At 68.7% G+C, this 45,071-nt stretch carries 31 protein-coding genes and 6 pseudogenes; 13 read left to right on the top strand and 24 right to left on the bottom strand.

Going from position 1 to position 45,071, the window contains the following annotated elements; genetic code table 11:
- The 6 genes and pseudogenes from IEZ17_RS35795 to IEZ17_RS35775 form a co-directional block, all read right to left on the bottom strand.
- On the bottom strand, window positions 1-4,719 hold a 4,719-nt coding region (locus IEZ17_RS35795), incomplete at its 3' end, for a non-ribosomal peptide synthetase (protein WP_229852970.1).
- A gap of 371 nt (window positions 4,720-5,090) precedes the next feature.
- Window positions 5,091-5,309 (bottom strand): MbtH family protein, encoded by a 219-nt coding sequence (locus IEZ17_RS35790; protein WP_189307636.1) that lies wholly within the window; start codon window positions 5,307-5,309, stop codon window positions 5,091-5,093.
- A 716-nt stretch (window positions 5,310-6,025) separates the two neighbouring features.
- A pseudogene (locus IEZ17_RS45065) lies at window positions 6,026-6,193 on the bottom strand (IS5/IS1182 family transposase); the annotation flags it as partial.
- A gap of 294 nt (window positions 6,194-6,487) precedes the next feature.
- Complete coding sequence (locus IEZ17_RS35785) at window positions 6,488-7,567, bottom strand: ALF repeat-containing protein (protein WP_189307634.1); 1,080 nt, start codon at window positions 7,565-7,567, stop codon at window positions 6,488-6,490.
- Window positions 7,568-8,749: 1,182 nt separating this feature from the next.
- Window positions 8,750-9,706, bottom strand: a complete 957-nt coding sequence (locus IEZ17_RS35780; RefSeq protein ID WP_189307632.1) for an alcohol dehydrogenase catalytic domain-containing protein — start codon at window positions 9,704-9,706, stop codon at window positions 8,750-8,752.
- Window positions 9,707-9,996: 290 nt separating this feature from the next.
- Window positions 9,997-10,563: a rhodanese-like domain-containing protein gene (locus IEZ17_RS35775; protein ID WP_189307629.1), complete on the bottom strand. Its 567-nt coding sequence runs from the start codon at window positions 10,561-10,563 to the stop codon at window positions 9,997-9,999.
- Window positions 10,564-10,640: 77 nt separating this feature from the next.
- On the opposite strand from IEZ17_RS35775, the gene IEZ17_RS35770 reads away from it, so the two are divergent.
- Window positions 10,641-10,922 (top strand): metal-sensitive transcriptional regulator, encoded by a 282-nt coding sequence (locus tag IEZ17_RS35770; RefSeq protein WP_189307627.1) that lies wholly within the window; start codon window positions 10,641-10,643, stop codon window positions 10,920-10,922.
- Window positions 10,923-10,953: 31 nt separating this feature from the next.
- On the opposite strand, the gene IEZ17_RS35765 is transcribed toward IEZ17_RS35770, so the two are convergent.
- From IEZ17_RS35765 to IEZ17_RS35755, 3 genes are read right to left on the bottom strand one after another with little or no spacing between them, the layout of a single operon-like run.
- On the bottom strand, window positions 10,954-11,703 hold the full coding sequence (locus IEZ17_RS35765) for a sulfite exporter TauE/SafE family protein (RefSeq protein ID WP_189307625.1): 750 nt from the start codon (window positions 11,701-11,703) through the stop codon (window positions 10,954-10,956).
- Window positions 11,700-12,062, bottom strand: coding sequence for a rhodanese-like domain-containing protein (locus IEZ17_RS35760; protein ID WP_189307623.1), 363 nt, complete (start codon window positions 12,060-12,062; stop codon window positions 11,700-11,702). Before IEZ17_RS35760 ends, IEZ17_RS35765 begins: the two co-directional genes overlap by 4 nt.
- Window positions 12,063-12,095: 33 nt before the next feature.
- Window positions 12,096-13,472, bottom strand: a complete 1,377-nt coding sequence (locus IEZ17_RS35755) for an MBL fold metallo-hydrolase (RefSeq protein ID WP_189307621.1) — start codon at window positions 13,470-13,472, stop codon at window positions 12,096-12,098.
- A gap of 557 nt (window positions 13,473-14,029) precedes the next feature.
- On the opposite strand from IEZ17_RS35755, the gene IEZ17_RS35750 reads away from it, so the two are divergent.
- The 3 genes and pseudogenes from IEZ17_RS35750 to IEZ17_RS35740 all read left to right on the top strand — a co-directional run bounded on the left by IEZ17_RS35750 (window position 14,030) and on the right by IEZ17_RS35740 (window position 15,474).
- Window positions 14,030-14,266, top strand: a complete 237-nt coding sequence (locus tag IEZ17_RS35750; protein WP_189307619.1) for a hypothetical protein — start codon at window positions 14,030-14,032, stop codon at window positions 14,264-14,266.
- 72 nt (window positions 14,267-14,338) lie between these two features.
- Window positions 14,339-14,899, top strand: a pseudogene (locus IEZ17_RS45060) (alpha/beta hydrolase family protein); the annotation flags it as partial.
- A 194-nt stretch (window positions 14,900-15,093) separates the two neighbouring features.
- Window positions 15,094-15,474: a hypothetical protein gene (locus IEZ17_RS35740; RefSeq protein WP_229852969.1), complete on the top strand. Its 381-nt coding sequence runs from the start codon at window positions 15,094-15,096 to the stop codon at window positions 15,472-15,474.
- A gap of 139 nt (window positions 15,475-15,613) precedes the next feature.
- Here the strand turns inward: IEZ17_RS35740 and IEZ17_RS35735 are convergent, their stop codons facing one another.
- The 6 genes from IEZ17_RS35735 to IEZ17_RS35715 all read right to left on the bottom strand — a co-directional run bounded on the left by IEZ17_RS35735 (window position 15,614) and on the right by IEZ17_RS35715 (window position 19,767).
- On the bottom strand, window positions 15,614-16,363 hold the full coding sequence (locus IEZ17_RS35735) for a hypothetical protein (protein WP_189307613.1): 750 nt from the start codon (window positions 16,361-16,363) through the stop codon (window positions 15,614-15,616).
- The gene (locus tag IEZ17_RS35730; protein WP_189307611.1) at window positions 16,356-17,030 is read right to left on the bottom strand and encodes an RNA polymerase sigma factor; all 675 of its coding nucleotides are present in this window, start codon (window positions 17,028-17,030) and stop codon (window positions 16,356-16,358) included. The genes IEZ17_RS35735 and IEZ17_RS35730 overlap by 8 nt, the downstream gene beginning before the upstream one ends.
- 224 nt (window positions 17,031-17,254) lie before the next feature.
- Window positions 17,255-17,614 carry a hypothetical protein gene (locus tag IEZ17_RS35725; protein ID WP_189307609.1) on the bottom strand — a complete coding sequence of 120 codons (360 nt, stop codon included), beginning with the start codon at window positions 17,612-17,614 and terminating at the stop codon, window positions 17,255-17,257.
- A gap of 129 nt (window positions 17,615-17,743) precedes the next feature.
- Window positions 17,744-18,607: a protein kinase domain-containing protein gene (locus IEZ17_RS35720; RefSeq protein WP_229852968.1), complete on the bottom strand. Its 864-nt coding sequence runs from the start codon at window positions 18,605-18,607 to the stop codon at window positions 17,744-17,746.
- A gap of 27 nt (window positions 18,608-18,634) precedes the next feature.
- Window positions 18,635-18,892 carry a hypothetical protein gene (locus IEZ17_RS43355; RefSeq protein ID WP_229852967.1) on the bottom strand — a complete coding sequence of 86 codons (258 nt, stop codon included), beginning with the start codon at window positions 18,890-18,892 and terminating at the stop codon, window positions 18,635-18,637.
- Window positions 18,889-19,767: an ABC transporter ATP-binding protein gene (locus IEZ17_RS35715; protein ID WP_229852966.1), complete on the bottom strand. Its 879-nt coding sequence runs from the start codon at window positions 19,765-19,767 to the stop codon at window positions 18,889-18,891. The genes IEZ17_RS43355 and IEZ17_RS35715 overlap by 4 nt, the downstream gene beginning before the upstream one ends.
- An 856-nt stretch (window positions 19,768-20,623) precedes the next feature.
- Between IEZ17_RS35715 and IEZ17_RS35710 the strand changes: the two genes are divergently transcribed.
- From IEZ17_RS35710 to IEZ17_RS35695, 4 genes and pseudogenes are all read left to right on the top strand, one after another.
- Window positions 20,624-20,869, top strand: a complete 246-nt coding sequence (locus IEZ17_RS35710) for a hypothetical protein (RefSeq protein ID WP_189307607.1) — start codon at window positions 20,624-20,626, stop codon at window positions 20,867-20,869.
- 882 nt (window positions 20,870-21,751) lie between these two features.
- On the top strand, window positions 21,752-22,603 hold the full coding sequence (locus IEZ17_RS35705) for a papain-like cysteine protease family protein (RefSeq protein WP_229852965.1): 852 nt from the start codon (window positions 21,752-21,754) through the stop codon (window positions 22,601-22,603).
- Between the two features lie 12 nt (window positions 22,604-22,615).
- Window positions 22,616-23,479 (top strand): hypothetical protein, encoded by an 864-nt coding sequence (locus IEZ17_RS35700; RefSeq protein ID WP_189307604.1) that lies wholly within the window; start codon window positions 22,616-22,618, stop codon window positions 23,477-23,479.
- A 1,001-nt stretch (window positions 23,480-24,480) separates the two neighbouring features.
- Window positions 24,481-24,606, top strand: a pseudogene (locus IEZ17_RS35695) (MerR family transcriptional regulator); the annotation flags it as partial.
- A gap of 365 nt (window positions 24,607-24,971) precedes the next feature.
- Here the strand turns inward: IEZ17_RS35695 and IEZ17_RS35690 are convergent.
- The 3 genes from IEZ17_RS35690 to IEZ17_RS35680 all read right to left on the bottom strand — a co-directional run bounded on the left by IEZ17_RS35690 (window position 24,972) and on the right by IEZ17_RS35680 (window position 33,827).
- Window positions 24,972-27,194: an MMPL family transporter gene (locus tag IEZ17_RS35690; protein ID WP_189307602.1), complete on the bottom strand. Its 2,223-nt coding sequence runs from the start codon at window positions 27,192-27,194 to the stop codon at window positions 24,972-24,974.
- Window positions 27,195-27,531: 337 nt separating this feature from the next.
- Window positions 27,532-27,963: an acyl-CoA thioesterase gene (locus IEZ17_RS35685; protein WP_189307600.1), complete on the bottom strand. Its 432-nt coding sequence runs from the start codon at window positions 27,961-27,963 to the stop codon at window positions 27,532-27,534.
- A gap of 2 nt (window positions 27,964-27,965) precedes the next feature.
- Window positions 27,966-33,827, bottom strand: coding sequence for a type I polyketide synthase (locus IEZ17_RS35680; protein ID WP_189307598.1), 5,862 nt, complete (start codon window positions 33,825-33,827; stop codon window positions 27,966-27,968).
- A gap of 1,272 nt (window positions 33,828-35,099) precedes the next feature.
- Here IEZ17_RS35680 and IEZ17_RS35675 point away from each other — a divergent pair.
- From IEZ17_RS35675 to IEZ17_RS35660, 4 genes and pseudogenes are all read left to right on the top strand, one after another.
- Window positions 35,100-36,020, top strand: a complete 921-nt coding sequence (locus IEZ17_RS35675) for a TIGR03086 family metal-binding protein (protein WP_189307596.1) — start codon at window positions 35,100-35,102, stop codon at window positions 36,018-36,020.
- Window positions 35,950-36,243, top strand: a complete 294-nt coding sequence (locus IEZ17_RS35670) for a hypothetical protein (RefSeq protein ID WP_189307594.1) — start codon at window positions 35,950-35,952, stop codon at window positions 36,241-36,243. Before IEZ17_RS35675 ends, IEZ17_RS35670 begins: the two co-directional genes overlap by 71 nt.
- 811 nt (window positions 36,244-37,054) lie before the next feature.
- Window positions 37,055-37,195: a hypothetical protein gene (locus IEZ17_RS43350; RefSeq protein ID WP_229852964.1), complete on the top strand. Its 141-nt coding sequence runs from the start codon at window positions 37,055-37,057 to the stop codon at window positions 37,193-37,195.
- Between the two features lie 68 nt (window positions 37,196-37,263).
- Window positions 37,264-37,734: pseudogene (locus IEZ17_RS35660) on the top strand (transposase); the annotation flags it as partial.
- 114 nt (window positions 37,735-37,848) lie between these two features.
- On the opposite strand, the gene IEZ17_RS35655 reads toward IEZ17_RS35660, so the two are convergent.
- From IEZ17_RS35655 to IEZ17_RS35650, 3 genes are read right to left on the bottom strand one after another with little or no spacing between them, the layout of a single operon-like run.
- Window positions 37,849-38,796, bottom strand: coding sequence for a GNAT family N-acetyltransferase (locus IEZ17_RS35655; RefSeq protein ID WP_189307592.1), 948 nt, complete (start codon window positions 38,794-38,796; stop codon window positions 37,849-37,851).
- Complete coding sequence (locus tag IEZ17_RS45055) at window positions 38,793-39,332, bottom strand: DUF6980 family protein (RefSeq protein ID WP_373300048.1); 540 nt, start codon at window positions 39,330-39,332, stop codon at window positions 38,793-38,795. The genes IEZ17_RS35655 and IEZ17_RS45055 overlap by 4 nt, the downstream gene beginning before the upstream one ends.
- Before the next feature lie 44 nt (window positions 39,333-39,376).
- A complete protein-coding gene (locus tag IEZ17_RS35650; RefSeq protein WP_229852963.1) occupies window positions 39,377-41,077 on the bottom strand; it encodes a mycolysin in 1,701 nt (566 codons plus the stop codon).
- A 1,024-nt stretch (window positions 41,078-42,101) separates the two neighbouring features.
- Between IEZ17_RS35650 and IEZ17_RS35645 the strand changes: the two genes are divergently transcribed.
- Entirely contained in the window at window positions 42,102-42,584 is a 483-nt protein-coding gene (locus tag IEZ17_RS35645) for a hypothetical protein (RefSeq protein ID WP_189307588.1), read from the top strand.
- A gap of 377 nt (window positions 42,585-42,961) precedes the next feature.
- On the opposite strand, the gene IEZ17_RS35640 is transcribed toward IEZ17_RS35645, so the two are convergent.
- The 3 genes and pseudogenes from IEZ17_RS35640 to IEZ17_RS43340 form a co-directional block, all read right to left on the bottom strand.
- The gene (locus tag IEZ17_RS35640; protein WP_189307586.1) at window positions 42,962-43,255 is read right to left on the bottom strand and encodes a hypothetical protein; all 294 of its coding nucleotides are present in this window, start codon (window positions 43,253-43,255) and stop codon (window positions 42,962-42,964) included.
- 960 nt (window positions 43,256-44,215) lie between these two features.
- Window positions 44,216-44,485: pseudogene (locus IEZ17_RS35635) on the bottom strand (oxidoreductase); the annotation flags it as partial.
- A 109-nt stretch (window positions 44,486-44,594) separates the two neighbouring features.
- Window positions 44,595-44,816: pseudogene (locus IEZ17_RS43340) on the bottom strand (pyridoxamine 5'-phosphate oxidase family protein); the annotation flags it as partial.
- Window positions 44,817-45,071: the final 255 nt, after the last annotated feature.

Below are 45,071 nucleotides of genomic sequence, written 5' to 3'. Positions count from 1 at the left end.
ACCGTCACGGACCGCCACCGCATCCGGAGTGCGTGCCACCTGCGCGCTGAAGAGCTCCGTCATCGTCGATGCCGGCACCTGACGGACGTCGCCTTGCCCCTGTTGGCGCACGACGGCGCGTTCGTGCGCGTCCAACAGCTCGATGTCGTGCACCGGTTGGTCGGACTCGGCGATCACTGCTGCCAGCAGCCGCGACAGCCGATCGGCCAGCGCCCGCGCGGTACCGGCCTCGAACAGCTCGGTGGAGTACTCCAGGTACCCGTCCACTCCGGCGGGCCGGCCGGCCTCGTCGTGGGTTTCGGTGAGCGAGAAGGTGAGGTCGAATTTACTGACACCCGTGTGAACGGGCTGACCGGTCACCGTGACACCCGGCAGGTCCAGGTCGGCGGCGGCCTGGTTCTGGAGGACCAGCATGACCTGGAAGAGCGGATGATGGCTCTGCGAGCGTGCCGGATTCAACGCCTCCACGACGCGGTCGAACGGCACGTCCCCATGGGCGTAGGCGGCGAGGTCGAACTCCCTCACACGGTGGAGCAGTTCACGGAAGGTGGGATCCCCCGACACATCGGTGCGCAGCACGAGGGTGTTGACGAAGAACCCGACCAGATCATCCAGGGCCTCATCGCTCCGGCCGGCCACCGCCGTGCCGAGCGGGACATCGTCACCGGCACCATGCCGGGACAACAACACCGACACCGCCGCCTGCACCACCATGAACAACGTGCACCCGCACGACCGCGCCAACTCGACAAGCCCCCGGTGCACCTCCGCCGAGACGAGGAAGGGAGCAGCGTCACCACGGTGCTGCGAAACAGCAGGCCGGGGCCGGTCCAGCGGAAGTGCCAGCGTTTCGGGCGCGCCGGCCAGTGCTCGGCGCCAGAAGTCCAGCTGCCGTGCCGTCAGACTCTCGGCGTCGGACTCCTCGCCCAGCATGCGCCGCTGCCACAGGGTGTAGTCGGCGTACTGCACCGGCAACGGCGACCAGTCAGGAGCCCTGCCCACAGCACGCGACCGATAGGCCGCGCCCAGATCTCTGGCCAAGGGCGCCAACGACCAGCCATCCGCAGCAATGTGATGCACCACCAGCACCAGTACATGCGCCTCGGCACCCAACCGCAGCAACCGCACCCGTATCGCGGGGTCTTCCGATACGACGTCGAAGGCTTCGGTCGCCGCGGACAGAACCATTTCGGCGGCCCACTGCTCGACCGCGGCCGGATCTCCGCCGCCCGGCGCCTCCTCGAAGCGCAGCGGCACCAGGCCGGCTGCTTCCGCCGCGTCGTACACATGCTGGCGCGGTGCTCCGCCTTCCTCGACGAAGACGGTGCGCAGGGTCTCGTGGCGCTCGACGACATCGGCGAGCCCGGCGCGCAGCGCATCAAGTTCCAGGGGGCCGTCGAGCCGCAGCACGAGCGGGATGTTGTACGTGGCGCCGGGCCCTTCGAGCCGATTGAGGAACCACAGGCGCTGCTGCGCGAAGGACAACGGGAGGTCTCGCGGACGCTCCTCGCGTACGAGGGCGGCCCGCGCCCGGTCGGCCGTGTCCAGCGCGGTGGCGAGTTCGCTGACGGTCGGGTGCTGGAAGAGCGTGCGCACGTCCAGTTCGGCGTCGAGTGCCGAGCGCGCGCGGCTGACCAGGCGGGTCGCCAGGAGCGAATGCCCACCGAGGGCGAAGAAGTCGTCGTGTACGCCGATGCCGTCGGTGCCGAGGACGTCGGTGAACAAGGCGAGCAGGAGTTCCTCACGGACGGTGCGCGGGCCGCGCCCGGCAGTGCGTTCCGGCACCCGGGGCGCGGGCAGGGCGCGGCGGTCGACCTTCCCGTTCGGCGTCAGCGGCAGCGTCGCGAGAGCCACGAAGACCGACGGGACCATATAAGGGGGAAGTGCCCGGGCCACCGACGCGGACAGTGCACTCTCGTCCACGGGGCAGTCGTCCGCCGGGACCACATAGCCCACCAATTGCCGGTCGCCGGGCAGGTCCTCGCGTACGACGACGCAGGCGGACACCACCGAGGGCAGCCCGGCGAGGACACCTTCGATTTCGCCGGGCTCGATGCGGTGGCCGCGGAGTTTGACCTGGTCGTCGGCGCGGGAGAGGTAGACGAGCCGGCCGTCCGCGTCCCACCGGACGAGGTCGCCGGTGCGGTACATCCGCCCGCCCGACGGATCGAAGGGGTCGGCGACGAAGCGTGTGGCGGTCAGCCCCGGACGGCCCGTGTAGCCGCGTGCGACGCCGTGGCCCGCCAGGTACAGCTCACCTGCGACCCCGGGTGGTACGAGCCCCAGGGCGGAGTCGAGGACGTAGGCCCGCATACCGTCCAAGGGGTAGCCGATGGGCGGCGGTCCCGTCGGTGTGTCGGGGGTGACGTGGTAGCGGGTGGCGAAGGTGGTCGTCTCCGTCGGGCCGTAGACGTGGTGTACGCGGGTGCCCGGCAGTTCGCGTGCGAGGTGCTGCATGGCACGGGGCGCGGCGCGTTCGCCGCCGGTGCAGACCGCACGGACCCCGGTGAGGGCCTGCGGGTCGACTTCGGCGATGACGTTGAACAGGGCGGTGGTCAGGAACAGGGCGGTGACGTTCTCGGTGGTGACGATGTCGTGCAGGACGTGGGGCTCAAGGGTGCCCTCCGGAGCAATGACCACCCGTCCACCGTTGAGGAGGGGCACCCAGATCTCGAAAGTGGAGGCGTCGAAGACATAGGCCGAGTGCAGGAGAACCGCATCGGCGACTCCGTCGGTCCAGGCGCTGTCGGCGGCCAGCGCCGCCACATCCGCATGCGAGACCCCAACGCCCTTGGGCACACCCGTCGAACCGGACGTGAACATCACATACGCCAGTTGCCCACCACCCGCGACCGAAGGCAGAGAAGCGGCCTGCGCAGGCGCAGCATCGACCACACGACCCACGGCATCGACCACCACGACCGGCAGGGACGCGCGCACTTCCTCGGCCCACGCATGGCCGGCCAGCTCCTCGCCGACGATCAGCACGCGCAGGCCGGCGCCGTGAGCGGTCTGCCGCAACCTCTCGGCCGGCCAGCGGATGTCCAGCGGCACATACGCACCGCCCGCCCGAACCGCCGCCAACGACGCCGTCACCACAGCGGCAGAACGCCCCAGCAGCACACCCACGCCGTCCTCGGCCGCTACACCACAGCCCACCAAACACGACGCCAGAGCACCGGAAAACTCCTCCAACTCCCCATACGTCAGCACCACTCCCCCACCCGACACCGCAACCGCACACCGGTCCGCCGCCACCCGCGCCGCGAACAACCCGGGTAGCGATGCGCACCGGGCCGGCTCGCGGTCTCGTCGTTCGAGGTGGGCGCCGCGCCCTGCCGCAAGCACCTGGCCGGCAGTCTGCTCGTCGAGCATCGCGAGGCGGGAGAGAGGAGACGTCGCGTCCGCCCGGGAGAGTTCGGCGACCAGCGTGGTGATGCCCTGCTGGTGCGGCCGGACGTCCTCGGGACGGTACAGCTCCGGGTTCACGTCGAAGCCGATCAGCGGCCCCTTCCCCTCCGAGCGCTCGGAAATGAAGAGGGAGACGTCGTCGACCGGGCCGGTGGACAGCAGCCTTGAGACACCCGCGCTTCCGGCGAAGTCGAGGTCGTACTCGTAGGGCATGACGTTCACGACCACATCGCACAGCCGCGCCGCGTCACCCGTGATCCTGAGGTCGCGCGCGAGTTGCTCCCTGGAGTAGCGACGGTGACGCAGCGCCAGCCGCATCTCGGCGGCGACGGCCCGCACCAGTGCTTCGACGGTCATGCCCGGAGTGATCTGAACTCTCAGCGGGAGAATGTTCGCCGTCATGCCCGGGATCGCACGCAGACGGCCGGGGCGGCCGTTCGAGGCGAGCCCGATCGTCACGTCGCCGGTACCGGTGACACGGCTGAGGTACGCGGCGAGCGCGCTCACGAAGACGACGGCCCACGTGGTTCTGGTCGCGGCGGCCAGCCCGCGCAGGCCGTCCATCACTTGCGGGTCGAGAGTCTCACCCCGGTGCAGGTGGTTGCCGCGCACCGAATGCTCCTCGCTGCCGTTTCCCGGTCGCGAAGGAACGCGTCGCGGTATGGAAGCGTCATCGCCCGCTCGGCGATCGGTAGCGAGAAGCGCGTTTCCGGTGTCTCGGCCGGACCGGGCGAAGTCAGCGAATTTCTCGGTCCAATATGCCCGGTCACGTTCGAAATCAGGAGACTGCCGATACGCCATCTCGTCGTCGACGAGAGCACTGAGCGGAGCGAATAATTCCGGCGCCTCTTCGCCGCGCATCGCGGCGGCATACGTGTCGGCCACTTTGCGTGCGAGAACGGAGCCCCCCAGGCCGTCCATCACGATGTGGTGATAGCGGATATACCAGTAGTGGCGGTCGGGGCCCAGCGTGAGCAGGACGAAGGCATGGTGCGGCGCGACCGGAGTGCCGGCGGTGGCCATGTCGGCGGCCATGAAGTGCTCCGCGGCGGCGGCCGGGTCCGCCTCGGCGGAGAGGTCGATGACACGTGGACGTCCCGGCGACGTCCGCACCACTCGTTGGTGGATACCGTCACCCTGCTCCACGAACTCGGTATTGAGGCTGTCGCAGCCACTGCTGACCTTTTCGAGCGACGCCACGAACAGGGCCTCGTCCAAGGGGCCCTGGATTTCTATGCATTCACCGATGTTGTACTTCGGACTCTGCGGATCCAACTGCTGCCCGTACCACACGCCCTGCTGAGACATCGTCAACGGGAGGAGGCGAGCGTGGTTTTTCTGCATAGTGCTTCCGCCCTTTCAGGGGGTGCGTTTTGGTCGCCCCTTCAGGGCACGGGAAAGAATCCCGGATCACCGGAGTCAGGCGACACCCTGAACAGTGGGGCAACGGCCCGAAGAATTAATATCGATCGCCGTGCCCGCGATGCCCGGAGATCCATTCCACGCATCGCGAACGACGTTATCGGCGAGAACCGAAACAGAAGAGTTAATGTACATGCGCTTCACCGCCCGGCACGGGCGATGGCGGAGAGAACGGCCGGCGACCACGCGGCACCACCGGCGGGCGCGCCCTCAACGGGGCGCGCCTCAGCCATACTTGCCCTGGTCACGGCCGTGGGCTAAGAGCCCTGAGCCTCCATCGCCGCGACCAGACTGGCCGGTCGCATGTCCGTCCAGGTGGACTCGATGAATTCCAGGCACTCCTGGCGCGACCCCTCGGGCCGCGCGACCTGCCATCCACCCGGCACCTCTGTGGTGGCGGGCCAGAGCGAGTACTGACGCTCCTCATTGACCAGAACGATGAATCGGGCAAACTCATCGTCAAAAACGTTGGCCATAGCTTCCCCCTACTCCTTCCCTCCTGCTGACCGGCATACCGGGAGGTGATCGGGATCGCACCGTATCCCGCCCCCACCTACGCGCTACGGCATTGACCGATATTCCGCAGGGAAATCGGTCGAGCGTGAGTACGGTACACCACAAAACCTTCACACCCGACCAGTTCGGCGAACCGACCCGTCCGCACCATCGCACTCCACGGCGGAAGCACCGGCCCGCATCCCCGTAGGCGGCCGACCACTCGCCCTTTCCGCCCGGCATCACCGACCTGCCGATTCATGAGAAAGAAACACCGAGGCTTCGCCTTTGACACGCGTACGACGCCCCGCGGTTGGCGAAATCCAGTCGCACCCTGGCCGATTCTGCACTTACCGACACACTCCCTGGCCGCGCTCGACACGGATTGCGAGCCAGGGCGCATCGAAGCTGTGTCACGACCCCATCCCGCGAAATGAACCTCAATGCGCCCTCAATGCGCCCTTGTGGAACCACGGATGAGAACGCTATTGCTGCGAGGTCCTTGTGGCATCACCGAGGCTCTTCGCCCGGTTGAGCTCGCGTGAGCCTCCAGCTCTCTCCCGAACAGGTCGCACAACGCAGTCCGGCTCAGCGCCGCCGTCGGCCTCGAACCGTCCGTCGCGCAGCCGGTAGGGCCGGACGGCTGCGTTGGGCATCTTGTGAATTCCTCGGCCAGGACGGAGCCCAGCCGCGTCTTCGCATCAGCCGTGATGCCGGGGACCGGCCGGGCTGCGTCGACCACAAGACGGGTGTCGACATCGATGATGACCTGCACGTTCGCCGAGAAACGGCAGTCGCGTGAGGAGGGGCCGACCGGGCGGCCCCGGCCCGGTACCAGGGCGCCGTCCATAGTCTTCAGCCAGTCCAGGCAGTACCCCACGCGCACAACCCCGCCCTGGCCGCGCAGGAACCAACACACGCACGCCCCCCTGCCCCGCCCGAGCTCAGCCTTCTGCAACACGCTTCGGGGCCACGGCAGTGATCCGCCGTCGGACGTCGCGTGTCCCAACGATCGGCCCTGAGAGCTGCGCCGACCCGTCCGCCGAGCAGTGTCAACAGTCGTTCCCCTCAAGGCGACCAGCCGGGCGGAGGCCGGGGCGGCTGTCCGTGTGCGAGCAGCCGCCCCAGTCTCGTCATTCTTGGTTGCCGGCGTTCGGTGTCAGTCCTCGCGGGAGACGCGCCGGCGGGAGGCCAGGATCAGGCCAGCGCCGGCGGCGACAGCGCCAGCGGCGCCGCTGATGGCCCAAGGGGCGGCCGAGCCGGCACCGGTAGCGGCCAGCTGGGCGCCCGAGGAAGCGGTGCTGGAGGTGGCTACGGCGGGCTTGGCGCCGGTGGTGCCGTTGGACTCCATGGCACCCTTGACGTCCTCGGCGCCGCCCTGCGTCTGCCTCTCGCCGCTGGTGGCCTTGACGTCCTTGGACTCCTGGCCTTCCTCGGCGTTCTCCTGGTCCTTGCCGCCGTTGGCCTTGGCGGCCTCGGCATCGTCCAGCTTGCGGGCCTCGTACTGGCCGACGTCGAGGAAGTGGCGGATGTCCTCGGCCCTGTCGCTCAGCAGCGCCTTCCTGGCGGCTTCCTTGAGATGGCGGCCACCGCCCCCGGAGATGCGGGTGACGAGGATGCGGTCGTCGGTCTCGCGGGCCTCGGACTGGCCCACTTCGAGGAAGCGGGTGCGGTCCTCGGGGCTGCCGTCCAGGGCCTTTTGTATGGACTCGTAGAGCACGCTTCCGCGCTTGGCGGTGTGGAGGATGCGCGAGATTTCGACGCGGTTGTCCTCGTCGCGCGCCGCGTACTGGCCGACCTCCAGGAACTGGCGAAGAGCTTCGTGGGTGCCCTTCCTCAGCGCTTCCAGGGCCGCCTTCCGCAGCCCCTTGCCGGCGGTGCTCGAAATCTGGACGGTGCGCAGCCTGTCGTCCGCGAACTGGGCCAGTTCGTAGCCTTCCTTCAGGAAGCGCACGCGGTCCTCTGGGGAGCCGTTCATGGCCGCCTGCGCGGCATCGTAAACGCTGCTGCCGGGCCTGGACTTGTGGATGATCCTGAGGATGGCCACGCGGTTGTCCTCGTCGGCCTTCGAGTTCCCCTGCGTGTCCGGCTTCGCATCCGGTGCGGTATCAGGGGCCGAGTTGGCCGCCGACGTGGTGGCATCGGCGGCAACAGCCGGAGAGGCGAACAGGACGGCAGGCGCGATCGCGGCAGCCGCGACAGCGGATGAAATACGGGACAGCTTCACGCGTACCCCCACTTTCCCATGAAACAAGTAGTAAACATCTCGTAAAGCATAGATGAGTGCGAAACTCCCCAGTCAGGGCCCCCTTGACATCAACGGTTGCCCCCGGTGGGCATGCATCGCGATCGATGTACGGCCGGGCGCCGCCTCAACTCGCCCTGCACGCGGCGCCAACCAGGGGGCCAAGCCGCCAAGAGCGGGCACCCTGGCGCAGAACCGGGCAGAAGACCGGCCGTCGGTATGGACTGTGACGTTGCGTGTGACCAGGTGACTCCTCGTCAGGTGACGGCACTCGCCGTGACCTTCCAGAGGTCGGCGGTGGGCGCCCCGCCCACCCCGGCTCGCTGCCCAGATCTGTAGGAATTGAGCACACCCGGACCGGGCCAGATCAGCTGAGACGACGGCCGGCATTCACCGCCGCCGAACCACATCGGATGAGATTCCGACTCGCAGCAGGTCTCCAACGATCGGTCGCCGCAGGTCACAGCCCGAATCGCGAATCGCATCCGGTGAGACGGGACAGCAGGACGTATCTGCCTCTTTGGCGATCTCGGGGTAACGGCGGACAGCCACGTCACAGGCGGTCTGCCGGGGATACGCCGTCACATTCGTGTCCGCGGCGAGCTCTCCGGCAGCAGCCTGCGACCCCACACTCAGGAATTCCACCTGTGCGATGTCCGCGCAAGCAGTCTGGGACAGCAACGGATAGGTGCTGCGCAGCCTGTACGGCTCAACCGCCATGAAGGGGCTGGGTGGCACTCCGGAACCGCTGGCCTGCGTCCGTGCTCAGCGCCGCAGCGTCCGGAGGCGCCGTCGTCGACCACGGCCGGCCTCCCCATGCCATGCCGTTGCCTCCAGCAGGATCAGTGCAGAGCGTCACCCGCACCGCCATCGGGCCCTCCCGTCCACGTGCACCTGCACGATCGGGGGCGGGCAACACCGGTAACAGCCATCGATGTTCTGCGGGCGCTTGATCGCACTGGATCGAGGTGCCGGACCTTCGGTGGAAGTGAGCTTCCGACACCGACCGATACCTCCCCGGACTCCTCCTCGCCACCCTCGTCCTCTGGCTCCGCGAAACGCCGTGTCCATTCGCCGGACACGTCCCAGCCGGCTTCGCCTCAAGCACCTTCGCCCGTGCTGTGCATGTGCTCGGCCGGATTCGGCTCCGCTGTGGACTGAACCCGCGTAGTGCCATCAGGGCAGCATGACGACCTTGCCGAACTTCCCCGGACCGGCCAGCCGAGCGTAGGCGTCGGAGTAACGGTCCAGCTGGAATGCTGCGTCGACAGGTACCCGCAGCCGGCCCTCGGCCAGCAGCGGGACGACGCATGTGCGTACCGTGGCGGCGAGGAGCGCTTTCTCCGAGTGGGAGCGGCCTCGAATGGTGGTGCCGATCAGCTGGGCGCGCGCGAGCATCAGGTCGAACATGCGCAATGGGGCCACCGACCCGCCCTGGACCCCCACAACGAGGATCCTCCCGCGAGCACGCAACAGTTCAACCCGCCGCAAGCAGTCCTCCCCGCCGACCAGTTCGACGACGACGTCATACGGCGCCCGTCCGCCCTCCTGACCAGGGACCACCACCTCTACGCTGCTACCGACGGGTGCAAGTTCCTTGACCCGCTCGTGCAGTTCGGTCCGGCGCACACTTGCCACGACACGGGCGCCGGAAACGGCGGCCACCTGCACCATGGCCGTACCGACGCCGCCCGCCGCTCCGGTGACCAGAACCCGATCCCCTGCGCGAACCCCGGCTTGGACGACCAGTGCGTCCCAGGCGGTGCTGAACGCCTCCGGGAAACCTGCTGCTTCCCGCCAGGGCAACCCCGCAGGTATCGGAAGCAGCACGTCAGCGGGCACGACGATCCTCTCGGCGTGGCCTCCGCCACCCACGAGGGCCATGACCCGGTCACCGACGCTCACTCCCGTGACCCCCGCACCGACCTGCTCGACCTCACCGGCGATTTCCAGCCCGGGGATATCGGCCGGCCAGCCCGGTGGCGCCGGGTAGTCACCCCGGGCCTGCTGAAGGTCAGCCGCGTTGAGCCCTGCGGCGTGGACCCGCAGCGCCACCAGGCCGGGCCCGGCCACCGGATCAGCGCGCTGCTCAAGACGGAACGCGCCCCTGCCGTCGATCACCACTGCTCGCATGTCACGAAACTACTCTCCCGCTCCGACGCGATGGCCGGGGCATGCCTCCTCCGAGCTGTTCCCATGTGGCCTTCAATACCGGGATCGCGGCTGTGGGTCGCCCACATCATCCACGGCCCATGGGGCGCCGAGGCCCCAGGTGGCTCCCTGACCGGTCTTCTTCGCAGCGATCCGGACGCACCCGGCGTTCGAGAACGAGGACGGCTGACCGTGAACGGCCGGGATCCGTCATGCCTGCCGGCCGTCGACACGGAGGCCCGGTACGGCAGCCTGTGCCGTACCGGGCGGTGTCAGCTGGTCAGGGCGGCGATGGTGGCATCGAGGCCGGTGGTCGTGCGTCGGTTGTGGGGGAGTTCGGCGAGGATCTTGGCCAAGCCGCAGGTGTCGGTGAGGGCAGAGAAGACCAGGCCGCCGGAGACGCCCGCGGAGACCAACCGGGCCTTGGGCCAGCGGCGGCCGGCGAGCAGGCCGGTCAGGACGAGGGAGCCGGCGGCGAGGCGGACTTGGCGCTCCACCGTCCAGGCGGCGCGGGTGTCGGCGGGGCGCTGGATGTCGCCGCCGAGTTGCTGCCAGGCGTTGGTGCCGCCGATCAGGGTGGTGGCCGTGATGCCGTACTCGGCCAGGCGCTCACAGGCCTGGGCGGAACGGGCGCCGGAGGCGCACACGAGGAGGAGGTCTCTGCGGGCGGCGGCGGTCCTCAGGGCGGGCAGGGCCGCATCGAGGCGGTCCAGGGGGATGTTGTGGGCGTCGGGCAGGTGGCCGGAGGCGTGTTCGCCAGGGGTGCGGACGTCTATGGCGGTGAGCTCGTGCAGGCGGGCGTGGGCCTGGGCGGCGGTGAGGGAGGCGGTGCGTGCCACAGGTGTCCTTCCTTTGCTCTTCGTGGGTCGCCCCCTTCGGTAGAATACCCACGGGGGTATCTGTGAAGGAGTGGGCTGTGGATTTGACGATGGCGGCCGAGGAACTGAAGACGGTGGTCAACCGGCTGCGCAGGGCGCAGGGCCAGATTGCCGGTGTGATCAAGATGATTGAGGAGGGGCGGGACTGTGAGGACGTGGTCACGCAGTTGGCAGCCGCCTCCCGGGCCTTGGACAAGGCGGGATTCGCGATCATCGCCACCGGTCTCCAGCACTGCCTGACCGATGTGGACATGGCCGCCTCGAAGGACCGGGAGCAGATGCGTGCCCGTCTGGAGAAGTTGTTCTTGTCGCTGGCCTGAGCGGCCGGTGCTGCTCGCCGAAGCGCTCGGCTCAGGTGAGAGCGTCGGCCGGCATGTAGGCGGCGACAACCAGCAGCACGACGGCGAAGGTTCTCTGAAGCAGGGGGCCGGTGACCTTGGCGGCCAGGCGTTTGCCGTCCCAGGCGCCGAGGACCGCAGCCCCGGCGAAGGGGGCGACCATCGCCCAGTCGACGCCTGCCGTGGTGGCACCGCGGGTGGCCAGCGAGGCGAGCGAGTTCGCCGAGATGACCAGCAGGCTGGTGCCGACGGCGGCCTGCATCTCGAACGCCAGCACCGTGACCAGCGCGGGGACGGCCAGGAAGCCTCCGCCGACCCCGAGCAGTCCGGTCAGCGCGCCCAGTCCTGCGCCGGCTCCCGCCGCCTTCACCGGCCGCACCGCCGCCGGCCGGCCGGTGCCCGTCCGGCCGGGGCGCAGCATGCGCATGGCGGCGAGGGCGGCGATGGCGGCGAACGCGGTGGTCAGTACCGGCTGGGGCAGGTGAGCGGCGACGGCGCCTGCCGCGGCGGCGGGCAGGAGCCCGGCCGCGGCGAACAGGGCCCCTGGCCTCCAGCGCACGTCGCCGGTACGGGCATGGGCGTACAGGGCGGTGAGTGAGGTGGCGGTGACGATGATCAGGCTCGCTGTGGTGGCGGCGGCCGGGGTGAAGCCGAGCAGGTAGATCAGCGCGGGCACCGCCAGGACGCTGCCGCCCCCGCCGAGTGCGCCGAGCGCGAGCCCGACCACCGCGCCCGCGGCCAGGGCCAGGATCAGTGCGCTCACGCTATGCCACCCATGCGCCCGCGTTCTCCGGTGACGGGCAGGCTCTCGCGGGTCCAGGCGGTCATGCCGCCGACGACGTCGGCGGCTTCCACGCCGCGGGCGGCGAGGTGACCGGCGGCTGTGCGGGGGCGGTCCCCGGAGCGGGAGATGCCGACCACCGGCTTTCCTCGTGCGGCTGCCGGGAGAGCCGCCCCCGCCCTCAGGCGGCTCAGCGGCTGGTGCAGCGCGCGGGGCGCGTGCCCGGCCTGCCACTCCGGCAGCTCGCGGACCTCACACAAGACCGCCTGCCGGTCACTGGTCTGCCGATGGGCCTGCTGCGGGGTGAGGCGGGCAGGGCTGCGGCGAGGAATCGAGAACATCGTGTGATCACTCCATGCAGGTGGTGGGGTCGTTCAGTCGGTGCCGTCGGGCCTGGTGAGGGTGAGACCCGCCGCGGTGGCGGCGTCGAAGCCGTCGTCGACGGCGACCACGTCACGTCCGACGGCATCGAGCAGGGAGGCGGCGATCGCCGCGCGCATCCCGCCGGCGCAGTGCACCCACACCACTCCGTCGGGCAACTCGCCGATGCGGCCGGCCAGTTCGTGGATCGGGATGTGGACCGAGCGGTCGATGAACCCGTCCGCACGCTCGGCATCGCGCCGCACATCCAGCACCAGCACCTGCTCGCCTCGCTCACGCACCGCGGCGAGGTCCTCGAAGCGGGCGCGCCGGAAGGAGGCGAGACGGTCGCCTTCGCGGATCCATGCGGCCGGGTCGCCGGTGGCAGCGGCGGCCGGGCGGTCTATGCCGACCCGGACCAGCTCCCGCTGCGCGTCGGCGACCTGTTCGGGAGTCTCGGCCAGCACGGTGACCGGCTTGCCCCACGGGAGCAGCCAGGCCAGGTAGGTGGCGAGCTTGCCCTGGCCCTCGAAGTTGAAGGATCCGGCCACATGCCCCTGGGCGAAGGCGACCCGGTTGCGCAGGTCCACCACCCACTCTCCGGCGGCCAGCCGGCAGGCGATCTCCTCGGCATCCGCGGGCGCGGGAGGGGTGAGGTCGACCGGCGCGGGGCCGGCGGCGTTGGCCGGGCCCATGTGCGCGTAGTAGGCGGGCGCATCGTCCAGTCCGGCGAGCAGCTCGGCGACGAAGGTGTCCACGTCCTTGGTCAGCGCGTCGTTGGTCCGGCGCTCCTGCCCGATCGTGGTCGCGTCGCCCTCCGCCTGGGCGGAGGAGCAGAAGCTGCCGAACCCGTGGGTGGGCAGCACCGGGACCTGGTCGTCCAGCTCGTCGGCCAGCCGGTGGGCCGAGGCGTGCTGGGCGCGGGCCAGCTGCTCGGTCAGCCGCGGCTCGACCAGGTCTGGCCGGCCCACTGTGCCGATCAGCAGCGACCCGCCGGTGAACGCCGCGACCCCCCGGCCGTCCTCCTCCAGCACATAGGAGGTGTGGTGCGGGGTGTGACCGGGGGTGGCGATCGCCCGCAGCACCAGGTGCTCGTCCACGGTGAATGTGTCGCCGTCGGCGACCGGGGTGCGAGCGAAGGCGACCGACGCCCCGGCCGGCAACAGGTAGCGGGCCCCGGTCACGCGGGCCAGCTCCAGACCGCCGGTGACGTAGTCGTTGTGCAGGTGGGTCTCGGCCACGAGGGCGATGCGCACCCCGCGCCGCGCCGCCGCGGCGATGACCTGCTCGATGTCGCGGGGCGGGTCCACCACCAGCGCGCTGCGGGTCCCGCCGGCCAGGTAGCTGCGGTTGCCCAGGCCCTCGAATTCCAGGGTGTCGACGAAGAACACGACTACGACTCCTCTTGAGCGAGCGATATACCCCGGGGGGTATCTGACGCTCACCTTAACAGGAATACCCCCGGGGGTATTCCTCCGGCGGCTGGTGCCCACCCGCCGCCGGAGGGGTATACGTGCCTACGTCTGCTGCTCCGTGGTCTCGCGGCCCTCCCCGCGGGCGGTTCGCCTCCTGCGGCTCCTGCGGTTGGGGCTGGCGCCGAGGCCCGCCTCCGAACCTCATGCGGGACGAAGAGGTCGCGCGTCGACGTCAGATCCCACCGCCTTGAAGCTCTCGGTGCGCGAGCCATGCATCAGAGAAACACCAGGTCAAGTTTTCCTTAACCCAGTGGACGAGAGGGCCCCTGCGCCAGGACCTGTCCGATGAGCCAGGGGCGGACAGCCCCTGGCGTCCCAGAGGAGCAGCGACAGAAGCGGCGTGGGGGGGTGGTCACCCCCGGTCGGTCGCCCGAGGGCCGCCCGGCACTCCCCGAACGGGCATGCCGAGGGGGTTGTCAAGCGGCTCGCCCCGTGCTGCCCTTTAACCAAGTGGCTTACACCTAGGGGGAGTTGTGGCTACGTTTCGGAATGCGTGCGGTGAATGCCGCTACGTCACGCCCTGGCTCAAGGAGTCCGAGGCGGAACGGCAGATCGTCGACCACTACGCTCGCCGCCATCCGCATCTCGTACCGGGCGGCGCCCAGCAGATCAACGGTGGTGGCGGCGGTGGCGGGTGCGTCGGTTGCGGTGCCATCGCGTTCGGTCTGATCGTCCTGGTCATCATCATCGGCTTGGCCGGCCAGAAGTAGGGCGGCGGCCGTCTGCGCTGCGACTGGTGTTTGCGCAGGTCACACCCATCACCATCTGCCCTATAGCCCGCCCTGGGGGCACACGGTGCAGGTGTTGCCGCAGTTTGGCCGGGGTACTCGCAGCCAACGCGTCTCCGAGCCGAAGCCGAGCAGTGCCTGTGCGACTGCCAGGCTGACGACGCCCTGGCCGGTGTCCGGTTGCTGAGCAGGCGCGCCGATCTGGATCCCCACAGGATCGGGCTCTGGGGATTCAGCGAGGGCGGCTGGGTTGCTCCGCTGGCAGCCTCGCGCTCGACGCAGGTCTCGTACGTGGTGCTGGTCGGCGCATCCGGGGTGTCCCCGGCCCGGCAGTCAGCGTGGTACCTGGAGAACAAACTTCGGCACGAAGGCGTCGCGGGATCACCGTTGCGGACCATATCGGTTACCGGGACGCGGTTTCTCACGGATACCGGTCTGCTCCCCGAGGCCGATGACGACCCGATGCCGGCGCTGCGGCGGCTACGCCAGCCCGTGCTCGCCATGTGGGGGAACGACCAGCGATCGCCTCCCGCCGAAAGCGCCAGTGCGGTCGAGAAGGCACTGCGCGACGGCGGCAACACCGACGTGACGCTCCGCTTTTTCCCGCACGCCGATCACAAACTGCACGTCTCACCCGACGGTTTCCAGCGGGGCAGGCAACTGACGCCCGGCTACGTCGACACCATGGCGTCCTGGGCAGCAGGGCACGAACACCGAATCAACGACGCCCTGCCCCGCCAGGTCCGGCAGAGCCATGCTCTGCCCCTCTCCCTGGATACCCGTCATCCGCGGCACAGGCCGCAGTGTTCATGGTCGTTTCGTTCGCGACGTACCTGCTGGGGGAACTGGTACGGCGCCTGCGCAGGCGCCCTTGCGCTCCCGGGGCCGGCCGGGCACCGCGATGGCTGGCCACGACAGGGCTGGCCACAGTGCTCGGCTTCCTGGGATACCTCGGCCTCGTAGCGATGACGCTGGCCCCCGGCCCGGTGCTCGGTAACCGTCCGGTGCTCTGGCTCGTGCTGCAACTCCTGGCGGCCGGGACGGCACTGACGACCGCGGCCACAGCACTCGGTTGGTGGCGGGCCAGGGCCTCGGCAACGGGCCGGACCCACGCCCGCCTCGGGCTGCCGGGGCTCGCGAGCGCAGTGTTCGTGCCCTGGGCACTGTTCTGGGGCCTGATGACGCCGTAGTTGACGCACGCGCGGACGGCTCCGTACACAGCACGAGTACACGACGCCCCGCCCCGATGGAGGACTTGATCGTCGAGTGCCCGAGCGGCAGCAGGAACTCGATGTCCACGGCCGGTGATCGGCGAGCGCTCCGCGGCGATCACCGCGCCGTGAAGTGCGCGGTCGCAAGAACGCGGCCGTCGGCCGACGTCAGACGGGCACCGGAGAGCGTGTCCGGGTTCACGGGGGCCGGGGCGCCCCAATAGCCGTCCCCGTCGTGCAGGTCGAAGCTGCCGAGTCGGTGTGTCGTGCCGTCAGCATGCTCCAGCAGGCAGATGACCTTGCCGTTGTACGGAATTCCGGCGTCGGCGAGATCGACGGACATGAACACCCAGCCCGGGGACCCGGGATGGGCATAGACCTCACCGGCCGGTTGCTGATGTCCCGCACCGGCCCCGGTCAGCTGCGCGTGCAGCATCACGACCGTGGCCCGGACAGGTTGCGCAGGGCCGGCCACGACGCTTTCGATGGTCGTGCCAAGGGCCCAGCCGCCGAACCCGAAGCCGAGCGCGAGCACGGCCGCGGCAGCCGCGACCCGCAGCCTCAGGCTTCTGCGGAACCCCGCCCGCCGACCCCCGAGGGCGCGCCCGGTCTCGCGTGCGTCGCGCGCAGCCTGGGCCTGTGTCAGCTGTCGTGCCACCCGGGCCTCGAAGCCGGCCGGCGGCTCGGCGTCGGGGAGGAGACGCAGCAGTCCGTCGCCGACGAGCGCGAGTTGCTCGATGTACTCCCGGCAGTCCGCGCAGCGGTCCAGATGCTCAGCCGCCTCGGCCCGCTTCCGGCCCGAGAGCACGCCCAGCGCCAGCTCGGCACCGATGTCGTGCAGCTGTTCGCAGGTCAGGTCGTCAGCCATGGCCGCCTCGTTTCGGAGACGCGGAGTGCGGATTCGGGGGGTGCGTCGATGCGGGGTCCGGATGCGCGGGATGCATCGACGTGGGGTGGGGATAGGGGGAATCCGGAGACGTGAGGGTGGCCCTCAGTTTCCCCATCGCGGTCCTGATCCGCGTCTTGGCGGTGCCCAGAGGGATGTGTTCCCAGTCGGCGACCTGCTGAGCCGTCATGCCGTAGATGCCTGCCATCACCAAGGCGCGGCCCTGTTCGCCCGGCAGCTGCGCCACCGCTGCCCGCAGCGTGGACGACGCCTCGTCGGCAAGCGCCTGGTCCTCGGGGGTGTCGGTCACCGCGCCCAGGAGCGCGTCGAGGTCCTTGGGGGCCACCGGCTCCGGCGGGCGCGAGCGGACGGCGTCGATGGCGAGGTTGTGCGCGATGGTCGTCAGCCAGGCCGTCACCGATCCGCGGCGGGAGTCGTAGATCTGCGCGTGCCGCCACGCACGCTCGAACGTCTGCTGGGCGATGTCCTCGGCGAGCTGCGCATCGCGGGTGACCGCGATGGCCACGCCGAAGACCGTGTGCTGGAAACGCCGCACGAAGGTGACGGCGAGCTCTTGGTCGCCCGTGGCCAGACCAGCCAGCAGCGTCTCGTCCGGGATGCGTCCGACCGGGAGCTGCAACCTCTGCATACCCTCATGTACGGTCCGTCCCGGCCGGCGGATTGCCTGGCGGTTACGGAAGACCACACACCCATTCTCCCTCGGCGCCACCGTCGCTCCACGCAGCGCGGTCGCCCGCACACCAAGCGCAACGGACCCGTCGCACAGCCCCGGCCGGCCGCCCATGGGAAGGAAGAGCGAGCGCGCCTCACCACTCACGGAAGTACTTTCAGCGAGTTCAGTGGCCGCGGTGGCTACCGAGCGCGCACGGACGCGGCCGGGCGGCTGACCGAGGTGGGCGGAGTGCGCATCATCCCGGCGCGGCACCAGGCGGCGAAGGCGACGATGAACCCCACTTCGGTGACGATGGACAGCATTCCGTAGGGGGGATCCCAGCCGTCTTCCTTGTAGTCCGGCAGCCCGACGGTGCGGGACAGCGCGAAGCCGAGAACCATGCCGCCGCTGACCAGGGTGCCCAGCAGCCAGGCCGGTACGGGGTTCCGCCGCGCGAGACCTGCGGCGGCGAGGAGAAGCGCAATGCTGCCGACCACGAACAGCATTCCCATGTACGGCACTTCCTTGAGGTGTTCGGGGACGATCAGGAGGTGGGCCACGGCGCTGATGAGCGCGCAGGCGGCAGCGGCCCCCCTCAGCGAAGCGCCAACCGGACGAGAAGACATCGGGGCCTCCCAGATCTCACCAGGCCAGATTTACCCGGTGTACGTAACGAGCCCGGTGATGGTTCATGATCGTCCCCGCGGCGTGCCGAACACGGACCGGACGGAAGCGCTCACCATGCGGTACCCACTGGCAACGGTGCGTGACGCATCGGTTCCCGGTTCGGCCGATGGGGCCGGTTCGGCGCCTGCGGACCGGTCTACCGCCGGCCGGCGCAGACCGTGAGGCAGCAACCTGTCGAGTTCCGCTGCGAGTTGGGCGAGCGGGGGCCGGGCGGCCGGGTCGGGGTCCAGGCAGCCGTCGATCGTCGCGGCGAGGCCACGGGGAAGGCGCCGGCGAACGGCGACGGACGGCGCCCGCTCGTCCAGCTGTGGGTAGGAGCAGTTCTCGCCGCTCTGGGCACTCTGACTCCCCGAAGCGCCCTCGCCGCCTCCAGCGCTCTCGGGGCCCTCGACATCCTCGCCGCTCGCGCCGCCCTCGACACTCTCGGCGCCCTGCCGCTCCTTCCGTGACGCACCGCCCGCGTCCCGGGCCGGGGCTCCGCACTCCTCGGAGCTCACGCCGTGGTCGAAAGGAACGTCGCCGGTCGCGGCCTCGTACAGCGTGATGCCGATTCCCCAGACGTCGGCCGCGGGCCTGAGCATCCCGCCGCGGGCCTGCTCGGGAGCGAGGTGACAGAAGGTGCCGATGCCCGGCGGGGCGGGTCCGGGTGGGCGGGCGATGCTGAGATCGAGCAGCTTTGCGCGCCGGCAGCCGACCACGATGTTGGACGGCTTCAGGTTCACGTGCAGTAGGCCGTTGCCGTGCAGGTAGTGCAGCGCCGAGCACATATGCAGGCCGAGGACGGCGAGGTCGTTGGCGGCCAGACGGCGCCGCCGGCGGTCGATGAGGTGCGAGAGGGTCTCCCCGGTGAGGGTCTCCAACACCACGAAGGGTTCCGGGGTTTCACCCGTCTCTTAGCCTCGGACCAGGTGCGGGTGGGTGAACGCCTGGAGCCGACGGCCCTCTTGCAGCAACCGCTCGCGCAGCGGCGACTCGCCCCCTCGGTCCGGGCGCACTGCCTTCACGACACATAGGCACTCCCGTTCCTGGCTCCAGTCGTCGTACAGGTCCAGCCAGCGGGTACGGCACAGGTGCGCCAGTACCTCGTAGCGCGGGACCACCGCCGTTCCCCCCGCCAGCGGCGGTGGCCCGGGGGCTTCGGTCCGGCTCATGGCAGTACCTCGGCCATCGGGGTGTCGCCGGTGTCGTGCAGTCGGTAGAGCCGGGCGTACGCCGCACTGCGGGTGAGCAACTGGTGGTGGGTGCCGCGGTCGGCGATACGGCCGCACTCAAGCAGCACGATCTGGGTGGCGTCGCGGACGGTGAGCAGGTTGTGGGAGATGAGGATCGTCGTCCGTCCGCTCATCAGCAGGCGCAGTGGTTGCAGGATGCGACGGCCCGATTCCGCGTCGAGGCCGGTGGTCGGCTCGTCGAGGATGAGGAGGGGCGCGTCACGGATCATGGCGCGGGCGATGGCGAGGCGCTGCCGTTGTCCACCGGAGAGCAGCCGGCCGCGCTGGCCCACCACGGTTTCGTAGCCCTGGGGCAGTTGGCTGATGAAGCCGTGGGCATCGGCGGCGTGGGCCGCGGCGACGATGTCTTCCTCGCTCGCATCCGGGCGGCCGTAGGCGATGTTGTCCCGCACCGTGCCGTGGAAGACCAGCGTCTCCTGGAGCAGCATGGCGACGTTGTCCCGTAGCTCGTCCAGGCGCAGGTCGTGACCGTCGAGGCGAAGGGTTCCCCGGTCCGGGTCGTAGAAGCGCAGCAGCAGCTTGGCGGCGGTCGGCTTCCCGGCACCGCTCGCCCCGACGAGCGCCAGTGTCTCGCCGGGCGCCACGCGGAACGAGACCCCCGAGAGAGCCGGGCGGGAGGTCCCGGGGGAGCGGAAAGAGATGTCGTCGAACTCGATCTCACTGCGGCTGCGGCCAAGCGCCCGTGGGGTCGTGGCCTGGACGACTCGGGGCCGCTGGTCGAGCAGCTCGATGATCCGCTCTGCGCCATCAGGACCCTCGGCGATGCACAGCAACCGCCGCACCCGCCGCACCATCCGCCGAAGGCGGCTCGCCTGGTGAGGGCACGCGTCCTCCCCGCCCACACCATCGCCATGGGCGTCACCCCGGGAACCACATATACGAAGCAAACCCCAAAAGGGATTCAATTGAAGTCTCACCAAAGGCCGACACCGAACGACGACCACGCCGGGTTGCCAACGGCAGCCCTCTGCGTAGCACCGCATCCTCACGGTTGACGCTCACTCCCCCACCAGCCCCGGCCCCGGCCGACCGTCAGACCCACCACCTGAGCTGACACAGCGGTGGGAACAGCGTCGGGCAGACCAGCAGACACGCATCCTGATCGATTGCCGGGGCCGCGAAGGTCCGCAGCGCATCGCGGCGTGGAGATCCGCACCCCGCTCGACTGTGGCCCTGAGGGTGACAACGTTGCGCTGTCGCTCTGCATCCGACCCGTACATCCATGACCGCAGTCCTCGCAAAGTCCCGTCCGACCAGGCGAACACACCACCACCACTGCGCCCTAGAACCCCTTCGGCCACCCGGCTCTCGACCGCGGCGTTTTGGCCACGACCGCCCAGAGGGCAACCCGCTTCCGGCGAGGGCCGGTGCACCCGGCACGCACGTGCCTTCGCTCTCCCGTGGGGTTCACACCACGTCCGAAACACATGAGTTCGAAACGCCGGGTCCTCTCGTTGAACGCCCCGACATCCCAACTCGCGCTCTGGAGACTGCCATTCACCCCCTTCCCGCTTCTGCGACCGCTCCCGCGCTTCTTCCTGCCGCCCCTGAGCAGACCGCACCCGCCAGGACCCCGGTCCACGCCGCTCCGCGCGCCCGCCCCACCGCCGGCATGTCCAGCTCAGCACGTCCGGACACGGCCTGGGAGGCATGATGGTGTTCCTCCGGCGCAAGGCGCCCCAGCAACCCTCGCCTTCCGAGAGCGAAAACCTGCTGTTCAGCGGCGTTCTGCGGCATGACAAGACATGGGCGCAGCATGAGAACCCGTTGCTGAGGCTGTCGTTTTGGAAGATGGCCCGGCAGTTCCCGGCGATGATGGCCACTGTCGCCCGAGCCGCGTGGCGGGAAGACCGGCGGGCGCTTCTGGTGCTGCTCGCAGCCGGCCCTCGATGGTGACCGTGGATCCGGAGAACACAGCTCACCAGTCGGCCATGCCCTCATACCGCACTCGAGCACGCCCCAGGTTCCCCTGGCGATGAGCATAAGGCTCCCGCCCGCCGCCACGGCGGCCGGTCAGAGAGACCGCCTGCGTCACATCTGCCCCGCCCCCTGCCGCCCCGGGCAATCCGCGCAGTCCGTAGCCGGCTGACCCCGCCGTCAACGTTACGGCGCTGGCGCCAGACATAGCGCCACACACCGTCAACCAGACGACCACAAGAACTGATTCGCGCGGTCGACGGAGGAAGAACACGCATGAACCTCGACGGGCCGGATCAACAAACTACCGTTAGGGAACTCGCTCGGAAACCATGTCGGCCAGCTGGCCCACAGGGACTTCTTCGGATTCGACGGCAACTGACCGGCGGCTACTGTCAGTAGCCGGAGGTCGCGCCTGACGTGACACCGGGAATTACGCAAAGGCGCCCAGTCTCAGGCAATTTGATGGCTCAGTAACCACGCCGGCACTGCATGTTACTCGGTGAATTCCACAACTACTCCCCAGTATTCGCGAGGGATGACACAGCGTCATTGCGCCCGCCGGTGAAGGTGCTGTAGTAATTCTCGTGTGCTTCCTGAGCACGGCAGCCCAGAGAGGTTCCGCTGGTGTTCGCTTCCTTCTGTCGCGCACGCGGCAGCGGGTATGAGCAGCGGAATTAAGTGGTAGCAGGGCGCGCATGCGAACGAGGTAGGGCAGGGCCAGGCCCGAACCGAATTCGCGAAAGCGCGCGTCGGCTGGTCGCGCATGGACTTCGCCGGGTGACGACTCGGCGCGCTCCCGCATCAACCGCCCAGCGGGCTGCCGCAATACATTCCCCCACACTTCGAAAGAGTCCATAGATGCGCCTTCCCCGCGCCTTAACCCTGTGGAGAACATTGACAGTGATCGCCTTAACAGCGATCACAGCAGGGTTCCTGCTCAGCGGTGGCAACGCCCAGGCCGGCTCCGTTACCGGCACCGTGACCGGCGGTCAGACCAAATACCGCAGCATCAACGAAAGGTCGTCTCCGAGCCTTTCCGCCCACATCGTCGGCCATGCCGGCACGGGCAGCACAGTCTCGATGACGTGCCGCGTCCAGGGTGACGCAGTGGAGCACGACCCACGATGGATCTGGTCGGACTCCGGATCCTTCTACATAGCCAACGCGTTCATCAAAGGAAACACCGACAACCTGCCGGCCTGCCAGTCTTCGCGCCCCAAATCCGGCGGGCGCACGGCCCTCACCATAGACATGCAGAAGCAGGTTCAGGACCAATGGTGCTGGGACGCCAGCGGACTCACCATCGCCAAGTTCTGGGGTTACACCAAGTACAACCAGTATGACTTCTGTCGGCTTGCAGCCCAGAACCGAAACCTCAGCTGCAACGACCAGCCAGCCACGCTCGACGACATAGCGAACGGCCTTGCCAACATCGGTCTGAGCAACACCGGATACGACCTCTCCCAAAGCGCCTCCTTCTCACAGGTCGGCAAGGAGATCGACGGCGGGCGCCCCTTCCCTGTTCGCATCGGATGGAATTCCGGCGGTGGCCACATGAACGTCATCTACGGCTATGACCCATCATCACAAATGATCGCGGTCGGTGACCCCTGGCCATCCACGCAGACCTATACCTGGTGGAACTACAACGACTACGTCAGCAACTCGTCGTTCCAATGGACCCATTCACGCATCGGGATACAGAAGTAAGGCGGGCGGCAAATGCGTGGCAAGAGAATTTCCAAACAACGACGTGCTGCTCGTCTCGCGAGTCTGTCCGTCTCCCTCGGCGCGGCGGCGACCCTGCTCTCCACCGCCTTCTGCGGCCAGGCCCAGGCAGCTGACGGGCCGAGTGCCGTTCCCGACTACCAGGGCGCGCGCCAAGTGCTCCAGAGCACACAGGTGCACAACACAGTCGCACAGTTCCTCAGCACGACGGCCAACGGTGGCGCCGACGGCGGCTCAGGTGCGGCGGCGCCGATGGCGACCGAACCGCCCGACGGCCAGCAGACGTTCACCTTGAACGCCCCGGTCGCGCTGTACGAGCTGGCGCCCGACTTCGTCACCGGGAAGGCGAAGCCGACTCCCGACCACGTCGTACGCCTGTCGCATCTGGCCTCTCTGGCGAACGGCACCAACGGACACAAGGCCACGGTCCTGCTCTCCTCCGCGGCCAAGAGCGGCGGCAAGAGCTGGCATCTGGCAGGCGTGCGCGACGGCGACAGCGATGTCACCTATGCCCGACAGGCAGCGGGCCCCTCAACGGTCTTCACCGAGCCTCAGATCCATGCCTGGTACCGGCTGAAGAACAACACCGTCGAACCCCTCAACCGGGAAGCAGCCTCAGGTCTGCGAGGCAAGCAGGCGGTGACGCTCGACGCCTACCAGAAACTGGTGCACGACCGCTACGCAGACAAGCTGCCGGGGTCCGCATACGACCGCAAGGGGCTGGCCGGCGGGTACGGCCTGGCGTCTCCGCCCTCGACCCCCATGCTCCTCGGCGGCTCAAGCGCGGCAGCAGCCGTACTGGCCGGCGGCACGATCGCTCTGCTGCGCGCCAAACGCAGGCGATCGCAAGTAAGTTGATCCACCACGCCGACATGAACGTCTCGATGGCGGAGCCCGACTGAGCCCATCCCATGGGGACTCTGGCACCGGATTCCTGATCGAGTCCGGTGCCAGAGTCCCCCGGCACATACCCGCCTTACCTGACGGACTCCTCAGAAGGCTTCCACCTTCCGGAGGTGATCGCTCCGTTTCCACTGGTCGGGCATGGACTCCGGTCGACGGCGGGAGAGTTCGGGTGGTTCACCGTTCGTGTCGCTCGTCGGGTGAAGACCTCGCATTCTGCGCCGACGCAGCTGGCTGAGCGAGTTGATGATCGCGGTTCGCACATACGAAGGTCCCTCACCCGACGTGCGCTCGAACGCAACAACAGGGCCGCGGCGGGCTGGGGAAGGCGACCCGGCCACCGCTGGAAGCACGGCGACGCCGGGGGCTTTCGTCGTCTTCGAGGACGAGGCGGACTGTGCACACTTTCGTGCAGCTCGACTGCCAAAGGACCGCCTTGATCGCGACTGTGCGGGAACGGCCCAGACATGACCATGGAAGGCACCCGCGCACGTACGTTTGCCCGCTCAGCGCTCCAGCCGACCGGCCCCAACTTGAACTGGGCGTCTCGGCATATCGGCGAAGCCGTCGACGAAGGAAGCGGTCCATGCCACACATGCCCGGTATCCGTTCGGCTGCTGGGCGCGGCGCAGACTGCTGCCGGCAATCACAGACAGCCCCATCTGCCCTACCCAGGCCTTGAAGAAGGGAGGGCCATATCGCCTCTGCGTGCGCGGCACCGACAGTGCGGCTGACTGGCGCCAGTGGTAGCCACCCTGGCCGTGTCGGCCGACAGGTCACGTGCCAGGCGTGCGCCCCGGGCAACGAGGCGTGGAGATGCCTTCACGACTCCGCAGCGAATGCGCGTCCCTCAGCCACAGCCGCCCGCTGTGGGGGCTGTGGCGGTGCTCCGGTGCGACTGACCGGTGGCGGCCCGCCGGCGGAGCGGTCGATTTTCCACCGAGGAAGCGAACCTGATGCGAATCTCCGAGCTCAGCCGACGCAGCGGGGTCTCCGTGGCCACGATCAAGTACTACCTCCGGGAAGGGCTACTGCCCTCCGGCAGACCGACGGCGACCACTCAGGCCCAATACGGCGAGCAGCATCTGCGGCGGCTGCGGTTGGTACGGGCCCTCATCGGCGTACGCGGACTGTCCGCGCACGCCACCCGGGCAGTCCTGATCCTGTTGTCGCAGGATCGGGAAGGCACCCACCGCGTGTTCGGCCTCGCCCCCAGCATGATTCGGATCACGGATGAGACCGCAGGGGACAGCGAGCAGCAGGCTGAGGTCGATCGGTATCCTCGCGCGGAGGGTGACCGCGGATGGCCTCGATCGCCGACCCGTCCCGCCTGGCAGTCCGCACCTTCCCGGCCTTGGCAATCACGGCACAGGCCCACCGGCACCCTCGCTGCCGACCTCCCCCGCCTCGTCGCTGCGTCAGTGGGTCACACCGTCGGCAGGCACTGTCACCGTTCGCCTGCCTCGGGGGCCGTCCCGGTGGCACACGGGGCCTGTTCCGGTCGGGCGGTCTCCGCCAGGCCGATCCGCTGGTGGACCTTGCGCAGCCATCCGGGCAGGTACCAGCCGTGGTCGCCGAGCAGGGCAAGACAGGCCGGCGTCAGCGCGCCGCGGATCAACGTCGCGTCCAGCAGCACGGCCAGGCCGCTGCCGAGGCCGAACATCTGCATGAAGCTGACCGAACTCGTGGTGAACGCCAGGAGGCTCACGGCGAGGAGCGCGGCGGCGGCCGATACGATCCCTCCGCTGCGAGCCAGCCCTTGCGGCACCGCCTGCCTGGCAGCGAGGCCCTGGTCTCGCAGTTCCTTGATCCGGCTGATCACGAAGACCTCGTAGTCCATGGAGAGGCCGAAGACTATACAGAACATCAGCAGTGTCATCGCCGTGTCCATCGGCATGGCGGTGAAGCCGAGGAGCGATGAGAAGTGGCCTTCCTGGAAGATCCACACCATGGCTCCGAGGATGGCGCCGAGCCCGAGTGCGTTGAGTGCCAGCGCGCGCAGCGGCTGCACCACGCTGCCGGTGAAGAGGAAGAGCAGGACGAAGGTGGTGACGGCGATCACCGCCACTGCGAGGGGCAGCCGGGCAGCGATGGCCGCCTTGGTGTCGACGAGTTGGGCAGTGGCCCCGCCGACCAGGGCGGTGGATCCACCTGGAGGTCGTAGGGCGCGGATCCGTTCGACCAGCTGCTGTGCGCGACCGCTTGACGGGTCGAGGCTGGTGCGCACGATGAGGTGCTGGAATCCGGGGACGGCCAGGTGGGGGTCGGCGGGCGCGGTGGCGTTCGGGGCGCCCGCGGTGAACGTACCGGAACTGGCCTGGACCACGGCGACAGCCGGCAGGGCCGCGAGGTCCCTGGCGTAGCGGGCTACCGGGGCCGTCCCCTCCACCACCACCTCGACCGTGTTGCCCGTGCCGCTGGGGAACTCCTGGCGCAGGGCGGTGGCAACCTGCCTACTGTCCGAACTCTTCGGCAGAACATGCTCGTTGGGGGTGCCGAACCCGGCCCGCAGCAGTGGCGTGGCGGCCACCAGCAGCAGGGCGACGGCGGGCAGCGCACAGCGCAGTGGCCGGCGCACCGCCGCTTCCCCGATCCGGCCCCACAGCGGGGATCCCTCGTCCTCACGTCGGGTGCCACGCCGTGTCGCCTTCGAGCGGGCGATGCGGCTCCCGGCGACCGTGAGCAGCGCCGGGGTGAGCAGGACTGCCGTGGTCGCGGCGATGGCGATCACGCCGATCCCCGCGTAGGCGAAAGACCGCAGGAAGTAGAGCGGGAAGAGCAGGAGAGTGGTGAGCGCCGCCGCGACGGTGGCCGCGGAGAACAGGATGGTACGACCCGCGGTGGCGACCGTCAGCGCTACGGCATCCCTCAATTCGGTTTGTTGCAGGGCGAGTTCGCGGAACCGGCTGACCATCAGGAGCCCGTAGTCGATGGCGAGGCCCAGTCCGAGGGCTGTGGTCAGGTTGATGGAGAAGACCGAGACATCGGTGAGGCGGGCGATCACCGCCAGCTCGGCCAAGGTGCCGAGGATCGCCACCACTCCGATGGTCAGGGGTATCAGGGCGGAAATCAGTCCACGGAAGACCAGGATCAGAAGGATCGCGGTGATCGGAACGGCGATCACCTCGGCCGCCTTCAGATCCTCGGCTACCTGACCGGTCACATCGTGGTTGGTTCCTGCCGGCCCGCCTGCCAGGACGGTGAGTTCGCGGTCGGCCCTGCTGCCATGGGCGTATTCGGCGATCAGCTGGTCGGCCCGTACGCTCACCTGCTGTTGGTCTCCGGCCAACCGGACCAGGATCAGTGCGGCGCGGCCATCACGGGACCTCAGGGCGGGGATGGGGTTGCGCCAATAGGAGGTGAGCCCTTTGACCCCCTTCGCGTGGGCGACCTGGTCCGTGATGGCCCGCCCCGCCGTCTTCGCGGCGGGGGTGTCGACCGTGCCGTGGCGAGGGCGGGCCAGCAGGGCGAGATCGACCGTCCCACCGAACTTCGCTTCCAGCTGCCGTGTGGCCGTGGCAGAAGGGGCGTTGGGGTCGTCGAATCCGCCGGCCTTGAGTTCACCGAACGCACCGAACCCGGCGGCCCCCGCGACCAGCGTGAGCATTCCGGCCAGGACCAGGACGGCGCGTGCGTGACGGGAGAGAAAGAGGCCGAGTCGTCGCAGCATGCGGACGCCTTCCGAGTAGGACATCGACGGAGACCGACGAGGTTCACGACGTAAAGTTGGATGCTCGACATTCACCTGGGTGTGGCCTGCGGGGCGGTCCGCCGACTGCGGGCCCCGGGAGCCGGCTCTCCGCACTTCGCCCTGGTCGGACCCGGGCTGTTGCGGACGGCGGGCCGATCTCTCTTTCGACGGGCTCCTGGACGGCCTGTCGGAAGGCGAGGGCCAAGCGTCGGTGGATCGGGCCACCGACGCCGTCATCGAGGCCTGCGCGGTGCAACCGTGGAATGGAAACAGGCCCTTGACCCCCTGCCTGTTGCGGGAGCGCCGGCGCTCTCACCTAGCCCTGGCTCGCAACGCCGGCCAGCACCTTGCGCAGTGAGTCGGGTACCTTGGTCGGCCGTGTGTCGTTGTTCGGGCCTCGCATACAGGCGACCCGCTGGCGTCCCCGTGCGACGAGCCGTTCACCCTCCGAACCGAGCCTGACGTAGTCGAAGGCAAAACCTATTTGCGTCTGTGTCACATCCTCCAGGCGCATGCGGATCGACAGTTCGTCGAACGCGGTGATCTCGGCGAAGAAGTCGCAGTCGCATTTAAGGGTGAAGAGTTTGAGGTCGCCGCGAATGTCGTCCAGTACGTCCGGCGCATTGTCCCGGAGGAACATCTCGCGGCAACGCCCCTGCCATCTGAGGTAGTTGACGTAGTAGACATTGCCGACGAGGTTGGTCTCCTCGAATCCGACCAGGTGGCGGTACTCGTAATAGGGCAGCAAGGTCAGTCGTCCCCTTCGGTGAGTATCGTGAAGACCACCGGTTCGTCACGCCCGCGCAGCATGGCCGGAAAGCTGGCGATCCTCGCTTTCCCGGCGCGCAGCTCAACCCAGCGATCTTTCCTTCTGTGCGTCGCGACCGTCAGCTGGGCGCGGGCGTGTCCGGCTTTCCGCAGACACTCCACCGCACCCCAGACCCGGGTAGCGGCGAGCGAGAGATCCTCGCCACGTTCCCGGGCCAGTAGTCGAGCCAGCCTGAGCCGACCGGCGCCGATCAATCCGCTCCACTCGTCGGCTGACCGTTCCACGACAGCCTCCACATCGCATCCGACCGGTGCCGTACCCGCCACAGCGAACGTCGTCCCGGCGCCGTGCGAGGAGGAGACCGCCAACTCGCCGTCGATTTCCGGCTTGCCGTCCGGGCGGTACCGTACGGTCGTCTCCTGGCCCAGAGCCCAACTCACAGCTTTGGCTGTCTGCTGCCGGCGGGCAGACTCCCCCTCGGCCGGTTCGTCGCCGTCCGGCCATACGGCACAGCGAGGTACCCGGTCCAGTACCGTCTCGGCCTGTCGTTCCAGGTAGGGGCCGAGCAGTGTCGGCTCCCAGGGGCCCGTGCCGTCCTTCTTGCGCACTGCCTGAAGGCGCAGCCCCTCCCAGCGCTCCACGAGCTGCCCTGCCGGGTCACATACGTCGAGGTCGTACACGTGCGTGTCGCCGTCCCGATGGCGTTCTTCCGCATACAGCGTCACGGTGTCGATGTCGCGTACAGTGCGCGGATCGGCCGGCCGGAGCCGTTCGATGGCGACCGGCAGGAGAGTCGCGTCTGGCACGCAGCACTGGCCCGAGTGGATGAGGGCGTCCCGTGTGCCTGGATCCCCGAGAACCAGTTCCCCGGGCAGGAAGCCGGCGAACCAGTCAGCGGCCGGCACGTTGGAGATCTCGGCTGTGCAGTGCTTCGCGGCAAGCCGCCGGTACCCGAGCAGCCGCTGGAACCGGGCCCCCTGGAAGAGAACGGGACCGTAGAGCTCCTGCTCGGGGTCGAGCGGGAGGCGCAGCGCCGAGTCCGCGAGCGGACCTCGGCGGTCATCTGTCGGTGCTGCCCCGGAGTACCGCAGGGTGGCGCGGAAGTGGTCGGCCTGGAAGCCGGTCTCACTGCTGCGGATGACCGCCTCGACGACCTCATCGTCCTTGGCGAGTGCCGCGACCCTGATCGTCGTCGTGCCGTCGGCGGGGACGACGATGGGTCGCAGGAACTCGACGTCCTCCAGGGCGGGCGGTTCCGAGTGCCCGGTGAGCGCCGATGCGACCTGGGCCATGGCTTCCATGCCGAACACCGCGGGAAACAGCAGAGCGCCGTCGAGCAGGTGGTCCGCCAGGTAGAGGTCACCGCCGGCGGACAGCTCGGAGTCGGCGACAAGCTCGATGCCCGGGTAGTGCACCTGCACTCGGTCGACGAACCGCAGGAGGGGAAGGTCACGGTGCTCCATGGTGAGCGTCGGCAGTGCACCGGCACGCCCCATGACGACGAGCGCGGTAGGGGCTTGCGGGTCCGCAATCGCCTGCTTGAGCACGGTGATGCCTTCGTCGGTCGGAATCGGCTCGATCCCCTCGCGCATGAGGGATTCGAGGACGCCCAGCCGCGCGCCCATGCCCGTTCCGGACCACACCGACCACTCCAGGGCGATGCAGCGGCAGTTCGGATAGCTGTCCCGGATCCTTCGGGTCAGATCGGTGAGCCAGTCGTTCGCGGTGGCGTAGTCCGCTTGGCCGCGCAGGCCGGCGCGCCCGATGATGCTTCCGAAGGTGATCAGCAGCCGCAGCGCTCCGGGATCGGCGGCGGCAAGAACCGATTCCAGCCCGGCTGTCTTCGGCGCGAGTGTCTGCTGAAAGGCCTGCTCGTCAAGATTCGCCAACGAGCTGGGCACGTTACGGCCGGCGCCGTGCAGTACTGCTGTCACCGGTCCCAGAATCAGCTGTACCTCGTTGACGGCAGCTTTGACCTCGTCTGCGGAGGTGACGTCCGCCTGAACATAATGGAGGGGCGCCCCTGCTGCGGCCATGCGGGCCAGGTTCGCGGCCAGCTCCGGGTCGCTTTCCGGCGCCGAACGCCCCAGCAGCCCGATCGAGGCGCCCGTGTCGCGGGCGAGGGCAAGCGCGCACTCCGCCGTGATGCCCTTGCCGCCTCCCGTGACCAGGAGCACGTCGCCCGGCACCAGCGGCTTCTCAGCAGCCCGATCGGCCGCGAGTGCCAGAGGGCGCAGCACCGGCACCGTACGCAGACCGGCCGCGTCGTAGCGGACCTCGCTGAAACCGGCGGTCGCAGCTACATCGCCGACAATCTTCAGCACCGCCTGCCGCACCCGCTCAACCGACATTTCCTGCGGCAGCGGAAGGGTGATGACGGTGGTGACGATGTCCGGCGCTTCCAGGTGCAGCGTCTTGGCCAGGCCCGCCGCACCGCGTCGGTCGCCGACAGCGACGAAGCGCGCCGGCCTCTCAGCGGCCAGCGCTGCGCGCGCCGCGGCCAGCATCAAGGCCACGTGCTCCACATCGCAGTCCTGCGGCAGGCAGAGCAGCACACCGCCTCCGCATCCTGCCTGGTTCAGCGCATCGTGCAGCTCGCGGGCGACCGGATGCGCATCGGGCGCGAACAACTTCCAGGCACCGGAGGTAGCCGGCGCAGCGACCGGCCCGGCCTCCGCTGGTACGAAGTCCAAGGAGAAGGCTCGCACCCACGGCGCGACGCCCTGGGCCACCCGCTGCCCCGGCTCTTCCTCACGTGAAGTGCCGCCCAACTCATCCAGCATGTCCGCGAGTTCGGCGAGGGTGGAGGTGGCGAAGGCCGACGTGGCCACCGGGGCGGGCAGCCCGAGTTCCCGGGATGCCTGATTGACGATCTGACCGACTGTGATGGAGCTCAGGTGCAGTTCGTCCAGCGGGTTGCTGTGCGGGGTGACGGCGGTGAGGGGCAGCTCGGCCCGATCGGCTGCGAGCCTCATCAGCACCTCAAGGCTGCCGGCAACCGGGCCGTTCGACCCGGTTGCCGCCACTTCACGCTCCTCGGCGCAGGCAGGGCTCTCGGCCAAGCCCGCCGTAGACGCCGGCCCGGCGTCCGCCTCCCCCGTGCCGGACATGCCGTCCGGAGCGGATTCGCACGGACTGGTGAAGAAGGCGAATTCCTTGCCCAGCGGAAGCGGCCTGGTGAAGCGGTCGCCGAACAAGGCGTCGTACCTGACAGGTGCACCCAGTACATATGCCGCGCCGATGGCGTGCAGGAGGCCGGAGAGCGACGGACTGTCCGTCTCCAACGACAGCACGGGGACCGTCGGGGCGATCTCGCTCGCCAGTCCCCGCAGTACTCGGCCTGGGCCGACCTCAAGGAGCAGGTCGACATCGGCGGCCAGCCCGGCCACGGCCTCGTTGAACCGGACGGGATCGATCACCTGGCGGACGAGCAGTCGTCGAACGTCGGTGTCGGAGGCCAGTGGCTCCCCGGTGACCGTGGACACCATCTTGCGGCGCAGCGGTGCGAAAGGTATGCCCGCGAGGTGGGTTCCGAGTGCGGTGGCCGCCGGGGCCACCGCCTGAGAGTGGAACGCGTGCGACACGGCGATCCGGGCAGCACTGTGCCCCTGGTGCGCCGCGCGCTCGCACACCCGCTGGACGGCGTCGCCCGGGCCGGAAATCACCGTCTGCGTCGGACTGTTGTAGCCGGCGATCACCACCGGCTCACTGGCCAGCAGCGATTCGACCAGTCCCGGTGCGGCAGCGATGCTGGCCATGGCCCCATCGCCGTCGCTTGCCTCAGCCATGATGCGGCCCCGCACCGCGGCGAGGTCGAGCAGGGCGCCCTCGTTCATCGCGCCGGCCCAGTGCAGTGCGGTGAGCTCGCCCAGGCTGTGGCCGACTGCCCCTACCGCCTCGATCCCGAGCGATTCGAGTACCTGGAGACCGGCCACCGATGAGGTGACGATGCGGGGCTGGGCGATTGCCGTCGCCACCGAGGCGTCCGCGGTGGGAGGTTGGTTCGCGCGGTAGAGCGCGTCGACGCTTTCGAACCGACGGCGTATCGCTCCGCCGTCCCCGCGCCGCCCGACGCCCTGCCCCGGGAAGAGGAAACCGGTCCGCGGCTGCGACGTGGCGATGCCGAGGAAAACGCCGCTGTCGTCGTCGATCACCGAACGTCTGCCGCTTTCCAGCAGGGTGAGCAGCCTGCCGAAACGCTCGGCTGCCTGTTCGGGCGCGTTGGCGACAATTGCCGCCCGAAGTGGTCTGCCCGTGAGTTCGGTTCGCAGGGTGGCGGCCAGGTCCGACAGTTCAGCGAAAGACAGCCGCGCGCTGAACCCGGCGAGTTTTTCGACTCGTTCCCGTAGCGTTCTCTCACTGTCGGCATCGAGCAGCAGTAACTCGCAGTCCTGGCGGGAACGTTCCAGCATTCGAGTGACCTTGCCGAGCTTCGCTTTGCGTACGCCATCGGCGTGTTCCACGACGACGTGGGCGTTGATGCCGCCGAAGCCCATCGAGGAGACACCGGCTCTTATGGGAGCGTGCGCTGGCCACGGCTCGGCGGCGGAGGGCACCCGTACAGCAGGACGCTCACCGGTGAGTTCAGGGTGGGGATCGATGTGGCTGGTGGCTGGGGGGATGACCTGATGACGCACCGCCAGGATCGCCTTGATCAGACCTGCGGCGCCTGCCGCCGACTTGGTGTGCCCGAAGTTGCCCTTCACCGTGCTGATCGCCACGGGCGGTGCCTCGGGGTTGGCTGCGCGGCGTGCCTCGGAGAAGGCCCGCAGCTCCGTGGCGTCGCCCACCGCGGTACCGGTGCCGTGACCCTCAAGGAAGGAGACGGAATCGATGCCGAACCCGGCCCTCGCATAGGCGCGTGCCAACGCCAGTCGGTGACCGCTCGCCTCGGGACGTGTGATACCGCCCTTGCCGTCCGACGAATAGCCCCAGCCGGCGATGGTCGCATAGCGGAAGCGTTTTTGGGCCAGTGCGTCGGTATCGCGCATCAGCACGAGCATTCCGCAACCCTCACCGGGCCAGAAGCCGTTGGAGTTCCGGTCATAGACCCGCATCTCTCCGGTGGCGAGGGCACCGGTCTTGGCGAAGCCGATGACCTCGAACGGATCGATGCTCAGGTCGACTCCGCCGGCGATCGCGACGTCCAGCCGGCCGTCGGCCAAGGCATCGCATGCCATGGACACCGACAGCAGGGAGGAGGAACAGGCGCCGTCGACGGTGAATCCGCCGCCGTTCACGTCATAGTGGTTGCAGATCCGGCCCGCGATGGTGTTGGCCAATCCGCCGGCGAGGGAGTCCTCTCCCACCGGTGGAAAAGGGCCTTTGTAACGCTCTTCGAGCTCCGCGAGAAAAGTCGCGACCATGGTGTCGTCCCAGCCCCGCTCCTGGAGGGCGGCACCGACGGTGCGACGTACGTAGGGCCAACGTAGCCGCATCAGGTTCGCCCGGGAGAACTCGCCGCCAAGGGTGTTGCCGATCACGACTCCCGTGGTCGCCTGCGGCAGGCCGTTTCCGCCACCGAACCCCGCGTCCTCAAGGGCGCGGTCCGTGGTGTCCAGCGCCAGCCAGTGCGTCATGTCGGTGGACCGGTAGGTGCTGCCAGGGACGCGGTGTTTCACCCGGTCGAATGTGAAACCGTCGATGACGGCGGCCTTAGGGGCGTAGAACCGGTCGGGAGCCTTCGGGTCGGGCGAGTAGTAGTCGGCTAGACGCATGCGCCCGTCGGGCAGGCGGCGGAAAGCCCTGCGGCCGGCAAGCACGTTCTGCCACAGCTGGTCGGGGGCGTCAGCGTCCGGGTAGCGGCACGCCATGCCGACGACAGCGACTCGCGGATGGTTCATGCGGGAACGATCTCCGTTCTGGTCGGGTACCTCTTGCTGCATGCGCCCTGGCATGGATGTCGGCGTCAGCGGCGGCGCCTCGGGATCGGGCCGGCGCCAAGGGGCATCGGGCCGCGACGGTCACCGCCACTGGGCAGACCAGGGCCAACCAGTCAGCGTGTAGCGTCGGTTCGCTTCCTCGGCTCGGTCGGCCGGATCGCCCCGGAGCGAGTCCAGCAGTCCGTTTGCGAGTGCCTCGGCCGCGGCGGGCGACACCGCCTCCCGACGGCGCCCTACCGAATTCCCCGGCACCGCGCCGCGGTCGAGCACCGTCAGCAGCATCGCCCGATCCCGCGGGGCATCGGCCGGCCGCGGTACCCCTGAAGGAGGGAGCGCCCCCACATGGAAGACGATCACCCTGTGTGCACGGGGTGCCGCGGCCCGGAACGGGGGCGAGTGGCGCCTCCCATTGGGGCCGCTGGTCAGGGTTGGCATGTGGGTTGGGTTGCGGATAACGCGGAAAAGTGGCGCCTGGTCAATGGTCATCACCTTCTCCAATGGTGCTTGAATCGTCGGCCTGTTGGGAGCCGTTGATAATGGCCGATGGGGCAGCCAAATGGGCCGCTTCGCATGGACGATCGGGCAGGTGCCCAGACGACGGTGTCGGGTGTGGCTCTTCGACCGGTGGCCAGGATTTCGACGATCCCTGCTTCACGATCCGGCCGGAGGTGGACCCGGCATCAAGGAACGGGCCGACCGGGGACCGGCGGTAACCGCCTTCGTCTGCGGAACGCCCGACTGAGCCCACCAGGGCCGATCCGGCGATCCCGCACCCGGCCACGAACTGTTCTCCCACCGCGATCAGGCAATGCCACGACGCACCAGCGGGCGCCTCACGCCCCACCCCCTGCGCCACGCCTCGCCCACAGCAGCCGAGCCAACTCCGAGATCTCCGACGCCGGCCTACTCGCGGCCCCTCTCAGCCCTACCGACCTCGACAATCCCTCCCCGAAAGGTGGACCAGCGCCCATCACCTCGGCAGGCAGCGGCACAACATTGTCCTGCGGGCTGACGCCACGAGGGAGAAGCCAGCCGATGGCAGCCAGCTCGAAGAATGCGACGGGCGATCCACCCACCACGGACAAGAACTGTCCTACGTGCAGGGCACTCTCCACCTGTCGGCGCATCTTCCCGTGCTTCGCATCGAAGCCGATAGATGCCGACCAGCGAGCCGGCGCGGCCCATGTACCGCGCCGGCTCCCCATCCCCACACATGGGAGGGACCCGATCATCATGGCCCTGGACATCGAGCTGCTGGAAAAGGCCCTCAACCACACCACGCAGCGGCTGAACAATGTCACACTCGACCAGTACCAGCAGCCCACCCCGTGCAACGACTTCGACGTGCGAGCCCTGGCCAACCATCTCGTGGTCGGCAACCCCTACTACATCACCCTGGCCCAGGGCGGCGCCCTGACTTCTCCCTCGTCGCCCAGGACCAGATCGGCACCCAGCAGCCTGGGGAGATCTACGCCCGGGGCGCGAAGGATGCTCTCGCCGCCTGGCGGACCGAGGGGCATGCAGCGGCAGATGCCGCTGCCCGACTGCGGCACGGGGCCGCGGGTCGCCGACCTGCACCTGCTGGAAGCCGTCCTGCACCGCTGGGAGCTGGCCACCGCCACCGGCCAGGACCGCACCGGCGACCCCGCCGCGCTCCAAGCCGTACACGACCGCTGGTACGGCGACTCCGACGAGATCCGCGCCCACACCGGCCTGTTCGGACCGTCCAAGCCCGCGCCCGACGATGCACCGGCCCTCGACCCGATCGCCGCCTGCTTCGGCCGCACCGTCCGACTCGACCGACCCCAGGCCCCGAACGGGAACCCCCTTCGAATGACCACCCCGGCTCCCCCAATGAAGCGCCTCCCAGCCAACCCGGACGGCCCCAACTCCATGACCTCGCCTGGGCTCGCGCTCGCTCCTCACTCCCTCTCAGGGGGGTTATGCGAGTCTTGGGTGCTTCTCGTAACGCCTGAAGGCAGGTTGTCCGGTTCCGAGCCTTGCGGTTCCCTGTCGCTGCCCACCCCGACCTGGCGCGACCCGCCCCTCCTTGCTGCAACACACCCGACCAGCGGGAGCGTCGATGAGAGAACTCCTGGACAAGATCGAGACCCGGCAGCTGCTCATCCGCGAGACGGCCGAGCAACTGCGTGAGCAGATCGCTCGTATCGCCGAGCAACTCACCGCTGCCGAAGCAACCTTGAGACGTCTGGAGATCACCCGGGAGACCATCGTGGAGCTGGCCGCCGAGGACGGCGTCCCGCCACCAGAGCCGCCACCGCCCGGCCACCGCCCGGCTACCGTGAGATTCTGGCCGTCATCGAGAATGTTGGAAAAGTTCGTCACCACCGAATCTGCGCCCGTGCCTCATTCATGACACTCCTGCTCCACAACGCGCAGCGTCGTCACCGCCAGGCCCGAAGCGCCCCGTACGTGACCGTTGGGCACTGCCGTGGTGCGGTGGAAGAACTCGACGAACTCCGTTGCCCTGGCCGCCAAGAACGCCGTAGTGACGGACTCCGACATCACGCGGCACGCCGAGGGGAACCTGGTGCGCCTGGCGTCCGGAGCCTCTCGCCGCATACCAGTTGGCCGGGGCCACGTTGTTCACCAGCGCCGAGCCGTGCGCCATGTGTTCCGGGGCGGCGTACCCGAACCCGGGCTCTTCTCTCGTGCGGCGGACAGCACCCCGCCGCCCAGCACCGGCCTCTTCATAGCAGAGTCAGCCAAAGGCTCACAAATCACCCTCTCGCGACGCAGGCAGCGACGTGACGAGTCGTAGCCCTGGCTGCATTCACGCTCTGACCAGGATTTCGTGAATCCCGATCAGGAGTGGGAACGGCGGATCGTTCACCAGGTCTTGTTCGCCAAAGGTGCTGGGCGTCGATGAGTTCGCCTTTTGCCGGGCGCACCTGCGCTGAGCGGACCGGCGGATCGCCCGGTAAACCGTCGAACAAGGGTCGGCGTACGTCGGGCCGACATGCCTTATGGGCTCGGAGGCGGGCAGCACGGTGCATCACCCCCGTGTCCGGTAGCGAACCTGTACCTGTGGGCCAGGGCGATGCTGCCAGCGGAGAGGCCCCATCCTCTGGAGTGGGGTCTGGTGCCGCATCAGGCAACGTTCGCCCTGTTGTGACGCGCCGTCCGGACGGTGATCCGGTCGGCGCGTGGTGCGTCATGCTGGGTGGGTGGCTGAGCTTGTGCGGGTCCGCGAGATCGATGACGACGCAGGGCAGCGGCTGCTGCGGATCGTCCGGCGGGGCACCGGGTCGGCCGACCACGCCGGCCCCAAGGAGCAGGGCAGCATGATCCGCCGCTACATCATCTAATGGGCAGTGAACGGCGGTTGCTCCGTGGCTGCCACCGTGGACAGGACCAAGGTCTATACATCATCAGGGCAGACAGCCCTCTCGCCAGACTGACCTGGTCTTTTGAGCAGCACCCGAATGCGCGGATCATCACCGGCTTTCCAGGGCTCGGGTCATTCACAGGCTCCCGGGTGCTGGCCGAGATCGGTGACGGCCGATCCCGTTTCACCGACGCCAAGGGCCTGGCAGCCTTCGCCGGGGCCGCACCGGTCACCCGAGCGTCCGGCAAGAGCGTGTCGGTCATGGCACGCCGGGTCAAGAACCAGCGCCTGGCCGCAGTCGGCTACGTCTGGGCCTTCGCCGCCCTGACCGCCTCACCTGGCGCCCGAGCCCACTACGACCGTCGCAGAGAGGCTGGCGACCGGCACACCGCAGCCCGGAGAAACCTCTTCGACCGCATGCTCGGCTGCCTGCACCACTGCCTCACCGTCCGCACTGACTACGACGAGGCAATCGCCTTCCTCACCCCCAAGGCGCCCGACATCGCTGAGGCCGCTTGACGGATCAACCGCATCGGATGTCCGGCAAAACCGCCACGCCGAGGGCACCCGCCTGCGTCGGATCGTCGCCCGTGCCTGCGTGGCTTGAGCAGCGACCGCCCGAACGACCAGTCCTCAGCCCGCGGTTTTGATCAGCGGCGCATCCCGCGAGAGCTCCCGGAACCCAAGGCCGTAGTACAGCCCGCGCGCCGCGGGATGCCCCGGCGCACCCAGGCAGACGACCGTCGCATGAGTGGCCCCGGCGGCCCGCGCCAGATGCATCCCGTGCAGCATCATCGCCCTTGCCAGCCCGCGCCGCCGGTAGTCCGGATGCGTTCCGACCGGCTCGAACTCGACGGTCTTGTTCGCCTTGTCGAGCCACATGATCGTCGAAGATGCCATGGTTCCGTCCGGCGCCTCCACCAGAACGTGCAGGTCGCCACGGTACGCCGCCGTCTGCCGGACATCGTCGTAGCTTTGGGCCGTGTACGCCGAGGGGGTCCAGGCGTCCACATGGGCCCGGACCGCGGCCTCGGGTCCGGCTTCGTCGGCGGTGCGGAACCGGAATCCGGCCGGCAGCACCGGCTGCTCCACATCGGTGAGGTCCCGCTCGTTGAGCTGCGTCCAGTCGCCGGCGTACCCGAGCGCCTCCACGTCGGCCTCATAGCCGTGCGCCGCCCATCGCTTCAGGGCGAACTCCTCGGCGGCCGTGGGCAACACCGTGCGCGCGAGGCCGGCCGCCACACTGTCGTACCACTCGATCACTTCGTCGACCAGTTCGGCGTGGTCGGGATGGACCTGATAACTCAGAGAGGCGCCGGTGACGTCCGTGACCGACCCGTCATTGCGCCTCACCCGGCGCGGAAGAAAGGCCCAGCCCCACGCCACCAATTCGTCACCGGAGAACCACAGCCGACGCGGCCAGGTTGCGCCGTAGAGGGCGCGCCCCTGGCCCCAGACCCAGGCCAGCTCCCCGTACGAAGCGCCGGCGCTGATCACGTCCGGGCGGGTTTCCGTGACGCGCTGTGCCAGACCCTGCATGAGCGGTATGTCCGCGGCGGTCAAGAGCTCGGAGTCCCTCATGGTGCGCCACTGTGCCAGGACTCTGCTAACGGGTCGAACCGTTTTCCGGGGCCGCCGACCGCAGCAGCCAACAGTGCGACGTGCGAAGCGCATCGTCGCGGCGGCCGAACCGATGGCAGTCCAGGCAGCCGTGTACCCACCGCGGACATCAACCGACGCGCGTCACGACCTACAGCGCGAACGTTGCCTGAAACGGCACCAGGCGTGTATCGGAAGTGACTGGAGGTGCTTTGCTCCGTCATTCCTGAGGAGGTGAAGCCAGCCGGCGGCCGTCCTGGAACTCGGCAGGGACTTCGTCCTCCCACGGATCGATCCCACGGCGTCCTAGTTCTGTCAAACCATCCATCCCACTGCGACTCGGGAAGACGTCGTCCGCACCAGGGGGAGAACTCGATGGTGACGGTCGACGTGCCGCCGTCATGGATGATCAGCCCGTATTCCTGGAACGTGGCGGTGAAGTCGATCAGCGCGTCCGGGCAGGCGAAGGGGGCGCCGTGCTGGTCGCAGGGCGTGTTCACGTGGCTGTGTACGCGCATGGCCCGGGCCGTCGACCGGTCCGGGCCATGCAGGTGCTGGTTGATCAGTACTGGATGGTGTGGTTGTAGAGGATGTCCCGGGCCTTGGTGCCGGTGTCCAGGCCGTAGTCGGGCCGGTCGGTGACGAAGTACTCGCGGAAGCCGGACTGGTGGGTCTTGGTCATCATAGTGTTGCTCTTGACCCAGCCGCCGTCGACCTGGGACCACAGGTCGACCAGCGCGGTGGCGACGCGGGCCTCGCAGGCGTCGCCCGGGTCGATGCCGGTCGTGGAGCGGTTGTTGGCGAGATTCTGGGAGCTGCCGTTGCCCCAGTAGTAGGTGGTGTCGTTGAACGTGTGGAACGCCACCGCGTTGGCGAAGCCCTCGGTCCAGCCGCAGCTGGTGGAGGAGGTGCGGCTGACGTAGTGGGGCGAGCAGTTGGTCACGTTCGGCCACCAGCCCTTGTAGAGCTTGCCCATGAGGGCGTGGCCCGACTCGTGGACGACGGTGTGCTCGGAGTCGGGGTCGTTGTCCGCGAGGTGGATCTTGTCCTCGTTGGTCGACCAGTAGGTGCCGTCGGTGGAGCCGGGGTACCACTGGACGGTGATCGGCGTGCAGTGGCCGTCCCGCTGGCTGCCGGCCCAGCAGTTGGTGGTGGAACCGCGGTTCCACCACAGCTTGTTGAGGGTGTCGAGGGCGTGCCAGGCGCGGCTCTGCCCTTCGTTGGCGTACACGTTGCCCAGACTGGTGCTGCCCGAGACGTTGTCCTTCGAGTAGGTGGCGGTGGTGTAGAGGCGGCCGTTGCCGTCGACCACGGACCACGACTGGCCTGCCTGGGTCTGGAACTCCACCCAGGCCTTGGAGGTGACGGAGGTGGTGGGGGTGTAGCAGAGGTTGAAGCTGCCGTCTTTGTTGCCGGTCATTCCCGTGGCGAGCTTCTGCGTACCGCTGTTGGCGGTGGGCTGGCCCCACAGGGTGACGTTGGCGTTGTGGACCGGCTCGTCCCGGTTGGCCTTGCCGTTCCAACTACCGCCCTCGGCGGACTGGAAGCGGTTGCGGAAGGTACCGCTGATGCAGACCTGCGAGGAGTTCCCGGCCGGGCTGGCGGCGCGCGGGGCGGCCGGGGCGGAGGCGGCCGAGGTACGGGCCGGGGAGGGGGCGGGCGCCTTGGGGGTGACCGGGCGTTCCTTGCGAGCGCCCGGCGCGGGATGTTCGACCGGGGCCGGACGGGCCTTGGTGACCGATATGCCCTTGTCGGAGGAGCCGTTGGTCTTGCTGACGGTGAGTTCGACCGAGTCGTGTCCGGCGCGGCGCGGGTCGGGGTGGTCGATGTCGCTGATGTCCGCCTGGATCTGGGCGGGTCCGGCGGCGACCGCCTTGACCTTGAGATGGACGGTCTGGGTGCCGGGGGTGAGGGCAAGGGTACGGCTGGTGCGCTGGCCGAAGGTGTCCGTGGTGGGCGCGGTGAGTCCGGAGCCCTCGTCGTCGGATATCCGGAGTGCGGGCGGCAGTTGGAGGGACAGGCCGGCGCGTTTGACGTCGGTCTGCGCCTTGACGTCCGCGGTGAGAGTGGCCTGCTCGCCGACGGCGGGGAGGTGGTCGAGGGATGCGGTGACGCCGAGACAGCTCAGCGGTGCCTCGGAGTTCTTCTCCGCAGGGCGGATCGTGCAGGTGCCGGCGGGTGTGGGGGTGTGGGCCTGAGGGGAGCTGCCCGCGAACGCGGACGGCATGACAACGGCTGCCAGGCAGGCGCCTGCGCCTGCCATCGCGGTCAGAGCGGCAGTTCTGGGAACCCGTCTCCGGGACCGTATTCGGGACATGGTGTGCCTTCCTATGGCGTGCACAGCCGACTTCGGTGCACGCCGACGAGCGTGAGGGGGGTAAGGAACTGACCCTGGGCCACTTCAGCCGTCAAGCATTGGCCTTAGATGCACCGTGGGTAACAGGTGGCCGGAACGATATACCTCACGGCTTGCACATGTCACTGCCATCGGAGAAGAGAACGAGAAACAGGAAGCGCGGGGTTGGCGGATGCCTGGCTGTCACCGGACTCATCTGGCGGCAGCGCGACGTACGGAGAACCACTGCGCGTCGATGCCAGCGAGGTGAGGCGATCTACCGTTGCGGCAGGGCCTGTTGGCGGTCGGTGGTGCCCGTTACCTCTGACGTCCCAGCGCCCCTAGCCGGCTTGGTTTTGACGCCCCGTCCGTCACCACCTGCGGCTTCTCAGGGCCGGATTGCAGGCCCGGGCGCGGTGTCGGCTGAGCCGTGGCCCCGTAGAACCGTCGGAGTCAGCGGGCAGCTTCCCGGGCCGCGGGGTCTTCCTTCGGGCAGAGGCGTGATGGTCCATGTCGTCCTTTGGGCATCGGCGTTGTGTTCCGCGAGGCATGGCTACGCGCCGCGGCTCTGCCTTTCGGCAGACCGCTGACCCAGTCCCTGAGCGCCCGTCCGTGAACTCATCATTTTGGGGCTGTGTGCGCGTTGGCGCGAGCGAGTCTGCGCCGCAGGACACAACCTGCGCGCGGATTGAGCACCGCAGTCTGCGCAACGGCCAACCGGCACCGTGCCCACCAGCGATTTCATCGCCATTCGATCGGCCGTGGTTAGCGTCGACGACGTCCGATACAGGCAGCGTTCCCAGCGCCGGTCGTCCACCGTCCCTGTCTCAGCGGAGGCGAATCAGATGGTCAAGTCCGTCGTGAAGGGCGCATTCCTGGTACTCCGCGGCATGGACAGCCGCGTCACCACCACGCCGCAATCAGCGCGGTTCACAACAAACGAGGGGAACTGATGAAGAGCATCGCCCGTGTGGCATCCATCGCCTGCACGACTCTGGCTCTCGGCGTCGGGACTACCGGCATCGCCAGCGCCAACGGCATTCCGCAAGGCCACACCATCGCGGCCAACCACGGAGTGCAGCGTCATATCGCTCCGGCGGACAACGACGACTGCAAGAACGGCTGGACGAACGACAGCGGCTTCCAGAACACGGTGTGGGTCTGCGGTACAGGCCTGGGGGTGCACCGTGTTTCAGGTGCGTCCGTCCTGGCACCGGTGAGCACCAACCCGTCTACGGGCCATGTCCACGTGTGGGACAAAACCGGGTCGATCTTCTTTGACGGGCCGGAGGTGACCCTGCACTCCGCTGACGTAGCCGGCAACTACGACTGGAACGGTGACTGGAACCTGCCGGACGGCGACTCGGTGTGCTCAGCCTGGATCTACGCCGACGGCTCCGCCACCGCAGCCGCTTGCTTGGACATCCACAGCTAAAGCGCCTGCCCGAAGGTGTGATCACACGGTTGGGCAGGTCGCGGAGCCTGAGGGCGAAGTCGATCGAGGTTCGGTTCGGCTCAAGCGGGGCCGGATCGGTCGGCATGGCCCTGTTCCACGCCGTCTACGTCCGCACCCTGCCCTCCGCCCGGGCAGAGGCTTACCAGAAGCAGCTGCGCGGCGTCGGCAGGCCGACGCTCCCCGCACGCCGTATTGGCGATGGGGGTGGCCCGGCCTGAACCGGCATGCAGACGGCCTCAAGGTCGGGTCGTCGACCTGGCGGTATCCAGTTGCCGGGCCCGAAGCCAGTCACCCGGGCCCGGCAACACCGCAGCACACGGACAGCGGCGTCAGGCCCAGATGTCCGTGAGCCGACTTCACCCGAGCGCGCTGACCGTCTGTCGCCGCACATACCTCCGCAGCAGCCGGTCCTCGGTAGCCCGCTGGAAGTGGAAGCCGCACTGCGCCAGTAGCCGGTCGGCTCGCCCTTGCGGGTAGACGCGGAAGCGGCAACGCTGGTGTGCCACGACCTCGCCCGCCTTCCGGACGAAGTAGTCCTTCCCGTAGCGGTCGTCCTCCGTGTGGATCTCCTGGGCGTACACCAGTCCGCCGGGTAACGGCCGTTGGAAGGGTCGGTGGGCCTGCTGGACGGCGAGCAGCAGCGACGACATGCACACGCCCTGTCGTGGGTGGATCGTGCACTTGTGGCAGCAGCGATCGTCCTACACCCCCCATTCCCGACTGGGGGACGTCACGTCGCTGAGGCAAACCGCAACTTCGGACTGGCCCGCATCGTTGATGACGTCTCCGAGCTCATCCGTCGCGCTGACCTGCACCCGCACGATGTCCTATTCGACAAGTTTCCGCAGGTAGTTGACTTGATTGCTGGTTTCTATGCCTGGTGTAGCTGATGAGGCTCTGCCACCGGTTCCGGGTACGGCGGCGCCAGTAGCTTGTCCAGGTCGCGGTGGTGAACTGCCCCGAATTTCGTAGCGGCCGGTAGGTGTGTTTACTTCAGGGAGAGGGGTGCCAGCCGGTTGCCCGGTAGACGAGGGCCCCCAACGCCGCGACCGCTGCCCAGCGAGGAACTTGGTCAGGGGACGGCGGAGCCGGGCTGGCGGCCGGGGACGTTCGCCGCCCCTGCGACCATCGACCATCGACCGCCGCCTGTCCGGCGTGGTCGAGACCGGCTCCACCGTGTACAAGCTGGGCCTCGACCGCACCGTCGCCGCCCGTGCCCGCCGCGTCGAGGGTCAGCCCGCGGCAGGTGAAGGTGCCGTTCGACTCCCGGCCGCCGAGCTGCCCGGTCCGCGCCGGGCGGGTCTGGATCGAGGCCGCCGACCTGCCGGGCCCCGACTGCGACGCCTTCCACGCCCTGCAACCCCGCTGGCACACCGTCACCGACCGTGGCCTGTCCCCCCGAAGCCGTCGTTGCGGTCGCCACCCGGCTTGCCTGGAAAGCCGACCTGCCCGTCCGGCACACCGGCCTCTCCGCCCTCCGCGGCGCCGCCGGGGAATCCTGCCGTGCCATGCCCGACGGTGCGTCAGGCTCGTTTTATCCTGGTGCCGAGTGCGCGCCGGAGAGCCCCTTCGGCCCGGGGCAGCGCTGTCGGTGGCGAGTGGTCCGTGGGCGAGGAATGACTGTTGCGCCCGGTGTGCATGAGCTGCGCGTAGATTCGGCCGCCCGCCTCGTGCACGGCGTCGGTGACAGGGCGCCACGACGCGACCTGTCGGGCGTCGTGCAGACCAGGGGTGTCGGTGTAGCCCTGACCGACACGGCTGGGCTGGGCGCCTTCGGCGACGATCAGCCCGGCGCCGGCACGCTGCCGGTAGTACTCCGCCATCAGCGAAGTAGCGGACAGACCGTCGCCGTACGCGCGGCGGCGGGTCAGCGGCGCCATCGCCACGCGGTTGGAAAGGGCGAGCGGGTAGAGCGCTCATCCAGCTGTTCCATGCCTCACGTCCGTACACATCGATGAGGAATGACGTCAGCCCCAGGTCCTCTGCCGGGGACACCACTTGAGCCCGGCCGTGCACAGTGATCTGCCGCCATTCGCCATCGATGACCGAGGCTGAGACGGCAGGACGAGCACGGATGTGCCGAAACCGAAGGGAGTTGGCACCCGACCCGAAGTGGAGACGTCCCCGAGAGAACAGCCCGTCGACCGGGCCCACCCGGGGCTCGCCCCTGGCCGTCGTTGTGGCCAGCGCCATGACACGCTCCGCGCCCATCGCGGCGACTGCACCCGCAGCACCCGCAGCATTGAGACGGCGCTCCTCATTGATGATTGCACGGAGGTGCGGTCCTGCCGCAGCATGCGAGTCGTCGAACAAGCGCTGTAACCACTCCAGATCTTCAGGGCTCTCCTGCATGCCATCAGCCTGCCAGGAGACCAATCGGCATCTTGGCTGCACTTCCCGATACCGGCCCTAGTAGTGCTTGGTCAGGTTGGTGCGGGTGTGGGTATGTCGCGGTGGCAGGTGGGG

This window comes from Streptomyces albospinus (assembly GCF_014648695.1).
Classification (GTDB): domain Bacteria; phylum Actinomycetota; class Actinomycetes; order Streptomycetales; family Streptomycetaceae; genus Streptomyces; species Streptomyces albospinus.
The sequence above is the reverse complement of the archived record's forward strand: the minus strand, read 5'-3'. Positions and strand labels throughout refer to the sequence as shown.

Bases quoted from the DNA above. Each gene is read 5' to 3' on its own strand.
- IEZ17_RS35700 (WP_189307604.1), top strand. From the start codon at position 22,616: ATGCGTGGCAAGAGAATTTCCAAACAACGACGTGCTGCTCGTCTCGCG.
- IEZ17_RS35735 (WP_189307613.1), bottom strand. From the start codon at position 16,363: ATGGCTGACGACCTGACCTGCGAACAGCTGCACGACATCGGTGCCGAG.
- IEZ17_RS35640 (WP_189307586.1), bottom strand. From the start codon at position 43,255: ATGTCGTCGCTGCTGCTCGCCGTCCAGCAGGCCCACCGACCCTTCCAA.
- IEZ17_RS35690 (WP_189307602.1), bottom strand. From the start codon at position 27,194: ATGCTGCGACGACTCGGCCTCTTTCTCTCCCGTCACGCACGCGCCGTC.
- IEZ17_RS35655 (WP_189307592.1), bottom strand. From the start codon at position 38,796: ATGAGGGACTCCGAGCTCTTGACCGCCGCGGACATACCGCTCATGCAG.
- IEZ17_RS35740 (WP_229852969.1), top strand. From the start codon at position 15,094: ATGGTCGTTTCGTTCGCGACGTACCTGCTGGGGGAACTGGTACGGCGC.
- IEZ17_RS35680 (WP_189307598.1), bottom strand. From the start codon at position 33,827: ATGAACCATCCGCGAGTCGCTGTCGTCGGCATGGCGTGCCGCTACCCG.
- IEZ17_RS35710 (WP_189307607.1), top strand. From the start codon at position 20,624: ATGATGGTGTTCCTCCGGCGCAAGGCGCCCCAGCAACCCTCGCCTTCC.
- IEZ17_RS45055 (WP_373300048.1), bottom strand. From the start codon at position 39,332: ATGCGCGTACACAGCCACGTGAACACGCCCTGCGACCAGCACGGCGCC.
- IEZ17_RS35780 (WP_189307632.1), bottom strand. From the start codon at position 9,706: ATGCGAGCAGTGGTGATCGACGGCAGGGGCGCGTTCCGTCTTGAGCAG.
- IEZ17_RS35760 (WP_189307623.1), bottom strand. From the start codon at position 12,062: ATGTTCTCGATTCCTCGCCGCAGCCCTGCCCGCCTCACCCCGCAGCAG.
- IEZ17_RS35715 (WP_229852966.1), bottom strand. From the start codon at position 19,767: ATGGTGCGGCGGGTGCGGCGGTTGCTGTGCATCGCCGAGGGTCCTGAT.
- IEZ17_RS35650 (WP_229852963.1), bottom strand. From the start codon at position 41,077: ATGGCAGGCGCAGGCGCCTGCCTGGCAGCCGTTGTCATGCCGTCCGCG.
- IEZ17_RS35675 (WP_189307596.1), top strand. From the start codon at position 35,100: ATGGCCCTGGACATCGAGCTGCTGGAAAAGGCCCTCAACCACACCACG.
- IEZ17_RS35645 (WP_189307588.1), top strand. From the start codon at position 42,102: ATGAAGAGCATCGCCCGTGTGGCATCCATCGCCTGCACGACTCTGGCT.
- IEZ17_RS35730 (WP_189307611.1), bottom strand. From the start codon at position 17,030: ATGCAGAGGTTGCAGCTCCCGGTCGGACGCATCCCGGACGAGACGCTG.
- IEZ17_RS35670 (WP_189307594.1), top strand. From the start codon at position 35,950: ATGAGAGAACTCCTGGACAAGATCGAGACCCGGCAGCTGCTCATCCGC.
- IEZ17_RS35705 (WP_229852965.1), top strand. From the start codon at position 21,752: ATGCGCCTTCCCCGCGCCTTAACCCTGTGGAGAACATTGACAGTGATC.
- IEZ17_RS43355 (WP_229852967.1), bottom strand. From the start codon at position 18,892: ATGAGCCGGACCGAAGCCCCCGGGCCACCGCCGCTGGCGGGGGGAACG.
- IEZ17_RS35790 (WP_189307636.1), bottom strand. From the start codon at position 5,309: ATGGCCAACGTTTTTGACGATGAGTTTGCCCGATTCATCGTTCTGGTC.